Origin of the sequence: Acinetobacter sp. YH12052 (genome assembly GCF_013419835.1) — a bacterium.
Classification (GTDB): domain Bacteria; phylum Pseudomonadota; class Gammaproteobacteria; order Pseudomonadales; family Moraxellaceae; genus Acinetobacter; species Acinetobacter amyesii.
On record NZ_VOZI01000014.1, the window covers coordinates 1 to 57,671 of the forward strand.

The window sequence follows — 57,671 nt, forward strand, 5'->3', positions numbered from 1 at the left end:
AAAACCTTCAAAATTCTTGCTGAGCGATATCGCAATCGAGGCAAAAGACTAGCATTAAGATTCAATCTAATTGCTGGAATTTATAACTTGGAGCTGAGTGAAAAATGACTTATGAAAGAAATCTATTGTTGCTGTATTTAGTGAAAAAGTCGAAGAAGTTTATAAGACTTATGAAATTATAGACAAAACAGTAATTTGTGGATTACCTAAAGAGCAAGAAAAAAAATTATATTTTCAAGAAAAAACAATTCAAAAATTATCATTGTTAGGTATTTTAACGCCATTAGTGAGTGAATTTCGTAGTAATACAGCATTTATTCGAAAACAGTACTACCGTAGTCAAAATACAAAACTCGATATAGATTTTAATCTTATAATTAATGACTTAGAAATTTATCTAAATGATTTTATTTCTATTTTTAAATGGTATTTACAAGAGGTTGTTCAAAAATTAGAACAAAAACATATGTTTGATCTCAAAGCAAAGAGCTTTGAATTTGATGATTTACTAGTATTGTCATTTAATTACACATCAACATTTAGTCATTTTTACTCAACAAAAGCAAAAGTTGAATATGTACATGGCCAAGTTGGAAAAGATTTGGTACTAGGAATTCCTGACCTAAAAAATGAATTCTTAAAAAAATTTAAAAATTATAGTTTTACTAAATATCACCAAAAATTATTGAAAGATACAGATTATCTTTTCTTAGACGAAAATCCAAAAATTAAAAGTATGTTTGAAAGTAGAGGAGTAGGACAAAGAAGAATTAATATTTATATATGGGGGCATTCTTTAGCTGATTCAGATGAAAATTATATTCATGAAATATTCTCACTGAATAGAAAAGAAAGTGTTGAATGTCGTGTGGTTGTATATTTCTATGAAAATGATGCGCCAACGCTTTTGAATAATTTGCTAGATATTTTAGATAAAGACATCATTGAAAAATGGATGAAAAAAGGATGGTTAAAATTTGAGAAGAATCTAGAGATAGATTTTGGCATCAACGAAGAATCTGTGAATGAACAACAAGCATCCTAAAACTGCGACACTGAAAACCATTTAGCCTATCGATTCAGCTATCTTTGGTAGGCTAAGATCAAACGATCCTAAATAAACCTAAAACAATATGAAGACCCTCGCTTTTATTCACGTCAATGATTCAGGCACACCTGTCGGTGACTTTGCTCCAGTGACTTCAGTTTTTTCCCATTATGAATTGGGAAATACCGTTTCGCCATTTTTATTGCTCGACCATTTAGGGCCTGGAGTACTGAAACCAACCAAACTGAAAAAAGGCGTGTTGGAACATCCACATCGAGGGTTTGAAACCGTCACATTGGTGTTTAAAGGTGAACTTGAACATCATGATACGACTGGCGGCGGTGGTGTCATTGGTGAGGGCGATGTGCAGTGGATGACTGCTGCTTCAGGCATACAACACGAAGAAGTCTTTAGCCATGCCTTTGCACAGCGGGGCGGAGCATTTGAAATATTGCAATTGTGGGTCAATTTACCTGCTAAAGATAAAATGAATCCTGCACGCTATCAGAGCTTAGCCAAAGCCAGTATTCCAAAGGTCAATTTAGCCCAAGATGCTGGTTATGTAAGGATCATTGCAGGGCAATATTTAACAGCCCAAGGCCCCGCAGAAACACATACACCTATACAAGTATTTGATGTCTTTGTCAGAGCAAATCAAAGCATCACCCTGCCTGCACAAGAAGGGGATACCACACTTGTGTATTTACGTTCGGGCAAGCTGAAATTTACTGAAACAGATGAACAGTTAAATGCACAGCATATGGCAGTCATGTCGAGCCGAGGTGAAAATGTCGAATTGACGACAGTTGAAGATAGCCACATGTTGTATTTATCGGCGCAGCCTTTAAATGAACCCATCTATGGGCGAGGTTATTTTGTGATGAATCATTTTGCAGAAGTCATGCAAGCCTATGAGGACCTAAAACAAGGTCGCTTTATCCAAAAAGCAGACAATGAAAAACCATAAAAACGGTAGTTTAAAAAGACCAATACAACGCCAGCAAACACTGTTAAAATAGTCGGACTCAAACCGACAGATCGGTTCGTTGAAGTTCATTTTATCTCTATCTAGCGTCTTGTGAATACGACGCACATATGGCGGATACGCCGAAAATTCATTTTTAAAATTAATATTACAGTGCTCGTCATTGGGCTGAAGTGTCTCTCCCTATTTGTCATTTCAAGCTCGACAGCACACATTTGATATGTAGATAACAATGCAAAACGTACAAACCACAAAATTAAGTCGTGCCACCTTAATGTTTCCCTTGGCACTGGTTTTATTTGAATTTTCTGTCTATATCGGCAACGACTTAGTCCAACCCGCCATGCTTGCGATTACCCAAGAGTTTGGCGTGAGTAGTGCATGGGCACCCTCGTCGATGTCATTTTACTTATTGGGAGGTGCTTGTGTCGCTGCGATATTAGGACCTTTGTCAGACCGATTAGGCCGTAAAAAAGTCCTGTTGGGTGGTGTGGCATTCTTTAGCTTATGCTGTTTAGCGATATTGCTCACGCATAATATCGAAAGCTTTTTAACTTTGCGTTTTTTACAAGGTTTTGGTTTATCGGTCATTTCAGCTGTGGGCTATGCTGCTGTTCAGGAAACTTTTGAAGAGCGAGATGCCATCAAAGTCATGGCGATCATGGCGAATATTTCATTACTAGCGCCACTGATCGGACCCGTCCTCGGTGCCTTTATGATTGATCACGTGTCATGGCATTGGGGCTTCATAGGAATCGCATTTCTATCTTTTCTGAGTTGGTTTGGTTTAAAAGCCAAGATGCCGACTCAGCACATCAGTATTCCAAAGCAACCGGTGGGTTATATTATCGATGACTTTAAACAGGTGTTAAAAAACAAACGCTTTTTGGCGCTGACACTGGGTCTACCGATGGTGGCTATGCCACTGATGCTATGGATTGCGCTATCTCCGGTGATATTGGTGGAGCAGCTAGGACTGAGTAGCATGCAATATGGCATGGCACAGTTTCCTGTTTTGGGCGGTCTGATCCTCGGTAATATTGTCCTGATTAAAATCATCGACAAATTGCCATTAGGTCAGTCTGTGATGATCGGGCTACCGCTGATGTTACTCGGGACGAGCCTTGTGGTGATTGGGACGATGACTGAAAGTTATTTTCTGACATTTCTCATACTCGGCATGAGCTTGGTCAGTTTTGGTGAAGGGGTTAGCTTTTCTGTGCTCTATCGTTTTGCCTTAATGTCGTCTGAAATGTCGAAGGGCACAGTGGCTGCGGCAGTGTCTGTGATCATGATGCTGACGTTCTTTGCCGTGATCGAAATCGTGCGCGTGCTGTATGGGAACTTTGGACTTTGGGCCTATAGTTTGGCGGGTTTTATACTCATTATCTTGTGGTTCAGCCTACCACGCTTGGTGGTGCGAGATATTATGCGGCAGCGCAAATTGACGGGTGAATTTTAAATTCGAGTTCATGCCATCATAGAAAAAGCCCAATGCTGTGTAGAACAACATTGGGCTTTTTTATTTGTTGTATACCGTCTTAATTTGATGTTGCAGGTTGTTCTGCATTTTTTAATTTACGATCGAAAATAAATGGACCAAAAGGCAAAATCGATGCAATTAAGCCCATTAGAAATACGCTAAGCGACCATTTTTGCTTTTCACAGACCACAAATAGCACCACCAAGAAGGCAATAAACAATACGCCATGTCCCATACCGACGTATTTGACCAATATTGGATTATCCATCAGGTACTTCATTGGCATAGCAATGAACAACAATAATAAAAAGGAGATGCCTTCGAGTAGGCCCACAAAGCGTAAGGTCTTGATATTCATGCGAAGTTTAAATTCAAAGTGATTTCAGCCTTGAGTGTACCTGAAAGCACAGCAGGAACGAAGCGTTCATGTTGAAATAATTGATTCGCATATTGAATCTAAGTAAATGTTTTTAAAGTTAATTCTGAGTCATCTACTCGGATTAATCCTTAAGATCCGCTAAGGCGTCTTCAATCGAACCCTGATCAAATTCATAGTTACAGCCGAGTAAAATCATCGGGCTTTTTCCGGTCATTTCAGACAGGCTCAGTTTGTGATTGATCGCATGCAGATCATCGGTTTCGGCTTCCGTACGTAGGATTTTTTCACCACGGAAAAACGGCATATTGGCAAACATCGGATGCTGTTCAATACCATATTTTTGGGCAAGTTTTTTCACATCGGCTTGGCGATAGATCGCGAATACTGCATTGGAAGACAGGCCAATTTCTTGGGTTGGCATGCCAAAAAATTCAACAGGCTGCTTATTTTTATAGATATAAATAAACGGTTGATGTGGGTCATCATGGCGTTTCCAGCCCAATTGCCCTAGAGCCTTTTCATAATCGAGCAAAGTGTCATGATAAGTGTCGTAATCGGCCTGACATTCCAGAATACGCTTTAAATTTTGTGCTGTCGGTGCTGCAAAAACAGAAGACGCAGCTAAACATGAGGTCGCCACAATCGTGGTTAATATGAGGCGTTTAAGACCTAAACTAAGCATTTTCATTATGATGAGTCTCAAATGATTCTATTTTATTTCTGCCTGAATCAGCTGTGTTCGAAGCTGAATCAGTTCGGCTAATGTTTCTAATAATAAACTGATCTGCTTGAGCACCAGTTGTAGGTGATTAGAGCGCATTTCTTCAGTGCTGAGTGTTTGAATTTCGAAAAGTTTTTGCTGAATTTTCTCAGGGTTGAGCGGTTTTTGCTGAATTAAGACCTCGTCTAAGGTGCTTTGACACCATTGCAGCAGTTCAAGGACTTGTTGGTCTTGTACCTGTTCACGGTGGCTCCCCAGAGCAGAAATATAACTGAGCTGACTATGGCTATAGACCAAATAGCGAAAAGCATGTTGAATCAAAGTTTGGTCGGGTTCAGGCTCGGTACTTAAACTTGAAATCATGCTCGATAGTTCAGTCTGAGCATTATGGGCTGAACGACGGGCACGCCGATAATCAATGCTATTGGTTTTCCCATGGAGATATTGCTCAACCACGGCATCAAAATAATGCATGGTCGCAGCAGAGCTTTTTTGAATGGTCTTGGAAATATTGCGAAAGTCCCAATCTGGCCAGATCACATTCACCGCGAACCATGCAATAAAACAGCCGAGTAGGGTATCAACGATACGTGGTAAAATGACCGCATAACCAGCGCCTTTTAAATTAAAAATCAGCAAGACCATTAAGGTTGCCATGAGGGTCGCCATGGCATATTTTTTGGCACTCAGATAGAAAAAGCACACGCCAAAAATAATCGTCAGTAGTAATTGACCTTCGACACTCGGCACAAAATACAAAATAGGAATGCCAAGTAAGACCCCTAATATGGTTCCCAAAGTCCGCATTTTTAAACGACTTTTGGTCGCAAAATAACGCATCTGACAGACAAATAAACTGGTCAATAATATCCAGTAGCCATTTTTGGCAAAGGGCAAGAGGGAAATGGCATAGCCCATCGCAAAGACAAAAGCGATGCGAACAGCATGGCGAAATAAGGCAGATTCTGGACTCAAATGCTGTTTCAGTTTGAGCCATAAATCGTGCAAACCGTGAATATCGTCATCGAGTAAATTGAGGTTGTCGATATGCTGCTGATAGGCCTGTTGCTGTGAATGATCTAAATCCTGCACATGCGAAAAGCGTTCTTGCACACTGTCCAAATTACTCAAGATCAGCTGTAGATTTTTCACTTCTATATTTTGCGGATTATTGGCCATCCACTCCTGCAAAGAGGCATGCAAATGTGCCAGTGCTTGCGCAGTAATCGGATCAGGCTGATAGGGCTGTCGATGCAAAATGCAGTAGGCCAACTGTTGGCAAGCCTGCGCTTGTAATCGAATATTTTTTTGAAAACGGAAAATTAAATCGGTACGGCTAAAATTTTGATGAATTTGTTCATAGTGTAAATAATTCGCACTGGCCTGTTCGTGAATATCTTGTGCCAAGAAATATAAATTCAGCCAGTAGATGGTGTTTTTATTGGCTCTTGAGGCTTTTAAACGGGTGAGTAAAGAAGCTTTGGTGGTGTTTAAACTCGGGATGACATCACTGTTTTTGAGTGATAATTCATACAGTAAATGTTCCACATTATTGACATTATCTGGGTCAAATAAACGTGCTTTTGCATTCAGTACTTCGGCGATTTGTAAAAAACAACGTGAAAGATTGTCTTGTACAGGTAGGGTGGGTTTAATCAGGTAAAAGAGAATCGAGGTGAAGCCATACCATAAGGCCCCTAGAACAAAGCATAAGGGTTGAAAATACCACGAGTCATATTCGCCCAAGCCAAACATGGTGTAAATCGACAGTAAAATCGTGCCAAAAGATATCGTGGCATAGCGTTGCCCCAAAGCCCCCAATAAAATAAATCCTGCACTGGACAGTGAAAGATACAAGATAAACAGCAGCTTATAAGGATAGAGAAAATCTAAAATACTACTGACACTAAAGAAGAGTACGCAGACATAGAGCAAATTACGCAGTCGGATGCTGAGTCGGTCATCAAAGTCGGTGAGTGCAGTGGCAATCGCACCTAAGGTGACGGGCACAATAAAACTATGAAAACCGAGAAAATATAATCCGAGCGTGGTGCCACTCAAAACAATACAAATTTGCAGGCAATACATAATGATTGCACTGGATTGAAACTGTTGAAACCAAGAGAGTCGCGTGTTCACAGAGTTATGAAGTATTCGAATGATTTTGTAAATTAGACTGAGCTTTTTTCTGTGAACTGTCAATTTTTATTCAATAGAAAAGCGGACTTAAAGTCCGCTTGTTCAAATCTATATGCAAGGTCGATTATTGAATCACACCACAGGCAATACGGTCACCGCCACCGCCTAGAGGTTTAGGGTCGTCAGAGTAATTATCACCACCGGCATGGACCATGATGGCTAAGCCTTGTACATCCGCCAATTTCAAACGTGGTGCAATTAAATTCACTTTTGCTGTGCCATCGGTTTGAACTTGAAGGATCGGTAAGTCACCCAAGTGACCTGTTAGCGGCGTACCGTGGTGAGGTGCAGCTTTAGGGTTAAAGTGACCACCTGCAGCAAGAGCAGCACCCGCTTTTCCATCTTTTTCAGCTGGGGCACAAGAGCCTTTTTCATGAATATGGAAACCGTGTGGACCCGGAGGAAGCTGGGTTAAATTGGTATGAATAACCAAGCCAGCAGGGCTATCAACCAAGTTAATTTGACCGATACTTTGACCAATACCTTGAGCAGTCACGGCATTGACCGTCACGGTTTTTGCATTCAGACCTGTTGAAGTCGAGGTACTCGCACAGCCTGTAAACATCAGGGCACTGACCGCAGCAAGCGCACCGAATTTAAATAGTGAAGACATGTTTGGCATCCTGTCTGTTTTTATGGAGTTTCAACCATTGAAACAGATGCGGATACAGGATGACAGATAATTTAAGTATTTGATTGTAATATTTGTTTAATGAATTCAAGCCTGAATTAAGGTTGTTCAGGCTTATCATCTATATTGTCTAAGTTATGTGCCAACGTTGCTTTGGGCATCATGACGGCTTCAATTTGGGTTTCATGCAACCATTCACGCCAAATGGCTAACAATACTGCCAAAATCACTGGGCCGATAAATAAACCGACAAGACCGAAACTGGCGATCCCACCCAAAACACCAAACATGATTAATAAGAATGGAATCTGCGTTGCCCCTGAAATCACTAAAGGACGAATCACGTTATCGGCCGTACTCACCACACAAACACCCCAAGCCATGACGCCAATGGCTTCAATGGTTTGACCTTGTGAAAATAACCACAACGACACAGCGGTATATGAAATTGGTGGACCAAACGGAATCAGTGCCAACATGAAGGTAATGATGGTTAATAACATCGGGTTAGGCACATCGGCGACAAAATAGCTGACACCGGCAAGTAAAGCTTGGGCAATGGCGGTGAGACCGATGCCATACACTACGGCACGTGTGGTATCCGAGATGGTGGCAAGATAATGATGAATACGTGGCCCAATGACCATTTCGAGGGCTTTACTGACCTGACTTAAAATGGTTTGACCATCACGATAGAAGAAAAATAAAGACATCACAGCAAAACACAGCTTAAAGATATTTTTACTGACTTCGCCGACCAAAACTTTACCGTAGTTCAAATGCCCCTGAATCCAAATTTGTACCGATTGAATAATACTGTTTGGGTCATTGTTCAGTTCATGCAGGGTACGACTGACTTCTTTACCAATAAACGGTAGTTGGCGAATAAAATCAGGCACATTGACATGACCTGAGAAGACCTGCTTTTGTAATTCAAAATACAAGTTACGGCCTTCATGTTGTAGCAAGAAGATCGCAAAAATCACCGGCAGACCCACCACGAGCACCACCAGTAAGATCATCAGCGCCGCACTTAGATTTGCACGATTGCCACAAAAACGATGCACCGATTGATACAGCGGCCATGTCATATAGGCAATAATAGCTGCCCAAACAACAGGCACAATAAAGTATTTGAGTACGCTAAAGCTCAAAAAAATCAGGATAAAAAATAATCCGAACAATAAGACTTTTTGTAATGTAGGTGCGAACGTTGGCAATGCGTGCTCTGATTTTTTCATCATGTTGTGTTCAATCTTAACCGAAAAAAAAGCTCCCGAAAACGAGAGCTTGTTAACTTATGGTGAATATCTTTCAGGCTAGATCCTTGCAAGATTGGCCTTTATATCAGCAAAATGTGGAATGATGGGTTAAAACCACTCGGCTTCGTCTTCAATAATGGCATTGAGCACAGGTTGCCATTGTTGCTGCATGCCGAGGTACAATTTTTGCGTTTTATCAAAAACCGAAAGACCTTGCATGGCAAGTTGACCATAAGCGGTACGTTCAGAAATCCAAGCAACGGGCTGTTGTTCAACTTTATTGAAAAAATCTTGAATTTCTTTGGAATGAGCAGAATTGGGTTTGACACGATTGGCAAGCAATAAGATTTGGACTTTACCTTTACGAATCCGTTTAATTTCTTGTAAATGCTTTAAAAAACGACGGGTCGAGTCGATGTCGAAGAAAGATGGTTGTAGCGGGGTAACGATGGCGTGAGCTTCACTCACCAACTGATCTGCATGTTCACCCGATAACGCACCCGGTGCATCGATAATCAGATATTCAATCCCTTTTGGCACATCACCAATCGACTTTTCATGACGCCAATCTAGGCTCTGAATTGGGGCGGCAGTCTCTGGGCGCTGTTTGAGCCATTGACGTGCAGACTTTTGATTGTCAGCATCTGCCAAGGCCACTTTATAACCTTTTTGCGCAAGTGCAGAGGCTAAACTGATTGCTGTGATGGTTTTGCCACAACCACCTTTTTGATTGGCAATTAATATCGTTTTCATCGACCTAAATAGATTTTATTCTGCTCATCCCTAGCATATCATTGTTTAATGCGGGGAATATGACAAAGAACCAAAGTCTAAGTTTTTTCTATACGTTTCGCTGTAATGTCTTAAAAAGATTAGGAATTTTAAATGTCTGTCTGGATGGCCATGCTCATTGGCGCGTGTATTGGGATTGTACTGACCACCTTAATTTTAAGTGGCAGTCGCAATGGAAGGATTAAGGCAGAATACGAGCAATATATTGCAGAACTAGAATTGGAACATCAGCAGGCATTGGCCCATGCACAAAAACGCAGTGTAAATACCAGTCGTGCTGTTTTAAAAGGCAAAATGGCCGAACAAATGGCGCCGATCATGCCCGAATTTCAATATTTACCTAGCGATGCAAAGTTTCTCGGTGACCCGATCGATTATGTGGTTTTTGATGGTTATACCGACTTTCGTGATGGCGATGGACTCGCTGAAGACATCGAAGTGGTGCTGATTGATATTAAAAGTGGTGGCGCACGTTTGACCAAAGGGCAACAAGCGATTGCTCAAGCCATTGCCGAAGGGCGAGTGCGTTTTGAAACCATCCGAATTGATTTTGAGCATATTTAAGCTCGTGTGACTCAGCCTCAGAACCGTCGAAAAGTAATAAGGACAGAATATCCACATGGAAAAACTCTTAGCGACTGCAGCCGTTTTTGCGCTCATGCTGTGGATATGGTCTGAATATTTTCGTGCCATTCCACATTTAGAGCAGACTGGTGTGCTGAAAAATTTTCAGGTCACAGCGACTCAGGCATTTTCCGGTGAATATTTGCTGTTGGATAAACGCTACTACAGTGCCAGTAGTCGTACATTACATCCGGCAGCACCGACCGTGGTGGGTGGCTTTCAAGACTTGGCGTATGTCAGCAATATTGATCTGCTACTGAGTTCAGGCGCAAATGATATCCAATCTTTAAAATACCATCTTGAATGGTCTCAGCAGAACCGCTGTTTTAGTGTGCAAGCGAAAGACGCGCCCTCGACACAAATTGAACAGCTCAAGTCCGAATTGCAAAATGTTAGTGTGATTGCTCAATCCGAAGATGTCGCAAATCGTATTCGCCGTTTAAAATCAGGGGATCGTGTGGAGATTTTGGGTAAATGGGTGGATGTACATTCCATCAAAACAGGGAAGTCGTATAACACCTATAATGTGTTGAATAAAAAGCCCTGCCATATCCTAAAAATTAATGCCATTCGACTAATCAAAGACTAGGTACTTTTATCTAGATTTGATTTTGCTTAAACATGGCCTTGGACGCTTTAACTCAACTTCCGTGCGCGGGCGAGCAACATGCGCTGACCAATTTTTGGAATGCCTTCAGCATCAAAATACTGCGTTTCAAAACATTCAAACTGGGCATCTTCAAGCAACTTTTGCATATTACGATCCAAATGACAGCCATCCGCGACTTTCTTTTGAATAGGCGTCAGTAGGTGTTGTAACTGCTTAATTTTCCGATTTTCATTGTGTTGTACATGCTCAACCAAATGAAATGTCCCTGTTGGTTTCAGGACGCGGTAGATTTCTTCAAGCGCAGTTTCAATATCAGCAATGCTGCATAAGGTCCATGTACTCACGACATGATCTAGACTTTCATCTGCAAAGGGTAATTTTTCAGCACCGGCTAAAATATGCTGTACCTCAAAAGGTGCTGCATGTACACGTTCAGCAGCTAAATGAAAAATATCAGGATTGGGCTCAAGCGCAAAAACCGTATCGACATTTTGATAAAATGCTAAATTCAAACCTGTACCAAAGCCAATTTCGAGTACTTCACCAGATACGGCTAACAGGAGTTCGCGTCGTTTATCCATCAAGCTTGGTACTTGCATGACTTGATTTAAAAGATGCGGAAAAATGTGTTGTTGATAAAATTTATAAATCATAGTGGGCATTATTGTTGGCTTTTTTTAAAGTGTAAATCATGTCGTGGAGTATGAATATGGGCCAATTGACTGAATAACAGCATTTTGTTACCAAGTTCATAAGGTTTATGCAGACTGTGTGCGTAATATAGAGTTACAACTAGTGAAAACGACATTCATCAGGCTCAACCTACGCGATTTTAAGCTCATGTTCAGGTTGGGGCATTATGAATAGATGAAGTCGGCTCAATTGCAGAATTAAAATTGAGTAATGTGAAGTATTACAGGGTAAGAGGATAACGCGATGATCAAGCGAATTGCATTAAGTACTGTGCTTGCAGGCTTTTTATTGAATGTCGGTGTCCAAGCGTCTTCAGATTATAATATTGCCAAAGGCTTAGCACCTGCTGCCAAAGGCCAGTCAATTTCCACCTTGAAAGAATTTAAAGGTGATTTCCGAATTTTAGGTTCTAAAACCTATCAAACAGATGAACAAGCAAAATTTTCTCCGATCGATTATGCGGTCAGTTGGGGCTTATTTGCAGAGCCAGAAATTGCTCGTACGATTTCAGTCAATCAATATGACCGTTTCTTAAATTGGAAAATGGATCGTGTTCCTGTACCGCAAAAGCAAGCCATGATGATGGTGTCGAATATGCACATCATTCCTGCAAACCCGCAAATTGCTAAACAAATTACTCAAGTAAAACGTGGCGATCTTGTGCGTTTAAAAGGGGATTTGGTTGAGGTGAAAGACAAAGATTTGGTTTGGACTTCATCTTTGACCCCAACAGATACGGGTGATGGGGCTTGTGAAGTTTTTCGTGTAAGTTCGATTCAGTGGATTGAAAAAGTCAAAGGCTAAATTTCGATTGCATCGAGATCGTATTTGAAATCGGTGTGCATTAGATTCAAGGTAAAATAATTTGATGATGAAAATGACGATAAAGAAAAAGTTTATTTTGAGTCTAATGATGGCGAGTGGTTTGGCGCTTGGTGGATGTACCAGTATGAGTTCAACTGTAGATGGGAAAACCCATGTATTTACTGAACAGCAAAGTTGTCCGACTTTGCTTGAGATGGATCGTGGACAGACTTTGGAAGTACTGTTAAACGAAAATCCAAGTACTGGTTATGTATGGTCTTTGGCTGAGCAACCGAAACTTTTTAAAGTTGAAGAAGTGTTTCAGTCAGCTCAACAACAAGCTGCTGCGGATACCACACCAGTACTAGGCGCAGGCGGTCAAAAAACTTATCGTTTTACCGCAACGACTGCGGGTGAAGAATTACTACATTTGAAGCATGCACGGGCTTGGGAAAAAACCGCGATGGCTGAATGGACTTGCAGAGTTCGAGTGTCTTGATTTGAACCAATGATGAAAAGATAAAAAAGCCAGTATTTTACTGGCTTTTTTATTGCAGACGAACTGATTTAGAACGTCCACCTAAGCATTATTTCGCGCTGAGCGCTTGACCGTCAAATTGAATACCTTCCCAACCATTTTGCATAAATTGGCGAATGTTTTGGTGGTCAGTTGCGTCTGGTGTCGCCAAAACAGCAGCATAATGTTCAGCAAAAAGACTTAAGGTTTCAGCTTGGTTTAGACCATTCAATTGGGCAAAAGAAAATACTTTGGCACTGCCTTGGTTTTCAGTCGCTGCATTGGCTTGTTTGCCATTGGTAAAAGCAGTTGGTGTGTGGTTATAACGCGCTTCAATAAATGCAATCACATCTGAAAATTTCGCAGTCCCTGCTTGAAGTTGATCTAATAATTCCTGAGCCATAATGTCCTCTTTCAATAAAAAATACCGCAAAGTGTTGCAGACTATAGCAAGCTTTGGCCCAAACATTTAACACTATTTGCGTAAATTAAATGCGTGTATATTGAAGGGCGACCTTAGGCAGTCTGTTGCCTAAATTGTAGATACCAATGATGTTGAAGTAGGACAACTATGAACTGGCTTTTGGTCGCATGTGGCGGCGCAATTGGGGCAACACTTCGCTATGCAGCAGGACTGTTATTGGCCAAGCCAACCGTGCTCTTTCCGTGGGCAACATGGTGGGTGAATATTTTAGGTTGCTTTTGTGCAGGTGTGTTTTTTGCATTTAGCCAAAAATATCCCGTTCTACAAAATGAAGCACGCTTATTGCTTATGGTCGGGATCTTAGGTGGCTTTACCACATTTTCAAGTTTCGGCTTAGAAACCTTCCAACTGCTTAGACAAGGGCAAAGTGGGCTGGCATTTAGTTATGCCATTTCCAGTGTGGTGATTGGCGTCATCGTATTGGGATTGGGATATTACTTATTTCAGTCGATTTTAAAAATAGATGTTTAAAACAACGCTTGAAATCCACAAAATTTCAGACATAAAAAAAAGAAGCTCAGGCTGGAGGAGGGGAACCCTGAACTTCTTCAATGCTTTAATTTTAAAAGCAAAACCTTAATCGAAACTGAACTTATTGTGAGCGTTTGAAACGCGCAAAGCGTTTATTAAAGTTCGCAATACGTCCTTCGTTATTCACTTGACGTTGTTCACCTGTATAAAAAGGATGTGATGCACTTGAAATATCGAGTGTCACATAGGGATAAGTTTTGCCTTCAAACTCTTTGGTTTGATTGGTGCTTAAAGTACTGCCAATGACAAAAAAGGCATTGGCATTGGTGTCATGAAAGAGCACTTCACGGTATTCGGGATGGATGTTGGCACGCATTCTTCTGTTCCTTAAACTTATTGATTAAAGAAATGTTATAACATAACAATATAAAATGCAAATATTGCCCGAAATTCATCGGGCAATCATCAGCGCTTTACGCTCCCTTAAGCGCTAGGTGGGACCAACTCATCAAAGAGATCATTGAGATTGTCATTCACTTTCAAATGAATCAAATTCCAATAATGCCCTGAAACAGTCCGGTTCACCATCAAGGTATCCGGTGACGGTTTAAACACATCCCAGTATTTAAGAGAAGGTTTAATTAATTCTACCCCGTCATGGTGCGCTGAGTTTTCAGCAAAGTCGTATTGTGTGGTCAGTGGACGCATCAGTACTTCAAGCCATTGTTCATACAACTCCGCAGGGAATTTACCGAGTTCATTGAGGGAATGTAGGGCATCGAGTTGCTGTTCCATCAGTGGAATATCGTGCTTGCGTGCAGCATTAATCAATTGCTTAAAGTGTGACACGATTTCAGGAGACAGGGTTTTCACACCGCCGTAGTCATACACGATGACTGAACCATCTTCACGAAAGGCGAAGTTGCCCGGATGTGGGTCACAGTGGAAACGTTTAAGGAAGAAAATTTCACGGCCAATGGCACGGAATAACCGTCTTCCCAAGGCATTTCGGGTTTCTTGTGACCATGTGCTGGCAGTTTCTATACTGTCGCCAAGCTCTAGGCTTAAAGTCAATATATGACGTGAAGAATAATCTTTATAGACCTGTGGAATGATGATTTTGTCATCCAGCGCACTATGAAACGCACGGGCCACATTTAAGTTTTGCGCTTCAATTTCGTAGTTCAGTTCGTTGTCCAAACTGTCCTGAATTTCACGAAATAGCTTGTTTTGTAACTTCCGATCAATTTTCAATACGCCCATCAGACGAAGGGCAAGGCGAACTTGTTTTAAGTCACTTTCACAGGCTTCTTCGACACCCGGATATTGCACTTTCACCACCACCTGCTGACCATTAGGTAACACGGCTTTATGCACCTGCCCAATGGATGCAGCGGCAAAAGGTTGTTCTTCAAAACTTTTAAAAATTTGCGCGAGGGGTTTGCCGAGTTCTTGTTCTACTTGGGCCTTAATTTCAGCAAAAGGCATGGCTGGCGCTTGGCGTTGTAATTTACTGATCGCTTTTGCGACTTCAGGTGGAAAAATGTCTTTGTACTGCGAGGCAATTTGTCCGACTTTCATCACCGCACCTTTCATTTCACCCAAAGTGTCTGCAATTTGCAGACCGATGTCCTGAAAAAGTTTACTGCGAGATGCATTTTTCTGTTCTTCATCGGCAGTGATATTGCGGATGGAATTGGAAACGGTTTTAGTAGCAATGCTTGCCGTCATACTGGCAAGTTTCATAAAGCGACGACCCGGTGTGCTAGCCGTTTTTGCCATGTGATGTTCCTCAAGATCATCATTTATTATCTAATACCGATCATAGGCGACAAAACACAAACTGCCTACTTTAAATTGTTAAGACTTTATTTGCATTGATAAAATGATGGGCAAAAATGTAAATACTGAAAATAATTCAGGCAAATTTAAGCCACGTGCTGAATGGTTTAAAATATCGCGTCGCTAGAAGAGAACTGAACGATGAAAGTGTATCGCTATTTAACCGGTAAAGATGATGTCAATTTCTGTGCCCGTGTGACCAAAGCTTTAAATGAAGGCTATGAATTGTATGGCTCACCGACCATGAGTTTTAATGGGACAGATGTGATCGTCGGGCAGGCGATCGTGAAAGACGTAGAGGACGACAGCCAAGTGCCACAAGGTTTAAAAAATGCCATCGAGGCGCTTAATTAGTTGGTTTTTGCTGCTTCGCTCGATTCAGTTTTTTCCAGTTCTAAATGTGGACTGAGATATTTACTGCATTGGTTATGGTGTAAATTTTCATTCAAGGTGATGAGGTTTTGCGTCACGATAAAATCCTGATCATCCGCAGAGGTAAACTTTTGATTGGCCTTGATGAAGTCCTGATAGGTATACGCCATACCAGACTGCTGACAACTTAATTTTAAACGTGCGGTATATGAGTCCGCCTGTTGTTCATGATAAAAGCGAAAGGCTGTCCAAAGTGCTTGATTGATGTAATCAAATTCGGGTTGTGATTGGACTTTAATGGGTGCGTGATATAAAGTAAATTCATGTCGGTTGATCGTTTGTTCAGCTTGTAGTGACATGGAAAAGCCTAAGCTCAGACAGAGACTGATCGAGCGAAATACATGGGACATGTTTATTTTCCTCTTCTTCATGCTTTTTATTTATGGCATTGCTATGCAGGGTGTTAATTTGCATTAATCTTCTGCATAGCGTAGCCGTATTTTTAAGTAACTTTTTAGATGATTTTTAAGGGCTTATCCCGCTTGAGCTAAACGTTTATTCATCATAAATAAACGTGTAAGTAGCAGTATACAGGCGACAGTCAGACCCACAATTAGGCCAATCCAAACGCCTGCAGCACCAGTCGTGGTGAAGCGTGCAAGATAGATCCCGACAGGGAAGGCAATGATCCAATACGCGATCATGGTGATCCACATTGGTCCTTTGGTGTCTTGCATACCGCGTAAGCACCCTGCGGCACTGACTTGCCATGCGTCCATCAACTGATAGGCAATCGCGAACAACACCAAGTACACCGCAAGCTGAGTCACATCATAGTCATTGGTATACAGTGACACAATTTCATTACGTAAAAGCCAAAGCAGCAACATGGTAATCAGGGCAAATACCGTCCCTGTCAACATACCGACTTTCTGGACTTTTCGCATAGCCAGCCAGTTCTTTTCCCCATAATAAGTACCGACCCGAATGGTCAGCGCAATCGCTAGTGACATTGGAATCATAAACAATTGCGAGGTAATCGAAATGGCGACTTGATGCGCTGCAATGGTGACTTCGCCCAAGGGACTCAACACAATAGCGGCTGTACTAAAAATACTGACTTCAAAGAAAATGGCTAAGCCAATAGGAAAGCCGAGTTTTAAAATACGTTTGATCCATTCACTGTTCATTTTTTCAAAAGCAGCGAAAGGTTGGGTTTTTTGATAGGCCGATCCTTTGAAAACGTACATCGCCAAAGCAAAGAACATTAACCATTGCAAAATCGCGGTGGCAAAACCACATCCTGCTGAACCCAGTTCAGGGACTGGGCCTAAACCATACATAAAAATAAAGTTCAGTGGAATTAACACCAATAAGGCCAGCAGACTCAGCACAGTGACTGGACGTGGATGCCCCAATGCTTCTGAGTAACCACGTAAAGCTGCGTACATGGTGACAGCAGGCATACCTAAACTAATGGCGTGTAAGAATAAGCTCGCCTTCGGAAGTAATACTTCAGGGACACCCAATAACGGTAAAAGCAGCGGCATAGCTTGTAAGACTAATGCGGCAATGATCCCTAAAAATAATGCGACCCACAAAGACTGACGGGCGATGGTGGCAATTTTTTCAGGCGTGCGAGCACCATTGGCTTCTGCCACTAATGGGGTGGTTGCAATCATAATGCCGCTGAACAGCAGCATGACCGGTATCCATAAACCGACCCCGACCGCAATGGCTGCAAGGTCATTGGCGGACATGTGTCCAGCCATGATGGTATCAATGAGACCAAATCCCGCTTGCGCAAACTGCGTGATCAATATCGGGATCATTAAATGAAACAGTTGTTTTAATTCATACTTGCTGCTTGTTACAGCCGTGACAGTAGACACAGAATGTACTCATTTCTTGTGAGGTGCTTAGGAATGAGGTCTTAGCGTTGGAAAGTGAGAAGCACACCAATAAAAATCACCACGCCACCCAATAAGCGTTGCCAGTTAATCGGGGTTTTTTCAGTGCCGAGCAAGCCAAAATGGTCAAATACCATCGACATTAAGATCTGTCCAAAAATAATCAGACCGGAGAGGGATAAAAAACCCAGTTTCGGTGCGGTATAAATACTGATACTGATGGCATAAACACCCAAACATCCCCCCAGCCATAAATACCAAGGGATTTGAGCAAAACTTGCAAAGTCCGGTTTTTCGGCCGATTGAAAAAACACCATAAAGGCGAGGACTATTGTACCAACCAAAAAAGAAAAAAGGGCAGCTTGCAGCGGTGAATATAAATATTCACGCAATTGGCTGTTGATCGCTGTTTGAATGGTCATAGCGATACCAACACCCATCGCGAGCGGCAGTAAGTACAATAAATGGCTGCTTATTTTCATCTTCTAATCATCTAATTCTTCTTTAATTTTATTAGTCTACTGTATTGTGGATGAGTTTTCATAAGCGCTCTGATGCAGTCATGTTAAAATGCGCTTACTTCTTTTGTTCCTTTTGAGCATTTTCCTTGGCTGAATTAAATCCTGCAGTTGTTCCGTTATCTTTATACATTCACATGCCGTGGTGTGTGCGCAAATGTCCATACTGTGACTTTAATTCGCATGCGGTGCCGAATGGTGAATTGTCTTTGGACTTAGAACAAGAATATTTACAGGCGTTGGTTGAAGACTTTAAAACCCAAGTCGATTTTGCTCAGGGTCGCCTGATCCATAGTGTATTTATTGGTGGTGGGACACCATCTTTGATTTCTGCCCAAGGCTATCAATGGTTATTTGCTCAGCTCAAAGCGTTGCTACCGTTTGAAGCAGGTTGTGAAATCACCTTGGAAGCCAATCCCGGTACGGTTGAGCACGATCCTTTTTCCGGTTATTTAGATGCAGGGATCAATCGTCTATCTATCGGTGTGCAAAGTTTTAATACCGACCAGCTGAAAAAGCTGGGGAGGATTCATTCGAATGATGATGCGATTTCTGCCATTCAGCATGCAAAAGAGGTGGGTTTTGAACGAGTAAATGTCGACTTGATGCATGGCCTGCCTGAACAAACCATTGAGCAAGCGCTTTTGGATTTAAAACTTGCTGTGGAAAATGGGGCAACCCATGTGTCGTGGTATCAATTGACCATTGAACCCAATACAGTTTTTTTCCGCACAAAACCAATTTTACCTGTCGATGATGTGCTTGAAGATATTCAAGAACAGGGCGAAGCCTATTTAACAGCGCAAGGCTTTATCAATTATGAAGTATCGGCATGGCGTAAAGAAAAGCCGTCGGCACATAATTTAAATTATTGGCAGTTTGGCGATTATTTGGCGATTGGCGCAGGCGCACATGGTAAAGTGACCATGCCAGACGGGGTGTATCGTTTCCAAAAAACCCGATTGCCGAAAGACTATTTAGCCAAAGTACCTGCTGAACATCTTCAGTTTAAGCGCATCGAAGCAGCCGATATGCCTTTTGAATTTATGATGAATGCACTTCGTTTAAATCATGGGGTGGAAGCCAAGCTATATAGTGAGCGTACAGGGGAAAGTTTAGAGCCAATTGCCGAGTTATTGAACTCATTACGTGAACGTAAATTGATGGTCAGTGATCCAACACTTTTGTCTTGTACCGAGCAGGGACATATCTTTTTAAATTCAGTATTGGAAGAATTCCTGTAATGAAAGCTATGTCAAACTTGTTTTAAAATTTGAGCGACAAGTAATTTTTCATATTTCGAATGTAATTTGCAGAATGTGTATGAAATTATTCAGTTGATAATTGAATTTACATGGCATAAAGGAACTTCAGAAAATGAAATATATTTTAACTACGACGTTATTAACTATAGCTTTGGTGGGTTGCACCGATAAAAAAGCACCATCAGAACAAAATGTTGCAACAGAGGCAACGATCGCAACTACACAAACAAACGATGTTGCAGTAGCTCAAGATGAGCAAGTGATTCACTTTACAGGGCCACAAGATCTAAGCCTTGAGTTAAAAACCAAAGATAATTTTGAAACCGCACAATTGACTGATAATTCTGATCGTGTGTATGAATTGAAACGAGCAGTTTCAGGAAGTGGTGTACGACTTGCCAACGACCAAGGTGTTTCAATTCACTTTAAGAACTTTAATGGTGTGAATGAAGGGACAGTTGAGTTGGTAAAAGATAAACCCATAGAGATTAAAGAATTTATTGCTGATAAAGCAAAGTAAATATTAAAAAAGACCGCATGAGCGGTCTTTTTTGAATTCAGCTTAACGATGTTTCGGTGGCATAGGCGGTAACTTATGATGCGGAACAGGCTTGGGTTGACTAGCTTTAAAAGCTACTGCTTTATGATTTTGTTTGGCAAATTTTGCATGAACTTTTTGATGCTCTTTTTTCACCATGTGGGGCCCAGCAGATTTGTGATGTATTGCTTTAGGCGGTACAGGTTTTTTATCAAAGTATGGAGCAGGTGGTGGATTTTTATGATCGAATGCAGGCGCTGCCATTGCAGACATTGTCGCAGTTGTTGCAATCAGACCAACCATCAATGAAGAAATCAATTTTTTCATGGTTACGCTCTCTATGAATCATTGAAGTCATCATAGGGGGAGGCAGTGGAGAAGATATGAAGTTGTATGAGATACAAATGTAAAGCTAAAATTATGGAGTTAAATTTACTTTAAGTATTTAATATTTATTAAATAAAATTATGTTTTGGCGATAAGGTGTTCTATTTTTGTTGAAAAATACAACAATATTTCTCCATATAAAGTTCATCTTTATACATTGTTATTACCTCATGAAGAAATTAAGAATGCTGCTCATTATCGCTATAGATGAAAATTAAAAGAGAAGACAAAAAAGACCGCCGAAGCGGTCTTTTTATAGAGTCATTTAACTCGGTTTAAAGCTTAGTAGTCAAAGCTAAAGTGTTCAGGAGCCAAAGAAGTCATGGTCTTCGATGGGTTAACCATTGCTTCAGCGTGACCTTGTGAGCGTGGTAATAGACGTTCAAAGTAGAAGTCAGCCACTTTGATTTTTGCTTTATAGAACTCAGGAACTTCTGCACCATTGCCTTCTGCTAATTTTTCAGAAGCTACGGCAGCTTGTTGTGCCCAGAAGTAAGCCATCATCACGTAGCCAGAGAACATTAAGAAATCGACAGAAGCAGAAGATACGATGTCACGGTCTTTACGTGCTGCAAGCATGATACGAACCGTTAATGCATTCCACTGTGCGCAAAGCTTCGTTAAGTCCCACGCAAAACGACGCATGTATTTGTTACGTGCATGTTGACCACAGAACTTCAAGATTTCAGCTGTGTAGTCACGAATCACTTTACCTTTAGAGGTCAACAGAACTTTACGACCAATCAAGTCTAGTGCTTGAACACCGGTTGTGCCTTCGTAGAGAGTAGAGATACGTGAGTCACGAACGATTTGTTCCATGCCCCATTCTTTAATATAACCATGACCACCGTATACTTGCATACCATGGTTTGCAGCTTCATAACCCATTTCGGTTAAGAAACCTTTGAGAATCGGTGTGTAGAAGCCTAAGTGGTCATCATGTGCTTCAAATGCTGCTGTATCACCGCGGGTTAAAGCATCAGTCATTTTGTCCGCAATTTGAGCTGCATAGTAAATCATTGAACGGCCGCCTTCAGCGATCGCTTTTTGAGTTAAAAGCATACGACGTACGTCTGCATGGTGAATAATCGCATCGGCTACTTTTTCAGGATCTTTTTTACCTGAAAGTGCACGCATAGACATACGTTCTTTCGCGTATGGAAGTGCGCCTTGGAATGCCAATTCAGCATGTGCAATGCCTTGGATCGCTGTACCAATACGTGCAGTGTTCATAAAGGTGAACATTGCATGTAGGCCTTTGTGTTTTTCACCGATTAAGTAACCAATCGCATTGTCAAAGTTCAAGACAGCTGTTGCTGAAGCACGGATCCCCATTTTGTGTTCAATCGAACCACAAGTCACAGGGTTGCGTTCGCCCACTGAACCGTCTGCATTCACAAGGAATTTTGGAACGATGAACAATGAAATCCCTTTAGTACCTGCAGGAGCATCTGGAAGACGAGCAAGTACGATATGCACGATGTTATCTGTTAAATCATGCTCACCCGCAGAGATGAAGATTTTTGTACCAGAAATTGCATAGCTACCGTCAGCTTGAGGTTCCGCTTTGGTTTTTACCTGACCTAAGTCGGTACCGCATTGAGGTTCAGTTAAGCACATGGTGCCTGACCAAGTTCCTGCAACGAGGTTCGGTAAATATTGGTTTTTCTGTTCTTCTGAACCAAATTGAAGAATAGTGTTGATACAGCCCACGCTGAGGCCTGGATACATTTGGAATGACCAGTTCGCTGTACCCATCATTTCAGATTTGATTAGGTTTAACGACTGTGGCAAGTTTTGACCGCCAAATTCTTCAGGGAAAGACAGACCTTGCCAGCCACCTTGTACAAATTGGTCATAGGCTTCTTTAAAGCCTTTTGGTGTTTTCACATCGCCATTTTCAAAATGACAGCCTTCTTCATCACCCGTTTGGTTCAAAGGCGAAAGGATGTTTTCACAAAAATCCGCTGCACCTTCTAAAATCATGTCGACAGTGTCTGCATCAGCAGCTTCACCATTAGACAAAGTTTTGTAATGTGCTGGGTAATCGAGCACTTCATTCATTAAGAAACGAATATCGTGTAAAGGCGCTTTATATGCAGGCATAGTCTTAATCCTAATATCTAAATTTTTTTGGATTATCTGTATTGATGATTTGATTATTCATAATTTCATCAAAAAAACATTGATGAATACGCCCTTAAAAAATGTCAGAAAGGCGAATTGTAATATTTAACCAACATGTGAAAAATAAACTTCTGATAGACTTGATGTTGATCTTTTGATCATTTTTTTCTTTTAATAAATCATAAAGAACGTAGGTCTTTCGTACAATTATGCGATTAAAATATATAACACTTTGTTTACTGGGTTTGAGTATTACTGGGTGTGCTCAACATGTCATAAAAACCAATTCAACAGAGCAGTCTCTCGGGCAACAAGCCACTCAAGGCTTAAACGCAATGTTTGAAAATGCCAGTTATGACATGAAAGGGCAATTTTCAATTCAGACCGATATTCAGTTCGATGAAAAAAAGCCTAAAACCAAGTCAAAGCCTGCAACTAGTACACAGCCTGAGCTAGATCCTAAACTTAAAAAACAACTGGATCAGTTGATTAAAACCCAAAATATTCCGTTTAGCCAAAAAGAAAAGAAACAGCTCTATCAAGCCATTGCCAATGAATCGATCCCACCATCAGCGCGTTATAGCGATGAAGAGGATGGCGTTTCTCCGCAATCTAAAATTGCTCAATCACTGCTGAATGTGTTGAATGATTTACAGTTTAGCTATAGCGGTTCAGTACATTTTAGAGAAAAACTTGCTGCCTTAACCTTGCAATTGAGTTATCAAAAACCGACTTTGCAGGTCAATGCACAGTTGCCGATGATCATTGATTTTAATCAACATAAATTTTATACCAACTACTTTGCGTTCATGCCGTTTATGGTAAATCGTGAAAGCCAAAGCAGCTTGGCTTATGTGGATTTTTCAAAACATAAAGAGACGATTGCTCAGTACGATTTGAAAAAATTTGCTGACTATTTAAAACAAATGAATGCTTTGCCCTATGTCTTAGCAGAGCCGAATCAAGTGCAAAATATTGCTTTAACACGTGATGAAAAAAATGCAGGGCTGACTAAAAAAATCCGCTATGTGGGTGATCTCGATGCGCTATACACCCAGCTTGAACTTTTCGATTTTGTGAATGCCAACTATTACACCACGCAAATCAAAGGTCAGCGCAATAGTGACGCTGAGCAAGATGAATCTGTGGACGCTGCTGCGCATCTCAGTGCTTCCGAAGAGGCGATGGCTGCGGCTGAAGCGGCGGGAGGGACTGCAGTAGCGGCAGCAGCTGAGGATGAAGACTTTGATGCGGCTTATGCATCTGTAGAACGTGTGAATGAGCTGCTCAATGCGAAAATGCATGGCCTGATGTATCACCAACATGAAACGGAAGAAGAACAAACGTCTTCTGCCGCTGAATCTGCTGAATACGCGATCGATACTGCAAGTGCATATGCGGAGGCGACCGCGGGTGATGACGAAGAAACCTATAGTTCAGATACTGAAGTAACCGAAGCTTATGCGGCTTCAGAAGAAGATGAGGAAACAGCGAACTTATCTGAGGAAGTCTGTCAGGCCTTGATGAACACCAAACAGGTGCCGATTGGTAAAGTCACGCTTTGTCAGGATTATCAAGATGTTCGGGTGATACCGCTGCAAGAAGATGCTGTACCATCGGCCTCTGCTGCGGACGCATCCAATACAGATTCTGAGATTGCGGACGCTGTTGAGCAGTTAAAGCCGGTATTCCAGCAATATCAAAGTGAACAACTTATCGATGTAAAACAATTCCAGCAATTATGGCAAAAGCATCAAGCTGAAATTGCACAGGTGCTGAATACACAGGATAAATCATCTTCGAATGTCGTGATGGATGTAGGCTTAGATCATAAAGGCCGAGTCAAAGTAATGGACTATCAATTGGCCTTTAATGAGCCACGTTTAGGTCAATTAAAGCTGAAAAGTAGTAACCAAATCTTGAATTATGGCAATGCGACTAAAATTGATCGTCAAGCCATGAAACAGGCAAAATCCATTGAGGAAGTCAGTAAAGATTCACTCTTTGAAAATATGTTGAAAGGCCTGCTTGCGCCAATCACGGGAAATGATCCTCTGCTTGCTGAAGCAGAAACTGCATCGGTCGATGATGTCCGTGCTGCAAATGAAGAAATCGAACTTCCTGAATATCTCAGTACTGTGGCATTGCAAAGTTATAAACGTCATCAATCTGAAGTGAAAGCCTATCAAGCGGCATTTGTCGTGGCATTTGCTAACTATCGCGCTCAGTATGTGCGTTATTACTCAGCCAATGATTTGAATGAAATTGCAGAAGTTTATGCATATCGATTTGTTGATGGCTTAAAAGAACCAACAGGCAATGCGCTGAAGCGTTTAAATCAATTACGTGATAAGCATGCTTTGCATCGCTATCAAGACTTTGATGACTTAGGGTCTTCGGTCAACCATTATGTACAGTCAGGAATTGGCGAGTACAAAGCTCAGGTTGAATGGAAGCAGTTGCAAAAAACCTATAAGACTGATCAGGCGATATTTGCACATTTATATCAACAAAACTTTTTAGCCAGTTATGAACTGGAAGGAACTGAAAAAGCGCATTTGGTGAAAGCATCAAAAATCTATGCGCAAGCCTTTGCTGATGATATCAAAGGAAAATTATCAGAAGCGTCATTGCAAGGCCTAGCAGCAGAACACGAAGAGTTGTTCAGCCAATCGGCTTATTATGAGACCTATAAAGCGATACAAAAACACAAGAACTAAGTTGGATCAAAAAAAGAACCTCAATTGAGGTTCTTTTTTTAGGTGTTTAGCCTGCTCAGAAAGTGAATTGAGCAAATCATTTTGAATTATAGAAAGTCTTTTAGATCAGGTTTAATGCCATTCCAAATGGAAAAAGATTCAATCGCTTGACCAACCAACATGCCAAAACCTTCTGAGGTCGGAACATGGCGTGCTTTGGCTTGATCCAAAAACGTCGACGGTTTGCCATAGGCCATTTCATAGGCGTGCGTGAATTGTAAAGCTTCAGGCAAAATCAGTGCATCACCCGTTAAGCTGGCCGATGTGGCATTAATCACCAGATCAAATTGACCTGCTAAGTCAGTGAGTGCAATGGCTGCAAGTTCGGCATTCGGTACGGCAGTTTTTAAGTCAGCGACCAATTGTTCAGCACGCGCTAAAGTACGATTGGCAATCACGATTTTTTTGGCCCCAGCTTGTACCAGTGGGTAAATCACGCCACGTGTCGCACCGCCTGCACCAATGATCAATATATCGGTCTGTTCTAAATTCCAATCTAAGGCACGGATGGCATCGACTAGGCCTTGTCCATCGGTATTATCGCCATGGAGTGTGCCATCTTGCATCCATAGTGTATTGACCGCACCTGCAATTTTGGCACGTTCAGTAAGGACGGCACATTGTGCATAGGCTTGTTCTTTAAACGGAACAGTGACATTCATACCGATGCCACCTTCGGCAAAGAAGGATTCGACACTGTGCTGAAAACCATCGAGTGGCGCAAGTCGTTTGCTGTACTGAATGTCGAGGCCTGTTTTTTCAGCGAAGGCATGATGAAGTTCAGGTGAGCGTGATTGTTCAATCGGGTTGCCAATCACGGCAAATTGTTTGCTCATTGCACAGCGTCCATGTAGATGTGAAAGAGCAGACAATATACGCCAAAACCGAAGATGGCTAAAGTTCGGGCAGTCTTAAAATCGTGAAATAAAGGGGGAAATTAAGGATTACAAATATCTAATACGCTTTGAATCAAGATGCTGGCAGCACTGATGACTAAACCAATCAAGGCAACCACCATGAAGCCAATGGCCAAATTATCATTCAAAGACGTTTCAGAAAAAATATTGGTACTGATGGCGCTGATCAGCACAACAGCAAAGCTCCAAAACACCAATGGAGTAAGATTGACAGCTTTTTTATTGAGTATTTGATGTGTCATGTGCGTTGTACTCCGTACAAGAAAATAACAGCTATGAGTTTATTGACACATTGTGCAATGACATAGCTTAAAGCTGTTTAAAAGATGTGTCATTGTTGAGCAATCTGATTACAAAGTAAATGCTTAAAAAAATTATTTATGCGTCAATATATTACCTAAAATGAATACTCTAATCCTCAGGCAATAAAAAGCCCCTGACGGACAGGGGCGAATACATCTTTATCCGTTTTATTTCAGCGTATTCAGCCAGTCTTGCGGTTTTAAATAAAAGTCGGTGAGTTTTTTCTCGGCAGAATGTTCTTCCCATTCAGGACGATACGACCAGCCTGCCAAGGGTGGCATACTCACTAAAATCGACTCAATACGTCCGCCAGTTTGTAAGCCAAATAAGGTGCCACGGTCATAGACAAGGTTATATTCAACGTAACGACCACGACGGTAAAGTTGGAAGTCTCGTTGTGCTTCGGTATAGGCTTTGTCTTGGTTTCTTTGGAAGATCGGTAAAATTGCCTCTAAATAACCATTACCGACGGCCTGCATATATTTGAAACAGGTTTCAAAGTCCCATTGGTTGAGATCATCAAAGAATAAACCACCCACACCACGTTGTTCATCACGGTGTTTTAGATAAAAATAGTCATCACACCATTTTTTATGTTCATCATAGAGCGTATCGCTAAATGGGGCACAAAGATCATGGGCAGTTTGATGCCAAGACAAGACATCTTCATCATTTGGATAAAATGGAGTGAGGTCAAAACCACCGCCAAACCACCAAATCGGATCTTGGCCTTCTTTTTCCGCGACAAATAAACGCACATTGGCATGTGAGGTCGGGACGTTGGGGTTTTTCGGGTGAATTACCAATGACACGCCCATGGCTTGCGCTTTTGCACCTGCAATAGCGGGATGGCGTTCAGTCGCAGAGGCCGGTAATTTTGAAATGTTAATGTGCGAGAACATCACGCCGCCTTTTTCAATCACCGTTCCATTTTGAAGAACACGTGAGCGACCACCACCACCTTCAGGGCGTTCCCAGTCATCGATCGCAAATTCGGCACTTCCGCCACCAGCACGTTCTTGCTGTTCCAATGCGGCACAAATCCGTGCCTGTAAATCGCGAAGGAATTCATCTACACGTTGAATATCGGCTGAAGTTGGATTCTGCATGGTGACCTTTATTAAAATAATTTAAAGATAAGTGTCATCAAAGCATAAATTACGTGAAAACTTAAGGCATTTTTCCCGATACTCAGCATCGGATCTTTGCTTGAACTTCAGAAATCTAACGATTAAACAAAAAGATCATGCAGAGTTAGCAGCAATCACTCAGGCTGAAATTGGGGCTATTCCGACAAATTTGCTAGGTTGAATTCACTTCTGAAGCTCAGCACAATAATCATAAGGTAGATTTAAATTGAATCTCATTGATTGAAATGGTGCATCGATGTCTCAGCAGGCGAGTTCTTTAATTCAAAAATATAATGTACCGGGTCCACGCTATACCAGTTATCCAACCGTGCCGTATTGGGAGGAAGCTGAGTTTTCATTGCAACAGTGGAAACAGGGCTTGAAGCGATCATTTGATGAGACTAATCACAGCGAAGGCATCAGTCTGTACATCCATCTGCCATTTTGTGAAAGCTTATGTACGTTTTGTGGCTGCCATAAAAAAGTCACGAAAAAACATGAGATGGAGCTGCCTTATATTCAGGCGGTGCTGAAAGAATGGGACTTATATTGTCAGCTCTTGGTCGATCGACCGATGATTAAAGAAATTCATTTGGGAGGGGGGACGCCTACCTTCTTTTCTCCTGAGCATCTCACCCAGTTGATTCAAGGCATTCTAGCGCAGGCAGATATTGCCGATGTACATGAATTTAGCTTTGAAGGGCATCCGAACAATACCACACGTGAGCATTTACAAGCCTTGTACGATGTGGGGTTTCGACGCGTGAGTTATGGGGTGCAGGATTATAATGAGAAGGTGCAAAAAGCCATCCACCGTATTCAACCCTTTGCACATGTTGAGCAAGTGACACAGTGGGCACGTGATATTGGCTATACCTCTATTTCGCATGACTTGGTTTTTGGTCTGCCATTTCAGGATTTAAACGATGTGTTGCATACCATTGAACAGACCACTCGTTTGATGCCAGATCGTCTAGCCTTTTATAGCTATGCACATGTGCCGTGGATTAAGGGCAATGGTCAGCGTGGTTTTAAAGATGCTGATGTCCCGAAAGATGATTTAAAGCGTCAATGCTATGAAGAAGGAAAAAAACAGCTACTGGCGCAGGGCTATCATGAGATTGGAATGGATCATTTTGCATTAACCCAAGATCCGATGTATCAAGCTTTTCAGCAGGGCAGTTTGCACCGTAATTTTATGGGCTATACCGCATCGAAAACCCAAGTAATGATTGGTCTCGGCTTATCCTCGATCAGTGACTGTTGGTACAGCTTTGCACAAAATGAAAAGAAAATTGAAGATTATTATGCACGTTTAGAAGCGAATGAAATTCCAGTCTATCGGGGGCATGTGCTGACAGATGAGGACTTAATCATTCGTAAACATATTCTCAATTTGATGTGTACCTTCCAAACTTCTTGGGCAGGTCCAGAAATGCAATTTCCTGAGCTTGATGAAGTACTAGCGCAATTGGCTGAAATGCAAGAAGATGGCTTGCTCGAGATTTTTGATCAGCACATTCAGGTGAGTGATGCAGGCAAGCCTTTTGTCCGTAATATCTGCATGGCTTTTGATTTACGATTAAAACGTCGTGTTCCTGAAAATCGTATTTTTTCGATGACGATTTGAATCTCCCCTAACCCCTCTTTAATAAAGAGGGGAAAGCCTCCCTTTTGTAAAGGGAGGTTTGGAGGGATTAATTTATGGAGAATTTAAAGGATTTTTAAAAATCATCCTTTTGATACATATGCGACATACGATCATGTTTGGTTTTTAAATATTGTTCGTTAAAGGGATTTAAACCCACAGTCAGCGGAACACGATCAACGACATTCACGCCTTGTTCTTGTAGAGCTTCAATTTTTAACGGGTTATTGGTAATGAGGCGCACCGCAGTAATGTTAAGATGATTCAACATGATAGGACACATATCATAACGACGTGCATCAGCAGGAAGATCCAATAATAAATTGGCATCGACTGTGTCATGGCCTTGGTCTTGTAGGGCATAGGCACGGATTTTATTGGTTAAACCAATCCCGCGACCTTCTTGGCGTAAATATAAAATCACCCCTTGGCCCGCTTCATTAATTAATTTTTGGGTGGCTTGAAGTTGTGGGCCGCAGTCACATTTAAGTGAAGCGAAGGCATCACCAGTCAGGCATTCGGAGTGGATACGTACTAAAACAGGTTCAGTGGGAGCTTGTTCTAGTCCTTTAGAGAGTGCGACATGTTCTTCACCGGTTTCAGGATCCTGAAAAACCGTAATATTGAATTCACCAAAAGCGGTCGGTAATCTTGACGTTGCGACAAATTCTATAGGCACTGCTTAACCCGTTTATTCGATTATAAATTGGCTAAAGTATAGCGTAATGCTTGGACATTGGTAGAATTGCAACGACGAATTTATGCAGAACATTTTCTTTTTTGTATAAAGCGAACGATAATAGTTGATAAATAGGAAGATTATTCAGGATAATCTGACTCATTCAAAATCTCCCCAACGAGATCATTGCTAAAAATTACATCGCTACAAGTTTGGCTGATTGTAAGGTGATACAATTCGACGATATGATCGAGTTACCCATTTAGACCGAGCTTAGGAATTTGCCAGGCTTTAGAAGGCTTTGCCACATTATGCTGTATAAAGAAATACCATCTCAACGCCCTGTAACACCGTTGCTGGATACGATTAACCATCCTCAACAACTTCGTTTACTCGAGCGCAGCCAATTAGAGCAAGTGGCGGATGAGTTACGTCAATTTATTTTGTATGCGGCCGGACAAAGTGGTGGGCATTTTGGTGCCAATCTTGGGGTGATCGAATTAACCGTGGCATTACATTACTGTTTTGAAACGCCACGTGATCGTCTGATTTGGGATGTGGGTCATCAAGCCTATCCGCATAAAGCCTTGACCGGTCGTCGTGAACAATTAGTGACGATTCGTGCCAAAGATGGTTTGGCTGCGTTTCCTGCCCGTGAAGAATCTGAATTTGACACCTTTGGCGTAGGCCATTCATCAACAGCGATTTCTGCTGGTCTTGGGATGTCATTGGCACGTCGCTTCAAGCAAGATCCCTGTCATGTGGTTGCAATCGTGGGTGATGGCGCGATGACAGCGGGCATGGCTTTTGAAGCCATGAACGATGCGGTGGCACACAATGCTGACCTTATGGTGGTATTGAACGACAACGATATGTCGATTTCATGCAGTACCGGTGGTTTTGCCAAGCATTTGGCTGCGATTTGGGAAAGTGGTCAATCGGTTAATATTTCTGAAAGTGGCGAAGCCTATATTCAACCGCATCCTGAATGGGCGTATAACTCACGTCTACATTGTGCTGCGACCGATGCTGCAGATAACTTATTTAAAGCCATTGGCTTTGACTACTTTGGTCCTTTTGATGGGCACGATGTTGAACAATTAACAAATGTGTTTGAAGCCTTAAAAAAACGCACAGGCCCACGTTTAGTGCATGTCTATACCAAAAAAGGTAAAGGCTTTGCACCTGCCGAAGCAGATCAAATCAAATACCATGCCATCAGTAAAGTGAATGCACCCGTTGCAGTGGCAACTGCACCGAAATATTCAGATGTTTTTGGTCAGTGGTTATGTGATGAAGCTGCACAGGATGATCGTTTATTGGCGATTACCCCAGCGATGTGTGAAGGTTCAGGCATGGTGCAATTTGCCAAGCAGTTTCCTGAGCGTTTCTTTGATGTTGCCATTGCAGAACAACATGCGGTGACTTTGGCTGCGGGGATGGCCTGTGAAGGGGTAAAACCGGTTGTTGCAATCTATTCAACCTTCTTACAACGTGGTTATGATCAACTGATTCATGACGTCGCTTTGCAAAATCTTGATGTGACATTTGGTATCGACCGTGCAGGTTTGGTTGGTGAAGATGGCCCAACGCATGCCGGTGCATATGATTATGCCTTTATGCGTACCGTGCCAAACATGGTGATCATGGCGCCGAAAGACGAAAATGAATGTCGTCAAATGTTGCATACGGCTTATTTGTATAAAGGCCCAGCGGCGGTACGTTACCCACGTGGTAATGGACTGGGTGTTGAGATTCAGCAAGAGATGACCGAGCTTGAAATTGGCCGTGGTGAAATTCTTGCAAACTTCAATGATCAGCAAGATGACACCATTTCTATTCTGGCTTTCGGTAGTCGTGTTCAAGCGGCACTAGAGGCAGGACAGGCTTTAGCGACAAAGCTAGATGTGGCTGTACGTGTGATTAATATGCGCTTCGTGAAGCCATTAGATACACAGTTGATCGATCAAATCGCAGCAAGTACGCAACTGTTTGTGACAGTTGAAGAGCATGCAGTCATGGCGGGTGCGGGCAGTGCAGTAAATGAATATTTAGCCCAAGCAGGCGTGGTTAAGCCTGTGCTGAATTTAGGTTTGGCTGACGAGTTCATGCATCAAGCAACACATGCTCAAATGTTGCATCAGGCTGGACTGGATGCTGAAGGCATTAGCGCTTCTGTGACACAAAGCTGGCTAAAACATAAGCAAACTGTGGTTTGTTGATTTTCTAATTTTTAGAAACATTTTTTCCCTAAAAGCCCTTATATTTGATAAGATATAAGGGCTTTTATGCATTATTCTTTATCAGTATCTTCAAATTTGTAGTGGGTGTTCAATGGAACCTATGGTGGTTATGGCTGCGCGTGCGGCTCAATTAGTTGGTCAAGAGCTTTTAAAAGCGCATCAAAATCGTCATAAACTCGATCTACAAGTCGAAGAAAAAGGAATTGATGGTCCAGTAACGCGTGTAGACCGTTATTTGGAACAATTGACTATCGATACCCTACGTAAAAGCTATAAAAATCACAGTTTCCTAGGCGAAGAGTTTGGTCTTCAAGAAGGCAAAGGTCACGACGCTGATTGGTGTTGGATCATCGACCCACTTGATGGCACATTAAACTTTGTCAATGGTGTTCCACATTTCTGTATCTCTATTGCAGTTCAACATAAAGGTGTAACTCAACACGGTGTTATTTATGACCCTGTGAAAGATGAGTTGTTCTCTGCAAGCCGTGGTCGCGGTGCGATGATGAACCAACGCCGTATTCGTGTAAATGTAAAAGACAGCTTAGAAAACACTTTCCTTTCAGTGGGTCATGCGTATCGTAAAATTCGTAATGGCGAAGTGGTTTCTTATGCGAAAAACCATTTCAACTCATTGTTAAATGTGACTGAAGCCGGTGCTCAATACCGTCGTTCAGGTTCTGCTGCTCTTGATCTAGCATATGTTGCTGCAGGTCGTTTCGATGGTTATTTCGAACTTGGTTTGAAACCTTGGGACATTGCTGCGGGTGAACTTATTGTGAAAGAAGCGGGTGGTACTGTGGTTGATGCTCGTGGTGGTAACGACTCAATGGACAATGGTCAAGTACTTGCATGTTCTATGAAAATGCTTAAACCGCTTATGCAAGCTGTAGTTCCAGCTTGGGGCGAAGCTGCTAAATAATAGAACGCTTAGTTCGAGTTTATTGACAGAATAATGAAATAAAGCCCTCTTTATGAGGGCTTTATTTTTGTCTAATCGGTCAAAAATAATGGCTTAAACACCTATAACTTAAAGCTTCTTACAAAAAATATTCTGAAGTTGACTAAAACAGGTGACATTTAAAAACTTTCTGCTATAATCCCCGCACGCACTAAATTTCGTTCATTACCTGAACATTCTCTTCTATCATTGTGTATGCGCGTTCCGGTCCAAAGAGAGGACGATATTTCGCGCCCCACCCAATCGCTAAGCGATTCCTTCAGGTTGCGGCTGTAATCATGTGTGCGTTATACGCATCGTCGTTCTCGGATCGCCGCTGATTCTATATTTTCAGCGTCTTTTGCTGTGCCGCTTTTTGCCGATGTCCATCTGAATTTATATTTTTAATGGAGCACCCATTTTTGGGGTGAAATACTCTATGAGCAAAACTTTTGCTGATTTTCCTTTACATGAGTCGTTACAACTAGCATTACAAGGTCTAGGTTTTACTACTCCGACTCCAGTGCAAGAACAATCAATTCCAGCTGCATTAGAAGGTCAAGACCTTCTTGTATCAAGCCAAACTGGTTCTGGTAAAACTGCTGCATTCTTACTCCCAACTGTGAATGCTTTGGCTGGTCAAGACACATTGATGTCTTTCAAAGAGCGCATGAAAGCGGTAACTGCACCGTCTATTCTTGTACTTTGCCCTACACGTGAATTGGCTCAACAGGTTAGCCAAGACGCAATTGCTTTAGTACGTCACATGAAAGGTGTTCGTATTGCTGCAATCATGGGTGGTATGCCTTTCGGTAAACAAATCCAACAGCTTAAAGGTGCACAAGTTGTCGTAGCGACTCCAGGTCGTTTACTTGACTTGGTTAACCGTCGTCAAATTAAATTAGACAACGTTGATGCGTTAATCGTTGACGAAGCTGACCGTATGCTTGACTTAGGTTTCTCTGAAGACCTAGAAGCGATCAGCGACTTGGCTGCTAACCGTAAACAAACATTAATGTTCTCTGCAACATTTGCGCCGCGTATCATTACACTTGCAGAACGCATGATGAATGATCCACAGCGTATTGCGATTGAAACTGGTCACTCTACAAATACTGACATTACTCAGACTCTTCACTGGACTGACGGTTTCGAACACAAGAAAAAACTTTTGACTCACTGGTTATCTGATGAGTCTGTAGATCAAGCAGTTGTATTCGCATCTACTCAAGAAGATACAGATATGTTGGCTGAAGAACTTGCAGAAGCAGGTCACTCAGTTGTCGCTCTTCACGGTGCAATGCCACAAACTGTACGTAACCGTCGTTTACGTAGCATTCGTGAAGGTCGTGCAAAAATCTTAGTTGCGACTGACGTTGCTGCACGTGGTCTAGACGTACCAACAATTTCTCACGTAATTAACTTCGGTCTTCCAATGAAGAACGAAGACTATGTACACCGTATCGGTCGTACAGGTCGTGCGGGCCGTACTGGTAACGCGATTACTTTAGCGACTTACCGTGAACGCGGTAAAATCCGTGCTTTAGAAGACTTCTTAGATGCACGTTTAAATGTGTCTGAAATTGAAGGTCTTGAGCCATCTCCACCTCCTGCACGCGGTAGCCGTGATGGCGGTCGTGGTCGTCGTGATGGCGGTCGCGGTGGTCGTGGTGGTTTCGGTGGCGGTCGTCGTTTTGAAGGTGAATCAAACTTCAAACGTCGTGAAGGCAACCGTGATGGCGAACGTCGTTCATTCGGTGGCGAAGATCGTCCACGTCGCGAATACAACAACGATCGTCCACGTCGTGAAGGCGGTTTCGAAGATCGTCCACGTCGCGAATTTAACAACGATCGTCCACGTCGTGAAGGCGGTTTCGAAGATCGTCCACGTCGCGAATTTAACAACGATCGTCCACGTCGTGAAGGCGGTTTTGAAGATCGTCCACGTCGCGAATTTAACAGCGATCGTCCACGTCGTGAAGGTGGTTTTGACCGTCGTTCTAACGATGACAACCGTGGTAACCGTGTAGATTACAAACCAGCTCGTGAAGGTTATGGCGATCGTCCAAAACGTTCATTTGGTGAAGATCGTCCACGTCGTGAATTCAACGGTGACCGTCCTCAACGTTCATTTGGTGAAGATCGTCCAAAACGTTTCGGCGATGACCGTCCAAAACGTTTCGGTGATGATAAACCACGTGGCGAACGCACTTTCGGTGAAGACCGTCCACGTCGTAAATTCAATGACTAATTGAATTTCGAAGGAATATCGAAAAAACCGGTGGAAACACCGGTTTTTTTTATGGATTTAAATTAGCTTTTTAATCAGAAAAATGTATACTTGATCAAACTTTATGTGTTTAATGATAATTAATATGAACGGAAACGCGTTGGCAAATATGCGTACAGTGATGATCGAGGTACTTATGCCTTATATCGGTTTGACACTCTTATTGTGTAATATCGTTTACTATATATACAATTATTTTAACTAAATTCTTCTATTGGGTTGAAAACACCCTTTATAAAATCGCATTAATAATAAAAAACAATTTACCTGATGGAATGCAGGGATATGCGCTCATGCAATGGTAACATTTTAAACTTCAATCCTTTATAGTATGCATGCTGAAAAAATGCAGGAAAATCCTCAGCTATGAATAATCAAACGTCTTCTCAGACTCAGGCACTGATCGAAGTGAAAAACCTGAGTTTTAAGCGAGGAGAGCGCGTCATTTATGACAATGTCAGTTTAAAAATTCGTCGTGGTCAGATCACTGCAATTATGGGTCCATCTGGTACAGGTAAAACGACTTTACTCCGTTTAATTGGTGGTCAATTGACTCCCGATAATGGAGAAGTGTTGCTTGATGGGCAGGACATTGCACAGATGTCACGTCAGGAGCTCTTCGCTGCGCGTGCGCGTATGGGGATGTTGTTTCAGAGCGGCGCATTATTTACCGATATGTCGGTATACGAAAACGTATCCTTTCCCATTCGTGCGCATACCAAGTTGCCAGAGCATTTGATCGCTGAAATTGTTGCGTTGAAATTAGAGTCTGTTGGTTTACGCGGTGCAGAACAAATGATGCCTTCTGAACTTTCAGGTGGTATGAATCGTCGTGTGGCTTTGGCCCGTGCAATTGCACTCGATCCTGAGTTAATCATGTATGACGAACCCTTTGCAGGGCAAGACCCGATTGTGATGGGGGTTTTAACCCGCTTGATTCGTTCGCTACGTGAAGCTTTAGATTTAACCACCATTATTGTCTCGCATGATGTAGCTGAAACCTTATCAATTGCAGATTACATCTATGTGGTGGCTGAAGGGAAAGTGCAGGGCGAGGGAACACCTGAGCAGTTAAAAGCACATGCTTCGCCTTTTGTGAAGCAGTTCTTGACGGGTTCGGTAGAAGGTCCGGTCGATTATCAATTCAGTCATCAGCCCTATTTAAATCATGAGGTTCGTTCATGAATGCTATTGCCGCATTAGGTAGACGCGTCATTGAACGTGTTCGAGGAATCGGCGTAGCAACCATTATGTTGCTGCAGATTCTTTTTTCCATGCCGACTTTACTTGGCGTGAAATTGTTTATTTATCAGATGTACCGTGTTGGTGTGCTTTCATTACTGATTATTGTGGTATCTGGCTTATTTATTGGCTCGGTACTGGGTTTGCAGATGTATAGCATTCTGTCGACTTTCGGTAGTGAAGCGATGCTCGGCACCGCAGTTGCACTGACGTTACTGCGTGAACTTGCACCTGTGGTTGCGGCTTTACTCTTTGCAGGTCGTGCAGGTTCAGCTTTAACGGCTGAAATTGGTTTGATGAAAGCCACTGAGCAGTTGTCGAGTATGGAAATGATCGGGGTCGATCCCTTAAAACGAGTGATCTCGCCTCGACTTTGGGCCGGTATTTTTAGCTTGCCAATGTTGTCGGTGATTTTCGCTGCGGTCGGCATCATGGGTGGTAAATTGGTGGGTGTTGATTTTCTGGGTGCAGATCAAGGCTCTTATTGGAGTGGCATCGAGAACAGTGTGCAATTCTTTAAAGACGTCTTTAATGGCACCATCATCAAAAGTTTTGTTTTTGCATTAATTTGTACATGGATTGCGGTCTATCAGGGTTATGCCTGTGTCCCAACTTCAGAAGGTATTGCAACGTCGACCACACGTACTGTCGTGTATTCTTCGTTGTGTGTTTTAGGATCAGATTTCGTGTTGACTGCGGTCATGTTCGGAGGTATTTAATGAAATCACGTACGAGTGAACTGGCCGTCGGTTTTTTTGTCATTCTTTTTGCTATCGCTATTTTCTTCTTGGCGATGCGTGTGAGTGGTTTGGTCGGCAATAACATCGAAGACAGTTATGAATTGACCGCGACATTTGAAAATGTAAACGGGATTAAACCCCGTGCCAAAGTCACCTTAAGCGGTGTCAAAGTCGGTCAAGTGGAGTCGTTGAAACTCGATCCTGTGACGCGCTTAGTGACAGCACATCTGATTATGGATGGCTCATTAACCTCTTATAACGCAGAACAATTAAAAGAAGTGCAAAAGAATGCACTCGAAGAACTGCGTTACACATCAGATTATGAAGCAGCAACACCTGCGAAACAAAAAGAAATGGAACAGCAACTGATTGCTAACATGAAATCCATCACCAATATCGATGAAGATGCTTACATTATGGTGGCAACCAATGGTTTATTGGGTGAGAAATATTTGAAAATTGTACCGGGTGGTGGTGTCAACTTCTTAAAACGTGGTGACCAAATTGGTAATACCCAAGGTACGATGGAAATCGAAGATTTGGTGTCTAAATTTGTGACCGGTGGTGCAGGGAACAAATCTGACAGCACAGCAGATACTGAACAAAAAACAGAAGCTGCTGACACAACAACGGCAGAAGAACCTGCATTTGTTGAATAATTTTTAGGAGAAATTAAGTGAACACATTGTTAAAACATACGCTTACAGCAAGTATCTTATCAACTATGATGGCAGGTACAGCTTTTGCTGCTCCAAGCGAAGCACCACCTGCATTTGTAAAAAAAGTGGCTGATGGCCTCATTACACGTTTAAAAGCAGACCACGCAAAACTACAAAATAACCCTGCGGCTGTGAAAGCGATTGTTCGTCAAAACTTAGACCCGTACATCGATTCACAAGCGTTCACACGTATCGTGATGGGTACGTATGCAACGAATCAATACAGCTCAGCGGCTCAACGTGCACAGTTTGAACGTAACTTCCGTGCAACACTGATCGAAAACTATGGTTCAGCTTTTGCCAAGTTTAGTAACCAAACGTATAGCATGCGTCCATATAAGGCGTCGAACAGTAAGAACCCTGTTGTAACGATTGATTTCCATAACAACGGTGAAAAAATTCCAGTCTCTTTCCAGTTGGCGGATAAAGGTTCACAATGGAAAATCCGTAATATCAACGTTTCGGGTATCGACCTAGGCTTACAATTCCGTAATCAGTTTGCGGCAACTGTAAAACGTAATGGCGGTAACATTGATAAAGCAATTGCGAACTTCAAACCTGATGCTGATGCAGCATTAGACAAGAAAAAATAAGATAGGTGATGTGTGATTAAACTTCATCAACAAGAATTGATAGTTTCAGGCAAAATCGATTACAACAATGCCGAATTGTATTATCAAGACGGCTTGAAATTGATTCAACAACAGCAAGCTTTTCCCTTAGTGGTCAATCTTGCTGAGCTTGAACATGGCAGCACTTTGGCTTTAGCTGTTTTGGTCCGTTGGTTACGCCAAACGCCAAAAGCGCAAGGTTTGCAGTTTAAAGCAGTCCCTGAAAAAATGATGAAGATTATTCAAGCCTGTCATCTTGAGCATGACTTGCAATTGATCTAAATAAAAAAAAAGCACCATAAGGTGCTTTTTTTATTTTAGCGGGACAAGAAACTCTCGCAAGTCCGCGCAATAGGAAAGCACTAAATCCATTTCTTCCAGCGGAAGTACATCAATGGGCCAATAAAGAATGCCACGATGATTAAGCTGACCACGATAAAACTGGTTGTACCATGTGCGAAGGGCAGTACATCGGTGTTCATCCCATAGACACTGGCCACTAACATTGGTGGCGCAAGCATACTTGGTAAAATCGAGAATCGACGAATCGTATCGTTCTGTTCGGTGTTAATGAACCCAGAAGTGGTATCTAGTAAGAATCGAACCTTTTGGAACAAGAAGGCATCATGCTCAACAAGAGAGCGCACGTCTTCACTGAGTTCTCGGATGTCGGCATCATAAATATGACTGCCCAAGGCGCGAGGACGTGACAGGAAGGTGAGAACACGACGTAAGTCGATCAGACACAGCTGAGCTTTCCCGAGCATGTCTTCTAAATGCGCAAGTCGGGTAATCATGTCATCTAAGTCTAAAATCATCTCACGATGACGATTATTCAGCACTTCTGTGGAATACTTTTCTAAGTCCTTGTGGATATCTTCCAAGATATCCGCAAGCTCATCGAGTTTGGCTTCTAAAAGACCCAATAAAATCCAAGTTGGATCTTTATAGTCAATTTCATAGTCATTACGACGCGCACGGGCACGAAAGGCACGGAAAGCCACCAGCTTTTCACCCCGTAAAGTGAATAAGCGTTCTTTATGCAAAATAAAGGCAACCGTTTGTACGGTAGCTAAGGTGCTGGCATTTTCTTCGGGTTCGCCATCGACCTGAAAATTTTTATTTTTCGTTAAAAAATAGGTGCTGATGTGCAAAATACCATCGTCATCACGGTAGAATCGTGCACTCGACGAAATATCTTCTAATGATTTTAATGTAGGTAAATTTTGATCATAGGCATCCATAATCCATTGCTGCTCTTCCTGAGACGGGGCAATGAGATCGAGCCAGACTAAATCCTGATGTAAATCGAAGTCACCATTGATGGTGACATCTTCCAGGCTACCGCGCTCTGTGGCGTAAAAGGCTTCAAGCATGTTGTCTTTTCCCCTTGCGCAGTAAGTTAAAAATGAATGGGTGTATTTTAGACAAGGATTTGCTGAAAAACACTGTTCTAATGCTTATTTTATGAAAAAATCTGTTTAAAGTTGATTTTTCCAGCATAGCGTTCCTGATCTGATGGTGATTATAAATGAAATCTATCGCAATTTTCTGTGGTTCCGCCCTTGGTAACAATCCTGCCTATTTACAGGTGGCTGAAAAAGTCGGTCGTCATTTAGCGGCACGAGGCATCACACTGGTCTATGGTGGTGGTCGTTCAGGTTTGATGGGGGTTGTGGCAGATAGTGCTTTGCGTGCAGGCGGGCAAGTCATTGGGGTGATTCCAAAAGTCTTGGTCGATAAAGAATTGGCACATCCAGATTTAACCGAATTGCATGTGGTAGAAAATATGCAACAACGTAAAACCAAAATGTCTGAACTCTCGGATGGTTTTGTGGCGATTCCAGGTGGAGCAGGGACTTTAGAGGAAATTTTTGAGCAGTGGACGTGGGCTCAATTGGGCATTCATTTAAAGCCATGTGCCTTTCTCAATGTAGATGGTTTTTATGACGATTTATTGAATTTTCTAAAAACAACTGCAGAAAAAGGCTTTACCCATCCGCGTTTTATCGAAGGCTTAATTACAGAAGATAATATTGAAACGATTGTTGAAAAGTTTCAACATTTCACTGCGCCAGAGCCGAAATGGGGCATGGTTGAACGTACAGCCTTTATCACCGATTTGGAACAAGATTGATGAAAACTATCACTGTTGCCGCAGCCATTATTCTAAATGAACAGCATGAACTTTTAGTGGTTCGTAAAAAACACACGGCATTCTTTATGCAAGTGGGTGGCAAGTTAGAACCCAATGAAGCCCCTGAAATCACCATGCTACGTGAAATTCAGGAAGAAATTGGCTGCGCTGCGCAGATTGAACAATTCATTGGTCGTTTTGAAACGGCCGCTGCGAACGAAGCCGATCATCTACTGGTGAGTTATGTCTATCTGGTCCAGTTGCAAGGTGAACCGAAAATTGATGCAGAAATTGCAGCGATGCAATGGGTCAGCTTGGATGATACACAGACAAAACTCGCACCTTTAACACGTGAGGTGGTGATTCCTTGGGTGAAGCAGCAGGCGCGATCTCTTGTTGAAAGCTAAACCGCTTCGCTTGCTCAGTTTCTTTATTAGTGGTTGATGTTAGAAACTAAGGCTGTGCCGCAGCAATGCATGCGACATATACCTGCGTGCAATGTAGCTGATGTAACAGCGTACTTAATGCATGGATTGAACTCCCCGTGGTCACCACATCATCAATGATGAGGACTTTACGGAAACGGCGTTTTTCGGTTGGGTTGATAATAAATTGTTGTTCGATATTTTCTAGGCGTTCTAGCCGACTTAAACCTTTTTGAGCGTGCTGTGCTTGACGAATCACCGGTTGCCAAACAGGGATGCGCAATTTCTTTGCCATCATCTGTGCAACGAGCAGCATTTGGTTATACCCACGGTCTTTAAGGCGTTCTACTGAAATAGGCATGGGGACGATGGCTTGAACCCTAGCTAAGCGCAAGCTTAAAAGGCTCTGTGCCAGTAAATTTTGATAGTGCAATTGTTGCTCATACTTATAGCTTTGAATGATGCGATCTATAGGGAAATCATAGTAAAAGGCACAAGAGATGCTGTGTTCATGGCGATCAACCGCTTGTTTAAACCAAGGCAGTTGTGCCCAGCAGTCGGTACAAAGCGAATGATGTTGTTGTCGATCGATACCGCAGAGCAGGCAAGGGGAAACGCTCTGTATTCCTTTTTGGATGAAGTGTTGGATAGATTGGAGCATGTTTTTATTCTAATCATTCTTTTTTGAGTATTTTGCACAGTTCGTGGTGAAGTGCAATCACAACACCACAGCAACCTGTTCGACAAGCTTATTGGTTCAAGCCAATCTGTATAATTAGGATGATCGATCTGTCATCCTAATAATTATTATACATAGGCGTATCGAGGAGCTTCCGGCAGCCATCGTTTTAAAAGCGCTTGAGCCTGTGCAGGATAGTCATTCAGGACTTGTTGAGCCACATAGTGAGCCTGATTGAGTAAATGGTCATCTCGCTCTAATTTTGCTACACGAAAGCCCATATCGCCCGTTTGTTTAGTGCCGAGGAGCTCACCGGGGCCGCGAATTTCCAAATCTTTTTCAGCAATAATAAAGCCGTCATTGGTCTCGCGCATAATGCGTAAACGCTCTTGCCCATTTTGCGACAAGGGATTTTTATACAGCAAGGCACAGAAACTGGCTTTGGCACCACGCCCTACACGACCACGTAGCTGATGTAGTTGTGAAAGCCCTAGGCGTTCTGCATTTTCAATCACCATGATTGAGGCGTTCGGGACGTCAACACCGACTTCAATGACGGTGGTTGCAATTAGTAATTGCAATTCATTATTTTTAAATTGCTGCATCACTGCTTGCTTTTCATCGGCCTTCATTTTGCCGTGAACCAGACCAATATTGAGGTCTGGGAAGCGTTCTTTAATTTCATTAAAAGTTGCTTCAGCGGCTTGAGCATCTAAGGTTTCGGATTGTTCCACTAGGGTACAGACCCAATAGGCTTGTTTGCCTTCAGCACAATTGCTGGCAATCCGCTGTAGCACTTCTTCACGACGATCCAGTGGAATGGTGACCGTTTGAATCGGTGTACGACCGGGTGGTAGTTCATCAATGACAGAGGTGTCTAAGTCGCCATAAGCCGACATCGCCAAGGTACGAGGAATAGGGGTTGCTGTCATCACCAGTTGATGTGGTGTCATGCCATTGAGACCTTTGTTCCGAAGTGCCAAACGCTGATCGACACCAAAACGGTGTTGCTCATCAATAATCACTAAACCCAATTTGGCAAATTGAACATTGTCTTGAAATAAAGCATGTGTGCCGACCACTAAATTAGCAGAACCATCTTGAATACTTTGTTCTGCTGCAGCTCGAGCTTTACCTTTTTGCTTGCCTGAAAGCCAGGACACGGTCAGTCCCATAGGCTCAAACCATTTTTTGAAATTTAGATAATGTTGTTCGGCCAAAATTTCTGTTGGCGCCATCATGGCCACTTGCCAACCTTCCTCAAGCGCATGACAGGCTGCAACGCCTGCAACCAAGGTTTTACCTGCACCTACATCGCCTTGTACGAGTCGCAGCATAGGTTTGTTCTTTTTCAGATCGACCGCAATTTCTTTGGACACGCGTTTTTGTGCGCCGGTCATTTCAAACGGTAGTGTACTTAAAAGCTGTTTGGTGAAGTTCTTACTTGCAGAGAATGACGGTGCTTCGATTTGTTGAATATAAGCACGGCGGCTGAGCAAACTGACCTGATGGGCAACCAATTCTTCGAAAATTAAACGTTGCTGTGCAGGATGAGAACCTTGGCTGAGTTGCAACATATTGGCATCGACAGGGGGGTGATGAATATAGTCCAGTGCTTGTTTTAGGGCATAGCCATTGGTGAATTTTTCTGGCAATAATTCAGGTAAGTCATCACTATATAACTGTAGTGCTTGTTTGACGTATTCACGCAGTTTGGGCTGTGTTAAGCCTTCAGTTGCAGGGTAAATCGCAGTGAGTTGGGTTTGAGGTAAAGGCGTGTGTTCAGTAATCACCTGTAGTTCAGGATGATACATTTCTAAGCCACGAGCACCAACACGGACTTCACCAAAAATCCGTAAACGATTTCCCGGTTTTACCCGATCAGTAATGCCTTTGTAGATATGGTAAAAACGTAAAGTGACTTTGCCACAATCGTCATCCAAAAGGGCGGCCATCGATTTACGCTTACCGGGTGGGAAGTCGATATTTTTGACCGTGCCTTCTAGTAAATAACTGCGGCCCACGGTTAATTGGTTCATGGGGATGATCGTGCTACGATCTTCATAGTCGCGTGGCAGATGAAACAAAAGATCATCTGTCGTGAAAATATTTAGTTTTTCAAGTAAAGCAGCGGCGGCATTGCCAACCCCTTGCAATTGATGGACGGCAGCCATGTCCCCTCAACTTCGGTTTATATGATCTAAATGGATCAGTTCTGAGAATAGGTCGTTTGATGCATATTCTATTTATCGGTTATGGTAAAACATCGCAACGTGTTGCTAAACAATTATTTCAGCAAGGTCACCAAATTACCACAGTGAGTCGTAGTGCGAAAGAGGATGATTTTGCAGAACATTTAATCCAAGATGTTCACCAACTGGATTTGTCGCAGGTTCAACCGATTGATGTAGTCTATGTTCTTTTGGCTCCTGCACGTCATGCTCAACTCAATGCTGTGGATGCTTACCGACACACTTATGTCGATTCTGTACAGCCGATTGTTCAAGCATTAGCACATCATCCAATACAACGTTTAATCGTGGTGTCTTCCACTCGTGTCTATGGTGAACATGCGGGGGAGCGGATTGATGATGACACTGTGCCACATCCGATCGATGAGCAGGGCATGTTGTTACTGGAAATGGAGCATCGCTACACACAAGCATTTCCTAACGAATGCGTGATCGTACGTCCCTCTGGGATTTATGGCACATCGACAACACGAATGCAGAAACTGGCAGAAACGACTCATCGCTATCCCAATATTCATTGGTCAAATCGAATACATATCGATGATTTGGCAAAATTTCTGTGTCATCTACTTCACGTGGAACATCCTGAAAAATCATATATTTGTACTAATAACCAACCTCAACCTTTGCATGAGCGAATCTTGGAATTGCAAAGAGCTATGCATTTACCCGAATTGGTTTTAGAGAGTGAAGTAGAAACAGGTAAAAAGATTTATGCAACGCGGATGATGGAGAGTGGTTTTAAGTTAGCGCACGATTGATTGTGATGTGTATGTAAAATTGGCGTGACGTATAAAATTCAGAGCAGCTTTGTGAGTATTAAAAGAAATTCTATAAATGAATAAGATAGGTCTTTTACAACATGTATTGTTCAAATTTTCGGATGGATCTCAAAGGATAAAAATTAAATAATGACAAAATCATTTGCTGAACTTACTCAGAATCTACCCCATAGACCGATTTTGGAAAAAGCTTTGAGTTATTTTGAAAATTTACCAAAGATCTCGATTGATTGTGGTTGTGGTGCAGGAAATGAATCATCATTTCTACTCCGTCATAATTTTAAAGTATATGCATTTGATCCAACTGTTGAAGCTAAAAATATCTGTCTAATTAAATTTAAAGACAATAAGAATTTTTTATTTTCTAATCATGCCTTTGAAGACTATAGCTTTCCTAAAGCTAGTTTAATTATTGCTTTATTCAGTTTATTTTTTTGTTCTACGGATTCGCTTGAAAGTGTTTTAAAGAAAATGCAGGAATCCTTAAGTGAGCAAGGCATTTTACTCATACAACTGTTAGGGAAAGATGATGATTGGGTAAATAATTTTTCTGGAAAATTTATAGGTTTTGAACAGGAAGAGCTTAAACAATTGTTTGATGCGGACTTTGATATTATTTATATCGATGAATTTAAAGGCAATAAACCGCTAGCCAATGGAAATCCAAAATTTTGGAATGTACATACCTTAATTTTAAAAAAGAAAATATTAAATACTTTTGTATAGTCCAAAAAATAGAGACAAGCTTTTTACAACTTGTCCCTAATTTTGCTCAAATTCTTTTGCTTTTATAGTGAAAAAAATCAGAACCGTTTATTTTTTCTTACGTTTCAAGCGCTTTTTAGCTTGTTCCGCAGCAACTTTATCTAGTGCTTCTTTTAACTCTTCATCACTAAAGGTTGTAATGTGCTGCAACATTTGCAGGGTCACATCATCCAAAACGAGGTTGGCATATTGCGCAACATTTTGGAAATTTTCATCAAACACAATGGCGTTGTTTTCATTGGTACTGATATAACCTTGTTGTGTTAAGACTTTAATAAAGCTTTGGAACAATGCCTTATCAAAGAACTCTGGCGAGTTAAATTCATATAACACAGACAGACGTTGACCAACCAAGTGGCTGAGTTCTTCAACCTGACGCGTCGAGATATTGCCCGAACCACGTTGTGTGATTAAAGCCAAAGTCATGTAGTAACGCTCAAGACTTTGCATCACAGGTGCAGCTAAGACCACTAACTGATTGTGCTGCTCTGAGTTAGGCGCAGGGGAGATCAGGTTGCCTTCTGCATCTTCAGAAATTAGCTTGGCTTTGATCAGTACTTCTGCATACGCACAGATCTGATCTTTAAGCTCTTCATCATTCCACTTGAGGAATAACTCAGCTTTTAAGAATGGATAGAGTGTACGAATGACATTAATCAAATCACCACGGCGAATAGAACCATTATGTTCAACCAAAGCGGCAATGAGTGATGGCAAAATAAATGCGTGCAGGATGTTGTTACGGAAGTAGGTTAACAGCACCGCTTGATTATCAGCAATGGCAATAATATCGCCAAGGACATGATTAACACGTTTAATCAGCTTGAGTTTCAAGCCATAAGCAATGATTTCTTTACCCGATAGCGGTGTCACTTGCATGCGCTCATCGTAAGGTAAGGCAGTTAAAAGATCACGATAGGTATCTAACTGCTTAATGCAAATCTCTTCATCTAAAGTATGTTTAGATGTTGCCAATAAAATCAGTGAAAGCAATGAAACTGGGTTCACCACTGCTGCACGGTTAATATTTTCTAAAATCACGTGTGCAGAACTGTTAATGGCATCCGAAACTTCTGGCGGAATTGGGTCGTCATTTTTCTCGATTTTGATGTTGCTTGCATTATGCTGTTTCAACATATCATCAAGGAAAACCGGCTCACCAAAGTTCAAATGCACTTTACCGAAAATACGTTCGATCTTACGCAGAGTTTTCATAATCCCGATGATCGATTCGCCCTCTTTCGGCTTACCATTCATTTCGCCAACGTAGGTCGCACCTTCCATTAAACGCTCATAACCAATATAGGTCGGTAAGAACACGATCGGTTTGGCTGGATTACGTAAATGACCATGGACAGTCATGGCGAGCATGCCGGTCTTCGGTGGTAATAAACGACCAGTACGTGAACGACCCCCTTCGATGAAGTATTCAAGCGGCGTATTACGCGCCAAAATACTGTAGAGGTATTCTTTAAATACGGTGGTGTAGAGACCATTGCCACGGAATGAACGACGAATAAAGAACGCGCCGCCGCCACGTAAAATTTGCCCGACAAATGGCATGTTTAAGTTATCGCCCGCAGCAATGTACGGCACCATCAAGCCACGTTTATAGATCACATAAGACAATAATAAATAGTCGATATGGCTACGATGACATGGGGTGTAAATGATCTCGTAGTCTTTGGCTAGTTCACGAACGGTACTGAAGTTATGTACTTCGACGCCATCATAAAGCTGTGTCCATAGGCGAGTCAGGGCTAAGTCAGCAAAACGTACTGTTGATGCAGAATAGTCAGAAACGATTTCATTTAAATAACCAATCGCACGACGTTCAGCTTCAACCATGCTGATTTTACTGCGAATGCTTTCACGACGAATCGCATCTTGCACATCCGTAGATTTGATCAGGCCGTGCATCACATTACGACGGTCAGATAAATCCGGCCCCAAAACTACTTCACGCTGTGCATCTAAATAATCATTCAGTGTGCTGACAATATAAGTCGCAGGTGACAAGTTTGGATGTGTAGTTTTGGCATATTCAACCAAACGACGCAAAGACTGTGGCTCATGGAATTCAAGGTAGGATTGACGACCGTGCAAACCAATATTGACCAGCTGCTTCACTTTGCTTGGTGTAGACCATGTATCGGTAAATAATAATTTAAACCAAGAATCTTCTTTATCGGGTTCACGGCCCCACAGCACGGTTACAGGAACGAGCTCAACATCCGCATCAGGATTTTTTTCCAAAACCTCAATTAAACGTAATAAACGAGGTGGAAAGGCATGTGGCGGTGGATTGAGTAAATTGTCTTCATCATGATGTTGTAAAAACACCACAGAGGCTTTTTCTGTTTGCGTACCCACTGTCATTGGGTCGAGTGCAGGGTGTAGCTTTAAACGACGGGTTTCACCATCGACAATTAAAGCATTACTCCGTGAATGATTTTGCAGAACGTAGCAGGTAATTTTCGTTGTCTGTACGCCGGTATCTGTATCGGTTTCAGTCACTACAGGTTCTACAGGGACTTCACCTAAAACATGCGGTGTTACCACAAGGTCAAGCAGTTTACTCGAAAGCTTTCGATACATCTGACCAAAGCCGCTCTTGGACATACAAACTCCTACTTTTCATGACCAAACCACAGAGATTCTGAGGGGAATCTATTCTGCGTAATTGTACTTAAAAACTGTATGTCATTTTCTGACAAATTGCATAGATATTGTAAGATTTTATCGTTAAAAAACGTATTTTTAGCAGTTATATTGCATCAGTAAGGTGACAGATCAGTCAGCGAATCTTTAGGGTTTTAGTCTGGATTTATGGCAAAATGGAAAATATATTTAAACATCTGTTGATGTTGCCTGCGTTAGCTTAATCCCGAATGATAGATAGGTTTGTTATGAATGCCTTAACACAAGAGTTGGTTGATTTACTCAGTCTTGAAAAATTAGAAGAAAATATTTTTCGTGGGCAAAGCCGAAATTTGGTCGGGAAACGTGTCTTTGGTGGACAGGTTTTAGGTCAGGCGCTACGTGCGGCATCTTATACCACAGATCGACCTGCTCATTCCTTGCATGCCTATTTCTTATTCGGTGGTGATATCAATGCACCGATCATTTATGAAGTGGATCGTATTCGCGATGGACGCAGTTTTGTGAGTCGTCAGGTCCGTGCGATTCAACATGGTAAAACCATTTTCATGTGTATGGTGTCATTTGCAGAGCAAGAAGAAGGGTTGAACTACCAAGTTGCAGAGCCAGAATATCCAGCCGTTGAGGATTTAAAATCTGAAGCTGAGCTAAAACGAATGATGGTGGAGTTTGTTCCTGAAAACGTCCGTGCATCTTTTATGCGCGACCGCCATGTAGAAATTCGCCCGATTGATCCACAAAACCCGTACCAACCGCAGCCTGCTGCGCCATCGTATGCACACTATATTCGTACCCATGACACGATTGCTGCCGATGTTGATGACATCTCTTTACATCAGGCTATTGCGGCATTCTATTCAGACTTTACGCTGATGACGACTGCACTACGTCCACATGGTTTAAGTTATTTATCACCTAGTTTGCAGTGTGCGAGTATTGATCATGCCATGTATTTCCATAAGCCATTCCGTGTGGATGAGTGGATGCTTTATGACATGGATGCCACGGTCAGTGCCAGTTCACGTGGTCTAAATTTCGGTCGCATGTGGCAAAACGGTGAGTTGGTCTGTAGTACGACACAAGAAGGCTTGATTCGTTTACGTGAAATTGAAACCCAATAAGCTTTGAGCACTATGTGTTAAGTCGTGCATGTTGAAATACTGAAAAAACCGAATCTTCTGATTCGGTTTTTTATATCCGTCAATTTTTGATATGAAGCTACTTGCGGAATGGAGTTATCTAGTTAGGGGTACTGTACAAGTTGAATGGAGCTGAATTCATGCTTTGCAGAATTGTAGCAGTACATGTGACAAAAAATTCCTCGATTCCCGGTGGGTCGCATGGCATAGTGCCTGAATAAAGGATGATTAATGCAAGGCACAATGAGCTTAAATACGCAGATTTTAATTGCCGCAATATTGGGTGTGGCATTTGGGTTTTTATTAATTCAGTTTCCAGAGACGCAGTTTTTATCCGCCAGCCTGTATGGCTTGGGGATTGCCAGTAGTATTTTTATTGGCTTGCTGAAAATGATCTTGGTTCCGCTGATCTTTAGTTCGATTGTGGTGGGGGTATCGAATTTACAAGCGGGTGGTCAGCTGAGTCGAACGTGGAAAATTACCTTAGCGTGCTGCGTCACCACCACAACTTTGGCACTGATCTTGGGTCTAGCATGTGCGCATATTTTTAAAGTTGGGCAGGGCGTGGACATCGTCATGTTCCAAGATGCAATGCAACAACATCAGAGCCCTGACACCCTTACAGCAGGTTCATTCTTTACCAATTTTATTCAAAATACACTGATCAATCCGTTTAAAGCCTTTAGTGATGGCAATGTACTCGCAGTCGTGGTGTTTTCACTATTTCTAGGTGTGGCCTTGGTCAAAGGCGGTGAAAAGTTCCGAAGCGTGAGAAAGCTGAGTCAGCAATTTTTTGACATCATGATGATGATCATCGGCTGGGTGATGAAGCTTGCACCGATTGGTATTTTTGCATTATTGGCTAAATTGATTGCTACAGAAGATATTTCGGTGTTGAGTCGCCTCGCGGAGTTTGCTGCGGTGGTCACGGGCACGACGATTTTCCATGGGGCAGTGGTGTTACCTCTGCTGCTTTGGATTTTTGGGAAAATGAGTCCACTGACATTTTTTAGAGGAACACGAGCTGCCTTAATCACTGCTTTTGCAACCAGTTCAAGTTCAGCAACGATGCCACTGTCGATGAAATGTGCGCAGGAAAATTTAGGCGTACGTCCTCAAACAGCAGGTTTTGTGATTCCATTGGGCACACAGTTAAATATGGATGGTACAGCGTTGTATGAAGCTGCTGCTGCGTTATTTATTGCTAACTTGATGGGCTTAGATTTAACCTTGGGACAGCAGTTAATTGTCTGTGCAACCGCCATGATTGCGTCACTCGGCGCACCGGGCATTCCAAGTGCTGGAATGGTGACAATGATTATGGTTTTACAATCGGTTGGGCTTCCTGCAGAAGCCATTGCGATATTGCTGCCGATCGATCGTCTATTGGATACGGTACGGACTGTGGTGAACGTACAGGGTGATATGATGATTAGTGTGGTGGTGGATCGTCATACGCGAGATGTAGATGAACCAGCGTTGTCGAATTAAGCAGATAAAGAGCTAAAATGTGGGTTGTAGACGATCTCCCACAGATGCCCATCTAAGTCTTGAAAATAGCCTGCATAACCACCGTAAAACGTGGGCTGTGCTGGCTTAATTGGTTTTGCACCAGCGCGTTGGGCTTGTTGCATGATTTGATCGACGGCTGCGGTACTGTTGACGTTATGTCCGAGAGACATTTGAGTTGGACAAAACGCAGATGTACTGATTCCGGTGTCATGACTCAGGCTATCTTGCGGCCAGAGTGCGAGCTTTAAACCGTGTTGTAAATCAAAAAATGCCACAGCGCCATGTTCAAATTCAGTCCCAATAATCCCTGTGCTATTTAGACCTAAACCCTCCTGATAAAACGCGAATGCAGCGTGTAAATCTTTCACAGCCAGTGTAATAACGGAGATGTGAGCGTGCATGGAGATGCTCCTGAACGGTGTATTTTTATTTTAGGATAAGGCTGAGTATAAATGCATTTTAAAGAGAATAGGGAACTTGGAATAACTGTACTTTAAACATCGAACTTATGAGCCTATCCATCTTGAGTGTGTTGATTGCTCAGTAAAAAAATGGAGCGTAATGGATGTGAGCACAAAAAAAGCAGGGCGAACCCTGCTTAATACAAATTTTAAATGGTGTTTAAGCAACTTTCAGTGCGGCGCGTTTTGCAGCAGGAGAGTTGTCGAGATAGGCAATCGCATCTTCAGTTTTTGCTTCATGTACAGGATCGTACCAAGGCATTAAATACCCCAATTGCTGCGACACTAACCAAAGTGGATGTGGCAATAAGCGATTGTCTTTTTGCGCGATACGCGCCCATTCACGCCAAATCCACGGTTTATATACAGCAGGTTTAATCGATGCATAGCGCGAGTCTTGCTGCATGATATGTGCTGCACCATCGACCCATAGACCAAGTACGGCAGCAATCACGATCACACTTTGATAATAGCGAGAAATATAGCCCCCACCGAGATGACGATACAAATCAAAAGCCACGGTACGATGTTCTATTTCTTCTGCACCATGCCATTTTACTAGATCGAGCATATTCGGATCGGCACCGAGGTGTTCCCACTCTTTGTTGTATAAAGCATATTTGCCTAGTACACAGGTCATGTGCTCAACCGTTGCAATCACCCCTAAACGAAAGAGATCCCATTGATGATCCAAGGCTTTGGGTACGCTGAGCCCTAAAGGTTGGTCCGCAAGCAGTTTGCCAAAGAGAAAGTCCATGATTTCGAGGTTGCGTTGAATACTGATATTGCGCTGAGACAGATATTCTTTATTGGCAGAGTTATGCGCCTGAGCATGCATGGCTTCTTGGCGGATAAATGCTTTAACGTCCTCTGCTAGTTTTTCATCTCTAATTTGTGGCAATACTTTGTTATACAGACGGCAAAACCAAAACTCACCTGCCGGTAAGATCATATTAATTTCATTAATAAAATAGCTGACAAAAGGTTGGTTGGGTACCCAGTCAACTTGAGTATCTTGCCACTCAAATTTCACTTTACGTGGCTTAATTTTATATTCGATTGATGATCCAAGTTTTGTGTTTCTCAAGCGGGAGAGTAATTTCATGACCTATCCTTGTTTTTATGTGATCGAGTACACATCTGATGTATTCAGTATCCAAAAAAAATCCTGCATTGTGATTAGCAATACAGGACATTTCATTATCTTCAGATGATACTTTTTGTCAGACAATCATCCTTGCGCTGACTTTAAAATTACTGGATTAGTGGTCTGAATTTTTGCCTTCAGCTTGGGGTAAATCTTCAGATGTAGTGTCGACGTCATCGAATGCTTCCGCATCTGCATCGATTTCAATATCATCTTCCGATGCTTCAGGAATGCTATCAAGATCAAACTCTGTCGATTGTTCTAGAGTGAAGTTAAGACGACCCGCCATGACACTCGCTAACTCTTCTAAACCTTGTTTATTCAATGATGAGAACAATTGGATAGAGAAGTTCAGCTTCATTTTTTTCAATGCTGCTTTCACTTCTTGTAGTGCTTTAGAGGCTGGGCCACGGTTTAATTTATCTGATTTGGTGAGCAGTACGTGCACGAACAATTTACGAGAATGTGCCCATTCCAACATCATGACGTCAAAGTGTTGTAGTGGATGACGGATATCCATCAACAGCACAAGACCTTGTAAACTTTCACGGTGTATCAGATAGTTTTCTAACTCTTTTTGCCACACGATTTTCATCGCTTCAGGTACAGCGGCATAGCCATAACCCGGTAAGTCGACCAAACGCTGATCAGGATTTCCTAAACTGAAAAAGTTGATCATTTGGGTACGACCCGGTTTTTTCGACGCACGAGCCAATTGCTTTTGGTTGGTGAGCGCATTAATGGCACTCGACTTCCCTGCATTTGAGCGGCCAGCAAAGGCAATTTCATAGCCGGTATCTTCAACGCAGAGGTTGAGTTTAGGCGCACTCATTAAGAACTCAGCTTTGCGTAGCCAGTTGAGCGAGCGCACAGCATATTCAGTAATCGCAGAGTCTACTTTTTTCTCATAAGTAATCTTTTGCTTCGGCGCATTGGCCGCTTTACTGTTTCGTGATTTTCCTCTGTGCTGATGCATAACCCAACTTCAATAACTGATTTAACAACACGCATTATAAAGGAAGTCGGGCAGGCAAGCGAATTTTGTCGCAGGCAAAGTGAAATTAGAGATTGATCATTTGAATCGGAGATTGTGTTGTAAATTTAGATGCGCTGCTTGGTTGCAAGACATCGGCAAGTTTGTACTGATCGAGACTTTGATAAAACTGTTCTAAAGCTTGGTCTAAAATGCTTTTTAAACCACAATGACTGCGCAGTACGCAGGGTGGGTCATTGCATTCAACAATCTGGTGATTACCTTGCAAAATCCGTACGATTTGACCGAGCTGAGCCTCAAGTGCTTCAGGGTTTAGACGAATACCGCCACCTTTGCCGCGGCTGGTGATTAACCAGTTTTGTTTTGCCATAAAATGCACAATTTTCACCAAGTGATTACGCGAAACATGCAGGTCTTCTGCAATTTCAGCAATGTTATAAGGCACATCACGAGGGCGTGCGATATAGAGCAAAATGCGTAATGCATAATCGGTGAATTTATTGAGTTGCATGATAATACTGTGAGTCTGAGAGAAATAAATAAGGGCTAGTCTAGCATAACTAAACTAACCCTTTGTATTTCAGGTGAATAGCTTAGTTAGTGTTTTACACCACCAGTGCCGAAAGCTTCGCTGTGAATATTGCTAGCAGGAATACCACGAGCAATTAAAGCTTTCTGTTGTTCAGCCATAAATGGCATTGGACCGCAAAGGTAATAATCCGCATTGATCGGTAACAGTGCAGTATCCATGCTGCCTAAGTCTAGACGACCAGCAGCATCATAATCTTCACCTAACTTATCATTAGCATGAGGGAACTCATACGCTGTAAAGGTGCTAAGACGTGGGTATTTTGCTTCTAAATCCTGAATGTGTTTATGCATTGCATGCACTTGTTTGCTACGGCAGGCATGGATAAAGGTTACAGGTTGTGGCATGTCTAAAGTCACCAACTGATTCAGCATCGCAATCATTGGTGTTAGACCTACACCACCACTGATAAAGACATTGCGTTTTTGTGAATCAATCAGGAAGAAATTACCTGTTGGTGCAGACACTTCGATTTCTGAACCGATCTCCAAGCCATGCAGTGTATTTGATACCCAACCTGGAACCAAGTCACCTTTCTGATCTTCACGTTTTACAGAGATACGTAAGTAGTTGTCTTGTGGGCTGGTAGACAGTGTATATTGACGTGGTTGTTTTAGACCCAGCTCATCGACCAATACACGTACAGAGATGTACTGACCTGCTTCATATTTTGGTAAATCACCACCATCAGAAGGCTCAAGGTAGAATGAGGTGATTTCATCACTTTCAGCCACTTTTTTCGCGATTTTGAAATTACGCCAACCTAACCAACTGCCTTTAGTTTGCTGATGTTGCTCATAAATCGCTTTTTCAGTGCTGATAAACAAGTCTGCCAATTGTCCATATGCTGCTGCCCAAGCTGCAATCAGTGGATCTTCCATTGAAATGCTTAATACTTCACTGATCGAGTGCAGCAAATTTTCGCCGACAATATTATAGTCTGGCGCTTGAATGTTAAGACTCACATGTTTATGCGCAATTAATTCTACAACTGGTAAAAGTACAGATGGGTCCTCAATATTTTCAGCATAAGCCAATACAGCACCCGCCAAGGCTTGTGCCTGAGCACCGCTGCGCTGATGTCCCATGTTAAAGGTTTCTTTGAGGTCAGGGTTATTGCCCAACATACGATTATAGAAGTAACCAGTCAGCGCGACACCATTTTCACGTAGAACAGGAACAGTTGCTTTTACTAGGTCAATTTGCTGCGGAGTCATAGCTGATCTCTCATGGCTGTTATTTATAAGATGTATTTAAAATACATTTTTAAATACATCCGCGCAATACATGTTTTAGTAAAAACCATAAAAAAATTATGGAATATAAAAAGATTCCATAAATTTGTACTTTTTAATTGGGCTTTTAGATTATTTCTTGCCGAAGATAGAACCTAAGAGGCCACGGATAATTTTCTGACCTGTCGACCCACCCAAGCTGCGTGCTGCACTTTTTGCAAAAGTTCCTACAGTGTCTTGAATCAGTTTTTCACGTTGTTTGGCTGAGCGCTCAGCGTCTTTTTGTTGTTCGCGTGCAAGGCGTTCTTGTTCACGCGCTTGCTGTTTAGCGAATGCATCTGCTTCTTTGGCTTGTTGTTTGGCCAACGCTTCTTGTTCTTTGGCTTCTATTTTATCTTGTTCCGCTTGGACGGCTTGTTGTTGGCGCTCCGCCACTTTATTTTGTAAAAGTTCATAGGCACTTTCACGATCTGCTTCGGTGTCATACACACCTGCGACAACGCTATTTGCCATCAGAGCTTTGCGTTCTTCTACAGCAATTGGGCTAAATGAAGAGTAGGGTGGCATCACCCAAGCACGTTCAACAATTTGAGGTGTGCCTTGTTCATCTAGACAGCTGATCAGTGCTTCACCTACAGCCAGTTCCGTAATCACTTGATCGACTTTAAACGCAGGATTGGCTCGGAAAGTATCTGCTGCCGTCTTAACAGCTTTCTGATCTTTGGGGGTAAATGCACGTAGCGCATGTTGAACACGGTTACCCAGTTGTCCTAAAACACTCTCAGGTAGGTCAAGTGGATTTTGCGTTACAAAGTAAATGCCGACCCCTTTAGAGCGAATCAGACGAACCACTTGTTCAATCTTTTCTTGTAAAGCAGGGCTGGCGTTATCAAACAATAAATGCGCTTCATCAAAGAAGAACACCAGTTTGGGTTTATCCATATCTCCAACTTCGGGCAATTGTTCAAACAGTTCTGACAGCATCCAAAGTAAAAAGGTTGCATAGAGCTTAGGGGTATTCATTAACTTGTCGGCGGCGAGCAGGTTGATGTTGCCACGACCTTGCGCATCCGTTTGAATGAAATCCATAATATTGAGTGCAGGCTCACCAAAGAACTTGTCACCGCCTTGATCGGCTAATGCGAGCAAATTACGTTGAATTGCACCTAAGCTTGCAGGTGATAAATTGCCATATTCATTTTTAAATTCGGATGCATGTTCACTGACGTAGCTGATCATGGCTTTTAAGTCTTTAAAGTCGATGAGCAATAAGCCCTGATCATCGGCAATACGAAAGACCGCAGATAACACACCTTCTTGCGTGTCATTTAAGTTGAGAATTCGGGCAAGGAGCAGTGGGCCAATTTCAGAAATGGTGGTGCGAATGGGATGTCCTTGTTCACCGAACAAATCCCAAAACACCACAGGGGAGGCTGCAAAAGGAATGCTCTCGATATTTAAACTTTTAATTCGTTCGTCAAATTTAGGATTGTTTTCACCTGCTTTAGCAAGGCTAGAAACATCCCCTTTGGCATCGGCTAAAAATACGGGTACACCCAGCCGAGAAAAACTTTCTGCCAACACCTTCAACGTCACCGTCTTACCAGTACCTGTAGCCCCAGCAATCAAACCATGGCGGTTTGCAAATTGTGAATGAAGCACCACATCTTGTGTGGTGTCTTGTGTCTTTTTGCCAATAATAATTGGTGTACCCATAGATGTTCCTGTATTTATTCGAGTTGTTGTTTATTTAAATGTTGTAGTGCGTTTTCTATATCTTGTATTAAATCTGCAGGATGTTCTAGTCCTATACAAAAGCGAACCAGTAAGCCGGTTTGAATATGTGAATGTTCGAGTACACGCATATCTTTTAAGTTATATAGCATGACTAAACTGACTGGGCCACCCCAGCTAAAACCGAGCTTAAAGAGTTTCAGCGCATCGCAAAAGCGGCGTACATCTTGCAAACTATATTTTTCATTAAATATCACGCTGACCAAACCGGCACTG

57 protein-coding genes and 1 pseudogene (1 of these 58 running past the window's edge) are annotated in these 57,671 nt (G+C 42.2%); 28 read left to right on the forward strand and 30 right to left on the reverse strand.

Features of this window, described 5'->3' with window-relative positions; genetic code table 11:
• The 4 genes and pseudogenes from FTU06_RS11480 to FTU06_RS11495 form a co-directional block, all read left to right on the forward strand.
• Nucleotides 1–108: pseudogene (locus tag FTU06_RS11480) on the forward strand (IS5/IS1182 family transposase); the annotation flags it as partial.
• A 154-nt stretch (nucleotides 109–262) separates the two neighbouring features.
• Nucleotides 263–1,045 (forward strand): AbiH family protein, encoded by a 783-nt coding sequence (locus FTU06_RS11485; protein WP_180146760.1) that lies wholly within the window; start codon nucleotides 263–265, stop codon nucleotides 1,043–1,045.
• 88 nt (nucleotides 1,046–1,133) lie between these two features.
• Nucleotides 1,134–2,015: a pirin family protein gene (locus FTU06_RS11490; RefSeq protein ID WP_180146763.1), complete on the forward strand. Its 882-nt coding sequence runs from the start codon at nucleotides 1,134–1,136 to the stop codon at nucleotides 2,013–2,015.
• A 250-nt stretch (nucleotides 2,016–2,265) separates the two neighbouring features.
• The gene (locus tag FTU06_RS11495) at nucleotides 2,266–3,495 is read left to right on the forward strand and encodes an MFS transporter (RefSeq protein ID WP_180146766.1); all 1,230 of its coding nucleotides are present in this window, start codon (nucleotides 2,266–2,268) and stop codon (nucleotides 3,493–3,495) included.
• Between the two features lie 79 nt (nucleotides 3,496–3,574).
• Here the strand turns inward: FTU06_RS11495 and FTU06_RS11500 are convergent, their stop codons facing one another.
• The 6 genes from FTU06_RS11500 to FTU06_RS11525 all read right to left on the reverse strand — a co-directional run bounded on the left by FTU06_RS11500 (nucleotide 3,575) and on the right by FTU06_RS11525 (nucleotide 9,461).
• Nucleotides 3,575–3,874, reverse strand: a complete 300-nt coding sequence (locus tag FTU06_RS11500) for a DUF3817 domain-containing protein (protein ID WP_078189335.1) — start codon at nucleotides 3,872–3,874, stop codon at nucleotides 3,575–3,577.
• A 142-nt stretch (nucleotides 3,875–4,016) separates the two neighbouring features.
• Entirely contained in the window at nucleotides 4,017–4,583 is a 567-nt protein-coding gene (locus FTU06_RS11505) for a hypothetical protein (protein WP_180146770.1), read from the reverse strand.
• Between the two features lie 21 nt (nucleotides 4,584–4,604).
• Nucleotides 4,605–6,755, reverse strand: coding sequence for a YccS family putative transporter (gene yccS, locus FTU06_RS11510; protein ID WP_373684704.1), 2,151 nt, complete (start codon nucleotides 6,753–6,755; stop codon nucleotides 4,605–4,607).
• A 124-nt stretch (nucleotides 6,756–6,879) separates the two neighbouring features.
• Complete coding sequence (sodC, locus tag FTU06_RS11515) at nucleotides 6,880–7,428, reverse strand: superoxide dismutase family protein (protein ID WP_078192494.1); 549 nt, start codon at nucleotides 7,426–7,428, stop codon at nucleotides 6,880–6,882.
• A gap of 116 nt (nucleotides 7,429–7,544) precedes the next feature.
• The gene (locus FTU06_RS11520) at nucleotides 7,545–8,666 is read right to left on the reverse strand and encodes an AI-2E family transporter (RefSeq protein ID WP_180026123.1); all 1,122 of its coding nucleotides are present in this window, start codon (nucleotides 8,664–8,666) and stop codon (nucleotides 7,545–7,547) included.
• Nucleotides 8,667–8,816: 150 nt separating this feature from the next.
• Entirely contained in the window at nucleotides 8,817–9,461 is a 645-nt protein-coding gene (locus tag FTU06_RS11525) for a ParA family protein (RefSeq protein WP_180035641.1), read from the reverse strand.
• A 132-nt stretch (nucleotides 9,462–9,593) separates the two neighbouring features.
• Here FTU06_RS11525 and FTU06_RS11530 point away from each other — a divergent pair, with 132 nt between their 5' ends.
• Both FTU06_RS11530 and FTU06_RS11535 read left to right on the forward strand, forming a co-directional pair.
• Entirely contained in the window at nucleotides 9,594–10,064 is a 471-nt protein-coding gene (locus FTU06_RS11530) for a Holliday junction resolvase-like protein (RefSeq protein WP_078192492.1), read from the forward strand.
• Between the two features lie 55 nt (nucleotides 10,065–10,119).
• Nucleotides 10,120–10,713: a hypothetical protein gene (locus FTU06_RS11535; protein ID WP_180136589.1), complete on the forward strand. Its 594-nt coding sequence runs from the start codon at nucleotides 10,120–10,122 to the stop codon at nucleotides 10,711–10,713.
• A 47-nt stretch (nucleotides 10,714–10,760) separates the two neighbouring features.
• Here the strand turns inward: FTU06_RS11535 and FTU06_RS11540 are convergent, their stop codons facing one another.
• Entirely contained in the window at nucleotides 10,761–11,387 is a 627-nt protein-coding gene (locus FTU06_RS11540; protein WP_111884183.1) for a class I SAM-dependent methyltransferase, read from the reverse strand.
• A gap of 283 nt (nucleotides 11,388–11,670) precedes the next feature.
• Between FTU06_RS11540 and FTU06_RS11545 the strand changes: the two genes are divergently transcribed.
• On the forward strand, nucleotides 11,671–12,231 hold the full coding sequence (locus FTU06_RS11545; RefSeq protein WP_078189325.1) for a hypothetical protein: 561 nt from the start codon (nucleotides 11,671–11,673) through the stop codon (nucleotides 12,229–12,231).
• Between the two features lie 73 nt (nucleotides 12,232–12,304).
• Nucleotides 12,305–12,730 carry a protease inhibitor I42 family protein gene (locus FTU06_RS11550; protein ID WP_257234414.1) on the forward strand — a complete coding sequence of 142 codons (426 nt, stop codon included), beginning with the start codon at nucleotides 12,305–12,307 and terminating at the stop codon, nucleotides 12,728–12,730.
• Nucleotides 12,731–12,818: 88 nt separating this feature from the next.
• Here the strand turns inward: FTU06_RS11550 and FTU06_RS11555 are convergent, their stop codons facing one another.
• Nucleotides 12,819–13,151, reverse strand: coding sequence for a HopJ type III effector protein (locus FTU06_RS11555; protein WP_078192490.1), 333 nt, complete (start codon nucleotides 13,149–13,151; stop codon nucleotides 12,819–12,821).
• Between the two features lie 168 nt (nucleotides 13,152–13,319).
• Here FTU06_RS11555 and crcB point away from each other — a divergent pair, with 168 nt between their 5' ends.
• Nucleotides 13,320–13,703, forward strand: a complete 384-nt coding sequence (gene crcB, locus FTU06_RS11560; RefSeq protein WP_078189322.1) for a fluoride efflux transporter CrcB — start codon at nucleotides 13,320–13,322, stop codon at nucleotides 13,701–13,703.
• 121 nt (nucleotides 13,704–13,824) lie between these two features.
• Here the strand turns inward: crcB and FTU06_RS11565 are convergent, their stop codons facing one another.
• Both FTU06_RS11565 and FTU06_RS11570 read right to left on the reverse strand, forming a co-directional pair.
• Complete coding sequence (locus FTU06_RS11565; protein ID WP_078189321.1) at nucleotides 13,825–14,079, reverse strand: type B 50S ribosomal protein L31; 255 nt, start codon at nucleotides 14,077–14,079, stop codon at nucleotides 13,825–13,827.
• 107 nt (nucleotides 14,080–14,186) lie between these two features.
• Complete coding sequence (locus FTU06_RS11570; RefSeq protein WP_180049233.1) at nucleotides 14,187–15,485, reverse strand: AarF/ABC1/UbiB kinase family protein; 1,299 nt, start codon at nucleotides 15,483–15,485, stop codon at nucleotides 14,187–14,189.
• 201 nt (nucleotides 15,486–15,686) lie between these two features.
• Between FTU06_RS11570 and FTU06_RS11575 the strand changes: the two genes are divergently transcribed.
• Nucleotides 15,687–15,899 (forward strand): DUF1737 domain-containing protein, encoded by a 213-nt coding sequence (locus FTU06_RS11575; RefSeq protein WP_078189319.1) that lies wholly within the window; start codon nucleotides 15,687–15,689, stop codon nucleotides 15,897–15,899.
• On the opposite strand, the gene FTU06_RS11580 is transcribed toward FTU06_RS11575, so the two are convergent.
• The 3 genes from FTU06_RS11580 to FTU06_RS11590 form a co-directional block, all read right to left on the reverse strand.
• A complete protein-coding gene (locus FTU06_RS11580) occupies nucleotides 15,896–16,327 on the reverse strand; it encodes a hypothetical protein (protein WP_180146773.1) in 432 nt (143 codons plus the stop codon). The genes FTU06_RS11575 and FTU06_RS11580 overlap by 4 nt on opposite strands.
• Before the next feature lie 123 nt (nucleotides 16,328–16,450).
• Nucleotides 16,451–17,809, reverse strand: a complete 1,359-nt coding sequence (locus tag FTU06_RS11585; protein ID WP_306670494.1) for an MATE family efflux transporter — start codon at nucleotides 17,807–17,809, stop codon at nucleotides 16,451–16,453.
• 41 nt (nucleotides 17,810–17,850) lie between these two features.
• A complete protein-coding gene (locus FTU06_RS11590) occupies nucleotides 17,851–18,309 on the reverse strand; it encodes a DMT family transporter (protein ID WP_180003411.1) in 459 nt (152 codons plus the stop codon).
• 125 nt (nucleotides 18,310–18,434) lie between these two features.
• On the opposite strand from FTU06_RS11590, the gene hemW reads away from it, so the two are divergent.
• On the forward strand, nucleotides 18,435–19,589 hold the full coding sequence (gene hemW, locus FTU06_RS11595) for a radical SAM family heme chaperone HemW (RefSeq protein WP_180026074.1): 1,155 nt from the start codon (nucleotides 18,435–18,437) through the stop codon (nucleotides 19,587–19,589).
• Between the two features lie 133 nt (nucleotides 19,590–19,722).
• Nucleotides 19,723–20,130, forward strand: coding sequence for a hypothetical protein (locus FTU06_RS11600; RefSeq protein ID WP_180026073.1), 408 nt, complete (start codon nucleotides 19,723–19,725; stop codon nucleotides 20,128–20,130).
• A gap of 42 nt (nucleotides 20,131–20,172) precedes the next feature.
• On the opposite strand, the gene FTU06_RS11605 is transcribed toward FTU06_RS11600, so the two are convergent.
• Complete coding sequence (locus tag FTU06_RS11605) at nucleotides 20,173–20,475, reverse strand: hypothetical protein (protein ID WP_180146776.1); 303 nt, start codon at nucleotides 20,473–20,475, stop codon at nucleotides 20,173–20,175.
• Nucleotides 20,476–20,817: 342 nt separating this feature from the next.
• Nucleotides 20,818–22,641, reverse strand: a complete 1,824-nt coding sequence (locus FTU06_RS11610) for an acyl-CoA dehydrogenase C-terminal domain-containing protein (RefSeq protein ID WP_168379095.1) — start codon at nucleotides 22,639–22,641, stop codon at nucleotides 20,818–20,820.
• 230 nt (nucleotides 22,642–22,871) lie between these two features.
• Here FTU06_RS11610 and FTU06_RS11615 point away from each other — a divergent pair, with 230 nt between their 5' ends.
• Entirely contained in the window at nucleotides 22,872–25,382 is a 2,511-nt protein-coding gene (locus FTU06_RS11615; protein ID WP_180146779.1) for a hypothetical protein, read from the forward strand.
• A gap of 86 nt (nucleotides 25,383–25,468) precedes the next feature.
• Here FTU06_RS11615 and aroE read toward each other — a convergent pair whose 3' ends face one another.
• The 3 genes from aroE to hemF all read right to left on the reverse strand — a co-directional run bounded on the left by aroE (nucleotide 25,469) and on the right by hemF (nucleotide 27,750).
• Nucleotides 25,469–26,257, reverse strand: coding sequence for a shikimate dehydrogenase (aroE, locus tag FTU06_RS11620; RefSeq protein WP_168379097.1), 789 nt, complete (start codon nucleotides 26,255–26,257; stop codon nucleotides 25,469–25,471).
• Nucleotides 26,258–26,358: 101 nt separating this feature from the next.
• Nucleotides 26,359–26,580, reverse strand: coding sequence for a hypothetical protein (locus tag FTU06_RS11625; RefSeq protein WP_180146782.1), 222 nt, complete (start codon nucleotides 26,578–26,580; stop codon nucleotides 26,359–26,361).
• Nucleotides 26,581–26,808: 228 nt separating this feature from the next.
• Nucleotides 26,809–27,750: an oxygen-dependent coproporphyrinogen oxidase gene (gene hemF / locus FTU06_RS11630; protein WP_180026069.1), complete on the reverse strand. Its 942-nt coding sequence runs from the start codon at nucleotides 27,748–27,750 to the stop codon at nucleotides 26,809–26,811.
• Between the two features lie 277 nt (nucleotides 27,751–28,027).
• Here hemF and hemN point away from each other — a divergent pair, with 277 nt between their 5' ends.
• Nucleotides 28,028–29,401 carry an oxygen-independent coproporphyrinogen III oxidase gene (gene hemN, locus FTU06_RS11635; RefSeq protein ID WP_180146785.1) on the forward strand — a complete coding sequence of 458 codons (1,374 nt, stop codon included), beginning with the start codon at nucleotides 28,028–28,030 and terminating at the stop codon, nucleotides 29,399–29,401.
• Between the two features lie 94 nt (nucleotides 29,402–29,495).
• On the opposite strand, the gene ribA is transcribed toward hemN, so the two are convergent.
• Nucleotides 29,496–30,098 (reverse strand): GTP cyclohydrolase II, encoded by a 603-nt coding sequence (gene ribA / locus FTU06_RS11640; protein ID WP_168379100.1) that lies wholly within the window; start codon nucleotides 30,096–30,098, stop codon nucleotides 29,496–29,498.
• A gap of 311 nt (nucleotides 30,099–30,409) precedes the next feature.
• Here ribA and dxs point away from each other — a divergent pair, with 311 nt between their 5' ends.
• The 8 genes from dxs (at nucleotide 30,410) to FTU06_RS11680 (ending at nucleotide 39,165) form a co-directional block, all read left to right on the forward strand.
• Complete coding sequence (gene dxs / locus FTU06_RS11645) at nucleotides 30,410–32,320, forward strand: 1-deoxy-D-xylulose-5-phosphate synthase (protein ID WP_180123923.1); 1,911 nt, start codon at nucleotides 30,410–30,412, stop codon at nucleotides 32,318–32,320.
• A gap of 112 nt (nucleotides 32,321–32,432) precedes the next feature.
• Nucleotides 32,433–33,263, forward strand: coding sequence for an inositol monophosphatase family protein (locus tag FTU06_RS11650; RefSeq protein ID WP_078189303.1), 831 nt, complete (start codon nucleotides 32,433–32,435; stop codon nucleotides 33,261–33,263).
• Between the two features lie 457 nt (nucleotides 33,264–33,720).
• Nucleotides 33,721–35,532, forward strand: coding sequence for a DEAD/DEAH box helicase (locus FTU06_RS11655; protein ID WP_180146787.1), 1,812 nt, complete (start codon nucleotides 33,721–33,723; stop codon nucleotides 35,530–35,532).
• 405 nt (nucleotides 35,533–35,937) lie between these two features.
• Nucleotides 35,938–36,756, forward strand: a complete 819-nt coding sequence (locus tag FTU06_RS11660; RefSeq protein ID WP_180146792.1) for an ABC transporter ATP-binding protein — start codon at nucleotides 35,938–35,940, stop codon at nucleotides 36,754–36,756.
• The gene (gene mlaE, locus FTU06_RS11665) at nucleotides 36,753–37,532 is read left to right on the forward strand and encodes a lipid asymmetry maintenance ABC transporter permease subunit MlaE (RefSeq protein ID WP_180146795.1); all 780 of its coding nucleotides are present in this window, start codon (nucleotides 36,753–36,755) and stop codon (nucleotides 37,530–37,532) included. The genes FTU06_RS11660 and mlaE overlap by 4 nt, the downstream gene beginning before the upstream one ends.
• Nucleotides 37,532–38,212 (forward strand): outer membrane lipid asymmetry maintenance protein MlaD, encoded by a 681-nt coding sequence (locus FTU06_RS11670; protein ID WP_168379104.1) that lies wholly within the window; start codon nucleotides 37,532–37,534, stop codon nucleotides 38,210–38,212. Before mlaE ends, FTU06_RS11670 begins: the two co-directional genes overlap by 1 nt.
• 17 nt (nucleotides 38,213–38,229) lie before the next feature.
• A complete protein-coding gene (locus tag FTU06_RS11675) occupies nucleotides 38,230–38,865 on the forward strand; it encodes an ABC transporter substrate-binding protein (RefSeq protein WP_180003433.1) in 636 nt (211 codons plus the stop codon).
• Nucleotides 38,866–38,877: 12 nt separating this feature from the next.
• On the forward strand, nucleotides 38,878–39,165 hold the full coding sequence (locus FTU06_RS11680; RefSeq protein WP_180003434.1) for an STAS domain-containing protein: 288 nt from the start codon (nucleotides 38,878–38,880) through the stop codon (nucleotides 39,163–39,165).
• Nucleotides 39,166–39,245: 80 nt separating this feature from the next.
• Here the strand turns inward: FTU06_RS11680 and FTU06_RS11685 are convergent, their stop codons facing one another.
• Nucleotides 39,246–40,259 (reverse strand): CorA family divalent cation transporter, encoded by a 1,014-nt coding sequence (locus tag FTU06_RS11685; protein WP_078189297.1) that lies wholly within the window; start codon nucleotides 40,257–40,259, stop codon nucleotides 39,246–39,248.
• Nucleotides 40,260–40,414: 155 nt separating this feature from the next.
• On the opposite strand from FTU06_RS11685, the gene FTU06_RS11690 reads away from it, so the two are divergent.
• Together FTU06_RS11690 and FTU06_RS11695 are read left to right on the forward strand one after the other, a co-directional pair.
• Nucleotides 40,415–41,020, forward strand: a complete 606-nt coding sequence (locus FTU06_RS11690; protein ID WP_180073425.1) for a TIGR00730 family Rossman fold protein — start codon at nucleotides 40,415–40,417, stop codon at nucleotides 41,018–41,020.
• Nucleotides 41,020–41,427 (forward strand): NUDIX domain-containing protein, encoded by a 408-nt coding sequence (locus tag FTU06_RS11695; protein WP_180059170.1) that lies wholly within the window; start codon nucleotides 41,020–41,022, stop codon nucleotides 41,425–41,427. The genes FTU06_RS11690 and FTU06_RS11695 overlap by 1 nt, the downstream gene beginning before the upstream one ends.
• A gap of 46 nt (nucleotides 41,428–41,473) precedes the next feature.
• On the opposite strand, the gene FTU06_RS11700 is transcribed toward FTU06_RS11695, so the two are convergent.
• Together FTU06_RS11700 and recG are read right to left on the reverse strand one after the other, a co-directional pair.
• Nucleotides 41,474–42,106 carry a ComF family protein gene (locus FTU06_RS11700; RefSeq protein WP_180026062.1) on the reverse strand — a complete coding sequence of 211 codons (633 nt, stop codon included), beginning with the start codon at nucleotides 42,104–42,106 and terminating at the stop codon, nucleotides 41,474–41,476.
• 146 nt (nucleotides 42,107–42,252) lie between these two features.
• Entirely contained in the window at nucleotides 42,253–44,298 is a 2,046-nt protein-coding gene (recG, locus tag FTU06_RS11705; protein ID WP_180003443.1) for an ATP-dependent DNA helicase RecG, read from the reverse strand.
• A 59-nt stretch (nucleotides 44,299–44,357) separates the two neighbouring features.
• Here recG and FTU06_RS11710 point away from each other — a divergent pair, with 59 nt between their 5' ends.
• Nucleotides 44,358–45,137 carry an NAD-dependent epimerase/dehydratase family protein gene (locus tag FTU06_RS11710; RefSeq protein WP_180021597.1) on the forward strand — a complete coding sequence of 260 codons (780 nt, stop codon included), beginning with the start codon at nucleotides 44,358–44,360 and terminating at the stop codon, nucleotides 45,135–45,137.
• 150 nt (nucleotides 45,138–45,287) lie between these two features.
• On the forward strand, nucleotides 45,288–45,884 hold the full coding sequence (locus FTU06_RS11715; protein WP_180146798.1) for a methyltransferase domain-containing protein: 597 nt from the start codon (nucleotides 45,288–45,290) through the stop codon (nucleotides 45,882–45,884).
• A gap of 87 nt (nucleotides 45,885–45,971) precedes the next feature.
• Here FTU06_RS11715 and plsB read toward each other — a convergent pair whose 3' ends face one another.
• Complete coding sequence (gene plsB / locus FTU06_RS11720; RefSeq protein ID WP_180008451.1) at nucleotides 45,972–48,545, reverse strand: glycerol-3-phosphate 1-O-acyltransferase PlsB; 2,574 nt, start codon at nucleotides 48,543–48,545, stop codon at nucleotides 45,972–45,974.
• A gap of 287 nt (nucleotides 48,546–48,832) precedes the next feature.
• Here plsB and FTU06_RS11725 point away from each other — a divergent pair, with 287 nt between their 5' ends.
• Nucleotides 48,833–49,705: an acyl-CoA thioesterase II gene (locus FTU06_RS11725; RefSeq protein ID WP_180026061.1), complete on the forward strand. Its 873-nt coding sequence runs from the start codon at nucleotides 48,833–48,835 to the stop codon at nucleotides 49,703–49,705.
• A 249-nt stretch (nucleotides 49,706–49,954) separates the two neighbouring features.
• Nucleotides 49,955–51,214, forward strand: coding sequence for a dicarboxylate/amino acid:cation symporter (locus FTU06_RS11730; protein WP_171525930.1), 1,260 nt, complete (start codon nucleotides 49,955–49,957; stop codon nucleotides 51,212–51,214).
• Here the strand turns inward: FTU06_RS11730 and FTU06_RS11735 are convergent.
• The 7 genes from FTU06_RS11735 to FTU06_RS11765 form a co-directional block, all read right to left on the reverse strand.
• The gene (locus tag FTU06_RS11735; protein ID WP_168379113.1) at nucleotides 51,211–51,636 is read right to left on the reverse strand and encodes a VOC family protein; all 426 of its coding nucleotides are present in this window, start codon (nucleotides 51,634–51,636) and stop codon (nucleotides 51,211–51,213) included. The genes FTU06_RS11730 and FTU06_RS11735 overlap by 4 nt on opposite strands.
• Nucleotides 51,637–51,856: 220 nt before the next feature.
• Entirely contained in the window at nucleotides 51,857–52,801 is a 945-nt protein-coding gene (locus tag FTU06_RS11740) for a metal-dependent hydrolase (RefSeq protein WP_180146801.1), read from the reverse strand.
• Nucleotides 52,802–52,958: 157 nt separating this feature from the next.
• Nucleotides 52,959–53,819, reverse strand: a complete 861-nt coding sequence (gene yihA, locus FTU06_RS11745) for a ribosome biogenesis GTP-binding protein YihA/YsxC (RefSeq protein WP_180010522.1) — start codon at nucleotides 53,817–53,819, stop codon at nucleotides 52,959–52,961.
• Between the two features lie 85 nt (nucleotides 53,820–53,904).
• Complete coding sequence (locus FTU06_RS11750; RefSeq protein WP_180146804.1) at nucleotides 53,905–54,348, reverse strand: Rrf2 family transcriptional regulator; 444 nt, start codon at nucleotides 54,346–54,348, stop codon at nucleotides 53,905–53,907.
• Nucleotides 54,349–54,434: 86 nt separating this feature from the next.
• Complete coding sequence (gene hmpA / locus FTU06_RS11755) at nucleotides 54,435–55,643, reverse strand: NO-inducible flavohemoprotein (RefSeq protein WP_078192460.1); 1,209 nt, start codon at nucleotides 55,641–55,643, stop codon at nucleotides 54,435–54,437.
• Between the two features lie 150 nt (nucleotides 55,644–55,793).
• Entirely contained in the window at nucleotides 55,794–57,377 is a 1,584-nt protein-coding gene (locus tag FTU06_RS11760) for a helicase HerA-like domain-containing protein (protein ID WP_180146807.1), read from the reverse strand.
• A gap of 14 nt (nucleotides 57,378–57,391) precedes the next feature.
• Nucleotides 57,392–57,671: the end of a PLP-dependent transferase gene (locus FTU06_RS11765; protein WP_180146810.1), read on the reverse strand. Its footprint extends 923 nt past the window's final position; only the last 280 of its 1,203 coding nucleotides appear in the window; its start codon lies off the right edge, out of view — the gene reads right to left on this strand; it ends in the stop codon at nucleotides 57,392–57,394.

Excerpts from the sequence above, each read along its gene's own strand:
- FTU06_RS11490 (WP_180146763.1), top strand. The coding sequence starts at position 1,134 with ATGAAGACCCTCGCTTTTATTCACGTCAATGATTCAGGCACACCTGTC.
- FTU06_RS11495 (WP_180146766.1), top strand. The coding sequence starts at position 2,266 with ATGCAAAACGTACAAACCACAAAATTAAGTCGTGCCACCTTAATGTTT.
- FTU06_RS11500 (WP_078189335.1), bottom strand. The coding sequence starts at position 3,874 with ATGAATATCAAGACCTTACGCTTTGTGGGCCTACTCGAAGGCATCTCC.
- FTU06_RS11505 (WP_180146770.1), bottom strand. The coding sequence starts at position 4,583 with ATGAAAATGCTTAGTTTAGGTCTTAAACGCCTCATATTAACCACGATT.
- sodC (WP_078192494.1), bottom strand. The coding sequence starts at position 7,428 with ATGTCTTCACTATTTAAATTCGGTGCGCTTGCTGCGGTCAGTGCCCTG.
- FTU06_RS11525 (WP_180035641.1), bottom strand. The coding sequence starts at position 9,461 with ATGAAAACGATATTAATTGCCAATCAAAAAGGTGGTTGTGGCAAAACC.
- FTU06_RS11530 (WP_078192492.1), top strand. The coding sequence starts at position 9,594 with ATGTCTGTCTGGATGGCCATGCTCATTGGCGCGTGTATTGGGATTGTA.
- FTU06_RS11535 (WP_180136589.1), top strand. The coding sequence starts at position 10,120 with ATGGAAAAACTCTTAGCGACTGCAGCCGTTTTTGCGCTCATGCTGTGG.
- FTU06_RS11540 (WP_111884183.1), bottom strand. The coding sequence starts at position 11,387 with ATGATTTATAAATTTTATCAACAACACATTTTTCCGCATCTTTTAAAT.
- FTU06_RS11545 (WP_078189325.1), top strand. The coding sequence starts at position 11,671 with ATGATCAAGCGAATTGCATTAAGTACTGTGCTTGCAGGCTTTTTATTG.
- FTU06_RS11550 (WP_257234414.1), top strand. The coding sequence starts at position 12,305 with ATGACGATAAAGAAAAAGTTTATTTTGAGTCTAATGATGGCGAGTGGT.
- FTU06_RS11555 (WP_078192490.1), bottom strand. The coding sequence starts at position 13,151 with ATGGCTCAGGAATTATTAGATCAACTTCAAGCAGGGACTGCGAAATTT.
- crcB (WP_078189322.1), top strand. The coding sequence starts at position 13,320 with ATGAACTGGCTTTTGGTCGCATGTGGCGGCGCAATTGGGGCAACACTT.
- FTU06_RS11565 (WP_078189321.1), bottom strand. The coding sequence starts at position 14,079 with ATGCGTGCCAACATCCATCCCGAATACCGTGAAGTGCTCTTTCATGAC.
- FTU06_RS11570 (WP_180049233.1), bottom strand. The coding sequence starts at position 15,485 with ATGGCAAAAACGGCTAGCACACCGGGTCGTCGCTTTATGAAACTTGCC.
- FTU06_RS11575 (WP_078189319.1), top strand. The coding sequence starts at position 15,687 with ATGAAAGTGTATCGCTATTTAACCGGTAAAGATGATGTCAATTTCTGT.
- FTU06_RS11580 (WP_180146773.1), bottom strand. The coding sequence starts at position 16,327 with ATGTCCCATGTATTTCGCTCGATCAGTCTCTGTCTGAGCTTAGGCTTT.
- FTU06_RS11590 (WP_180003411.1), bottom strand. The coding sequence starts at position 18,309 with ATGAAAATAAGCAGCCATTTATTGTACTTACTGCCGCTCGCGATGGGT.
- FTU06_RS11600 (WP_180026073.1), top strand. The coding sequence starts at position 19,723 with ATGAAATATATTTTAACTACGACGTTATTAACTATAGCTTTGGTGGGT.
- FTU06_RS11605 (WP_180146776.1), bottom strand. The coding sequence starts at position 20,475 with ATGAAAAAATTGATTTCTTCATTGATGGTTGGTCTGATTGCAACAACT.
- FTU06_RS11610 (WP_168379095.1), bottom strand. The coding sequence starts at position 22,641 with ATGCCTGCATATAAAGCGCCTTTACACGATATTCGTTTCTTAATGAAT.
- FTU06_RS11615 (WP_180146779.1), top strand. The coding sequence starts at position 22,872 with ATGCGATTAAAATATATAACACTTTGTTTACTGGGTTTGAGTATTACT.
- aroE (WP_168379097.1), bottom strand. The coding sequence starts at position 26,257 with ATGAGCAAACAATTTGCCGTGATTGGCAACCCGATTGAACAATCACGC.
- FTU06_RS11625 (WP_180146782.1), bottom strand. The coding sequence starts at position 26,580 with ATGACACATCAAATACTCAATAAAAAAGCTGTCAATCTTACTCCATTG.
- hemF (WP_180026069.1), bottom strand. The coding sequence starts at position 27,750 with ATGCAGAATCCAACTTCAGCCGATATTCAACGTGTAGATGAATTCCTT.
- hemN (WP_180146785.1), top strand. The coding sequence starts at position 28,028 with ATGTCTCAGCAGGCGAGTTCTTTAATTCAAAAATATAATGTACCGGGT.
- dxs (WP_180123923.1), top strand. The coding sequence starts at position 30,410 with ATGCTGTATAAAGAAATACCATCTCAACGCCCTGTAACACCGTTGCTG.
- FTU06_RS11650 (WP_078189303.1), top strand. The coding sequence starts at position 32,433 with ATGGAACCTATGGTGGTTATGGCTGCGCGTGCGGCTCAATTAGTTGGT.
- FTU06_RS11655 (WP_180146787.1), top strand. The coding sequence starts at position 33,721 with ATGAGCAAAACTTTTGCTGATTTTCCTTTACATGAGTCGTTACAACTA.
- FTU06_RS11660 (WP_180146792.1), top strand. The coding sequence starts at position 35,938 with ATGAATAATCAAACGTCTTCTCAGACTCAGGCACTGATCGAAGTGAAA.
- mlaE (WP_180146795.1), top strand. The coding sequence starts at position 36,753 with ATGAATGCTATTGCCGCATTAGGTAGACGCGTCATTGAACGTGTTCGA.
- FTU06_RS11670 (WP_168379104.1), top strand. The coding sequence starts at position 37,532 with ATGAAATCACGTACGAGTGAACTGGCCGTCGGTTTTTTTGTCATTCTT.
- FTU06_RS11685 (WP_078189297.1), bottom strand. The coding sequence starts at position 40,259 with ATGCTTGAAGCCTTTTACGCCACAGAGCGCGGTAGCCTGGAAGATGTC.
- FTU06_RS11690 (WP_180073425.1), top strand. The coding sequence starts at position 40,415 with ATGAAATCTATCGCAATTTTCTGTGGTTCCGCCCTTGGTAACAATCCT.
- FTU06_RS11695 (WP_180059170.1), top strand. The coding sequence starts at position 41,020 with ATGAAAACTATCACTGTTGCCGCAGCCATTATTCTAAATGAACAGCAT.
- FTU06_RS11700 (WP_180026062.1), bottom strand. The coding sequence starts at position 42,106 with ATGCTCCAATCTATCCAACACTTCATCCAAAAAGGAATACAGAGCGTT.
- recG (WP_180003443.1), bottom strand. The coding sequence starts at position 44,298 with ATGGCTGCCGTCCATCAATTGCAAGGGGTTGGCAATGCCGCCGCTGCT.
- FTU06_RS11710 (WP_180021597.1), top strand. The coding sequence starts at position 44,358 with ATGCATATTCTATTTATCGGTTATGGTAAAACATCGCAACGTGTTGCT.
- FTU06_RS11715 (WP_180146798.1), top strand. The coding sequence starts at position 45,288 with ATGACAAAATCATTTGCTGAACTTACTCAGAATCTACCCCATAGACCG.
- plsB (WP_180008451.1), bottom strand. The coding sequence starts at position 48,545 with ATGTCCAAGAGCGGCTTTGGTCAGATGTATCGAAAGCTTTCGAGTAAA.
- FTU06_RS11725 (WP_180026061.1), top strand. The coding sequence starts at position 48,833 with ATGAATGCCTTAACACAAGAGTTGGTTGATTTACTCAGTCTTGAAAAA.
- FTU06_RS11730 (WP_171525930.1), top strand. The coding sequence starts at position 49,955 with ATGCAAGGCACAATGAGCTTAAATACGCAGATTTTAATTGCCGCAATA.
- FTU06_RS11735 (WP_168379113.1), bottom strand. The coding sequence starts at position 51,636 with ATGCACGCTCACATCTCCGTTATTACACTGGCTGTGAAAGATTTACAC.
- FTU06_RS11740 (WP_180146801.1), bottom strand. The coding sequence starts at position 52,801 with ATGAAATTACTCTCCCGCTTGAGAAACACAAAACTTGGATCATCAATC.
- yihA (WP_180010522.1), bottom strand. The coding sequence starts at position 53,819 with ATGCATCAGCACAGAGGAAAATCACGAAACAGTAAAGCGGCCAATGCG.
- FTU06_RS11750 (WP_180146804.1), bottom strand. The coding sequence starts at position 54,348 with ATGCAACTCAATAAATTCACCGATTATGCATTACGCATTTTGCTCTAT.
- hmpA (WP_078192460.1), bottom strand. The coding sequence starts at position 55,643 with ATGACTCCGCAGCAAATTGACCTAGTAAAAGCAACTGTTCCTGTTCTA.
- FTU06_RS11760 (WP_180146807.1), bottom strand. The coding sequence starts at position 57,377 with ATGGGTACACCAATTATTATTGGCAAAAAGACACAAGACACCACACAA.